The 57479-nt window shown below is 64.9% G+C and carries 50 protein-coding genes, 1 tRNA gene, 2 pseudogenes and 1 riboswitch (1 of these 54 running past the window's edge); of the genes and pseudogenes, 30 read left to right on the top strand and 23 right to left on the bottom strand.

The features are described 5' to 3' along the window. Nucleotides 1-1037, bottom strand: partial view of a cytochrome c oxidase subunit I gene (ctaD, locus tag M8523_RS21970; protein ID WP_282587050.1) — the 5' portion only. The gene continues 631 nt to the left of window position 1, outside the view; only the first 1037 of its 1668 coding nucleotides appear in the window; it begins with the start codon at nt 1035-1037; its stop codon lies beyond the left edge, outside the window. Nucleotides 1038-1075: 38 nt separating this feature from the next. Beyond that, on the bottom strand, nt 1076-1942 hold the full coding sequence (coxB, locus tag M8523_RS21965; protein ID WP_282587124.1) for a cytochrome c oxidase subunit II: 867 nt from the start codon (nt 1940-1942) through the stop codon (nt 1076-1078). 240 nt (nt 1943-2182) lie between these two features. Between coxB and M8523_RS21960 the strand changes: the two genes are divergently transcribed. Beyond that, nucleotides 2183-2725: an invasion associated locus B family protein gene (locus M8523_RS21960; protein ID WP_282587049.1), complete on the top strand. Its 543-nt coding sequence runs from the start codon at nt 2183-2185 to the stop codon at nt 2723-2725. A 98-nt stretch (nt 2726-2823) separates the two neighbouring features. Here M8523_RS21960 and M8523_RS21955 read toward each other — a convergent pair whose 3' ends face one another. Then, a complete protein-coding gene (locus tag M8523_RS21955; protein WP_282587048.1) occupies nt 2824-3672 on the bottom strand; it encodes a tetratricopeptide repeat protein in 849 nt (282 codons plus the stop codon). Between the two features lie 112 nt (nt 3673-3784). Here M8523_RS21955 and M8523_RS21950 point away from each other — a divergent pair. Both M8523_RS21950 and M8523_RS21945 read left to right on the top strand, forming a co-directional pair. Continuing rightward, a pseudogene (locus M8523_RS21950) lies at nt 3785-5163 on the top strand (leucyl aminopeptidase family protein). Further along, a complete protein-coding gene (locus M8523_RS21945; protein WP_282587047.1) occupies nt 5160-6002 on the top strand; it encodes a C40 family peptidase in 843 nt (280 codons plus the stop codon). Before M8523_RS21950 ends, M8523_RS21945 begins: the two are co-directional and overlap by 4 nt. Nucleotides 6003-6134: 132 nt before the next feature. Here the strand turns inward: M8523_RS21945 and M8523_RS21940 are convergent, their stop codons facing one another. Then, a complete protein-coding gene (locus M8523_RS21940) occupies nt 6135-7109 on the bottom strand; it encodes a quinone oxidoreductase family protein (RefSeq protein ID WP_282587046.1) in 975 nt (324 codons plus the stop codon). Between M8523_RS21940 and M8523_RS21935 the strand changes: the two genes are divergently transcribed. Then, the gene (locus M8523_RS21935; protein WP_282587123.1) at nt 7068-8072 is read left to right on the top strand and encodes a LysR family transcriptional regulator; all 1005 of its coding nucleotides are present in this window, start codon (nt 7068-7070) and stop codon (nt 8070-8072) included. The two genes, M8523_RS21940 and M8523_RS21935, sit on opposite strands and share 42 nt — an antisense overlap. Nucleotides 8073-8288: 216 nt before the next feature. Here the strand turns inward: M8523_RS21935 and pnp are convergent, their stop codons facing one another. Next, nucleotides 8289-10430 carry a polyribonucleotide nucleotidyltransferase gene (gene pnp / locus M8523_RS21930; protein ID WP_282587045.1) on the bottom strand — a complete coding sequence of 714 codons (2142 nt, stop codon included), beginning with the start codon at nt 10428-10430 and terminating at the stop codon, nt 8289-8291. A gap of 204 nt (nt 10431-10634) precedes the next feature. After that, entirely contained in the window at nt 10635-10904 is a 270-nt protein-coding gene (gene rpsO, locus M8523_RS21925) for a 30S ribosomal protein S15 (protein WP_282587044.1), read from the bottom strand. Nucleotides 10905-11156: 252 nt separating this feature from the next. On the opposite strand from rpsO, the gene M8523_RS21920 reads away from it, so the two are divergent. Beyond that, nucleotides 11157-11756, top strand: a complete 600-nt coding sequence (locus tag M8523_RS21920; RefSeq protein WP_282587043.1) for a PH domain-containing protein — start codon at nt 11157-11159, stop codon at nt 11754-11756. Between the two features lie 27 nt (nt 11757-11783). Here M8523_RS21920 and M8523_RS21915 read toward each other — a convergent pair whose 3' ends face one another. From M8523_RS21915 to rimP, 8 genes are all read right to left on the bottom strand, one after another. Then, nucleotides 11784-13223 (bottom strand): MFS transporter, encoded by a 1440-nt coding sequence (locus M8523_RS21915; RefSeq protein ID WP_282587042.1) that lies wholly within the window; start codon nt 13221-13223, stop codon nt 11784-11786. 3 nt (nt 13224-13226) lie between these two features. After that, the gene (locus M8523_RS21910) at nt 13227-14156 is read right to left on the bottom strand and encodes an arginase family protein (RefSeq protein ID WP_282587041.1); all 930 of its coding nucleotides are present in this window, start codon (nt 14154-14156) and stop codon (nt 13227-13229) included. A gap of 135 nt (nt 14157-14291) precedes the next feature. Beyond that, complete coding sequence (truB, locus tag M8523_RS21905) at nt 14292-15209, bottom strand: tRNA pseudouridine(55) synthase TruB (RefSeq protein WP_282587040.1); 918 nt, start codon at nt 15207-15209, stop codon at nt 14292-14294. Nucleotides 15210-15341: 132 nt separating this feature from the next. Continuing rightward, nucleotides 15342-15776, bottom strand: a complete 435-nt coding sequence (gene rbfA / locus M8523_RS21900) for a 30S ribosome-binding factor RbfA (protein ID WP_282587039.1) — start codon at nt 15774-15776, stop codon at nt 15342-15344. Nucleotides 15777-15922: 146 nt separating this feature from the next. Beyond that, a complete protein-coding gene (gene infB / locus M8523_RS21895) occupies nt 15923-19039 on the bottom strand; it encodes a translation initiation factor IF-2 (RefSeq protein WP_282587038.1) in 3117 nt (1038 codons plus the stop codon). A gap of 80 nt (nt 19040-19119) precedes the next feature. After that, nucleotides 19120-19773: an RNA-binding protein gene (locus tag M8523_RS21890; RefSeq protein WP_282587037.1), complete on the bottom strand. Its 654-nt coding sequence runs from the start codon at nt 19771-19773 to the stop codon at nt 19120-19122. 7 nt (nt 19774-19780) lie between these two features. Next, a complete protein-coding gene (nusA, locus tag M8523_RS21885; protein ID WP_282587036.1) occupies nt 19781-21385 on the bottom strand; it encodes a transcription termination factor NusA in 1605 nt (534 codons plus the stop codon). Between the two features lie 44 nt (nt 21386-21429). Continuing rightward, nucleotides 21430-22158: a ribosome maturation factor RimP gene (gene rimP, locus M8523_RS21880; protein WP_282587035.1), complete on the bottom strand. Its 729-nt coding sequence runs from the start codon at nt 22156-22158 to the stop codon at nt 21430-21432. A 224-nt stretch (nt 22159-22382) separates the two neighbouring features. Between rimP and M8523_RS21875 the strand changes: the two genes are divergently transcribed. After that, nucleotides 22383-23624 (top strand): MFS transporter, encoded by a 1242-nt coding sequence (locus tag M8523_RS21875; RefSeq protein WP_282587034.1) that lies wholly within the window; start codon nt 22383-22385, stop codon nt 23622-23624. A 40-nt stretch (nt 23625-23664) separates the two neighbouring features. Here M8523_RS21875 and M8523_RS21870 read toward each other — a convergent pair whose 3' ends face one another. Next, on the bottom strand, nt 23665-24462 hold the full coding sequence (locus M8523_RS21870) for an alpha/beta hydrolase (RefSeq protein WP_282587033.1): 798 nt from the start codon (nt 24460-24462) through the stop codon (nt 23665-23667). Nucleotides 24463-24536: 74 nt separating this feature from the next. Between M8523_RS21870 and M8523_RS21865 the strand changes: the two genes are divergently transcribed. Genes M8523_RS21865 through M8523_RS21850 form a run of 4 tightly spaced genes read left to right on the top strand, consistent with a single transcriptional unit; the run spans nt 24537 to nt 28650 of the window. After that, nucleotides 24537-25769: a glycosyltransferase family 4 protein gene (locus M8523_RS21865; protein WP_282587032.1), complete on the top strand. Its 1233-nt coding sequence runs from the start codon at nt 24537-24539 to the stop codon at nt 25767-25769. A 3-nt stretch (nt 25770-25772) separates the two neighbouring features. Then, nucleotides 25773-26336 (top strand): GNAT family N-acetyltransferase, encoded by a 564-nt coding sequence (locus M8523_RS21860; RefSeq protein WP_282587031.1) that lies wholly within the window; start codon nt 25773-25775, stop codon nt 26334-26336. A 46-nt stretch (nt 26337-26382) separates the two neighbouring features. Further along, entirely contained in the window at nt 26383-27402 is a 1020-nt protein-coding gene (locus tag M8523_RS21855) for a dihydroneopterin aldolase (protein WP_282587122.1), read from the top strand. Nucleotides 27403-27462: 60 nt separating this feature from the next. Continuing rightward, complete coding sequence (locus tag M8523_RS21850; protein WP_282587030.1) at nt 27463-28650, top strand: benzoate/H(+) symporter BenE family transporter; 1188 nt, start codon at nt 27463-27465, stop codon at nt 28648-28650. Here the strand turns inward: M8523_RS21850 and ubiG are convergent. Further along, nucleotides 28631-29416 (bottom strand): bifunctional 2-polyprenyl-6-hydroxyphenol methylase/3-demethylubiquinol 3-O-methyltransferase UbiG, encoded by a 786-nt coding sequence (ubiG, locus tag M8523_RS21845; protein ID WP_282587029.1) that lies wholly within the window; start codon nt 29414-29416, stop codon nt 28631-28633. The two genes, M8523_RS21850 and ubiG, sit on opposite strands and share 20 nt — an antisense overlap. Nucleotides 29417-29605: 189 nt before the next feature. Next, nucleotides 29606-29804, top strand: a riboswitch (cobalamin riboswitch). A 123-nt stretch (nt 29805-29927) separates the two neighbouring features. Between ubiG and M8523_RS21840 the strand changes: the two genes are divergently transcribed. Genes M8523_RS21840 through cobJ form a run of 7 tightly spaced genes read left to right on the top strand, consistent with a single transcriptional unit; the run spans nt 29928 to nt 38033 of the window. Next, nucleotides 29928-30329: a DUF1636 family protein gene (locus M8523_RS21840; RefSeq protein WP_282587028.1), complete on the top strand. Its 402-nt coding sequence runs from the start codon at nt 29928-29930 to the stop codon at nt 30327-30329. A gap of 3 nt (nt 30330-30332) precedes the next feature. Next, complete coding sequence (gene cobW, locus M8523_RS21835) at nt 30333-31367, top strand: cobalamin biosynthesis protein CobW (RefSeq protein WP_282587027.1); 1035 nt, start codon at nt 30333-30335, stop codon at nt 31365-31367. A 10-nt stretch (nt 31368-31377) separates the two neighbouring features. Then, complete coding sequence (gene cobN / locus M8523_RS21830) at nt 31378-34698, top strand: cobaltochelatase subunit CobN (RefSeq protein ID WP_282587026.1); 3321 nt, start codon at nt 31378-31380, stop codon at nt 34696-34698. Next, entirely contained in the window at nt 34641-35927 is a 1287-nt protein-coding gene (gene cobG, locus M8523_RS21825; RefSeq protein ID WP_282587025.1) for a precorrin-3B synthase, read from the top strand. The genes cobN and cobG overlap by 58 nt, the downstream gene beginning before the upstream one ends. Next, nucleotides 35924-36553 (top strand): precorrin-8X methylmutase, encoded by a 630-nt coding sequence (locus M8523_RS21820; protein ID WP_282587024.1) that lies wholly within the window; start codon nt 35924-35926, stop codon nt 36551-36553. The genes cobG and M8523_RS21820 overlap by 4 nt, the downstream gene beginning before the upstream one ends. Beyond that, complete coding sequence (locus M8523_RS21815) at nt 36550-37275, top strand: precorrin-2 C(20)-methyltransferase (protein ID WP_282587023.1); 726 nt, start codon at nt 36550-36552, stop codon at nt 37273-37275. The genes M8523_RS21820 and M8523_RS21815 overlap by 4 nt, the downstream gene beginning before the upstream one ends. Next, on the top strand, nt 37272-38033 hold the full coding sequence (cobJ, locus tag M8523_RS21810; RefSeq protein ID WP_282587022.1) for a precorrin-3B C(17)-methyltransferase: 762 nt from the start codon (nt 37272-37274) through the stop codon (nt 38031-38033). Before M8523_RS21815 ends, cobJ begins: the two co-directional genes overlap by 4 nt. Here cobJ and M8523_RS21805 read toward each other — a convergent pair. Further along, the gene (locus tag M8523_RS21805) at nt 38015-38764 is read right to left on the bottom strand and encodes a cobalt-precorrin-6A reductase (RefSeq protein WP_282587021.1); all 750 of its coding nucleotides are present in this window, start codon (nt 38762-38764) and stop codon (nt 38015-38017) included. The genes cobJ and M8523_RS21805 overlap by 19 nt on opposite strands. A gap of 59 nt (nt 38765-38823) precedes the next feature. Between M8523_RS21805 and cbiE the strand changes: the two genes are divergently transcribed. The 6 genes from cbiE (at nt 38824) to M8523_RS21775 (ending at nt 44303) form a co-directional block, all read left to right on the top strand. Continuing rightward, nucleotides 38824-40053: a precorrin-6y C5,15-methyltransferase (decarboxylating) subunit CbiE gene (gene cbiE / locus M8523_RS21800; RefSeq protein ID WP_282587020.1), complete on the top strand. Its 1230-nt coding sequence runs from the start codon at nt 38824-38826 to the stop codon at nt 40051-40053. Beyond that, on the top strand, nt 40032-40442 hold the full coding sequence (locus M8523_RS21795; RefSeq protein ID WP_282587019.1) for a cobalamin biosynthesis protein: 411 nt from the start codon (nt 40032-40034) through the stop codon (nt 40440-40442). The genes cbiE and M8523_RS21795 overlap by 22 nt, the downstream gene beginning before the upstream one ends. Further along, nucleotides 40439-41194: a precorrin-4 C(11)-methyltransferase gene (gene cobM / locus M8523_RS21790; protein ID WP_282587018.1), complete on the top strand. Its 756-nt coding sequence runs from the start codon at nt 40439-40441 to the stop codon at nt 41192-41194. Before M8523_RS21795 ends, cobM begins: the two co-directional genes overlap by 4 nt. 112 nt (nt 41195-41306) lie before the next feature. Beyond that, a complete protein-coding gene (cobA, locus tag M8523_RS21785; RefSeq protein WP_428351052.1) occupies nt 41307-42104 on the top strand; it encodes a uroporphyrinogen-III C-methyltransferase in 798 nt (265 codons plus the stop codon). Then, complete coding sequence (locus M8523_RS21780) at nt 42101-43429, top strand: cobyrinic acid a,c-diamide synthase CobB (RefSeq protein WP_282587016.1); 1329 nt, start codon at nt 42101-42103, stop codon at nt 43427-43429. Before cobA ends, M8523_RS21780 begins: the two co-directional genes overlap by 4 nt. Nucleotides 43430-43514: 85 nt before the next feature. After that, entirely contained in the window at nt 43515-44303 is a 789-nt protein-coding gene (locus M8523_RS21775; RefSeq protein ID WP_282587015.1) for a class II glutamine amidotransferase, read from the top strand. A 5-nt stretch (nt 44304-44308) separates the two neighbouring features. Here M8523_RS21775 and M8523_RS21770 read toward each other — a convergent pair whose 3' ends face one another. Further along, a complete protein-coding gene (locus tag M8523_RS21770; RefSeq protein WP_282587014.1) occupies nt 44309-45685 on the bottom strand; it encodes an FAD-dependent oxidoreductase in 1377 nt (458 codons plus the stop codon). Nucleotides 45686-45957: 272 nt separating this feature from the next. Here M8523_RS21770 and rpmH point away from each other — a divergent pair, with 272 nt between their 5' ends. From rpmH to M8523_RS21740, 6 genes are read left to right on the top strand one after another with little or no spacing between them, the layout of a single operon-like run. Continuing rightward, the gene (gene rpmH, locus M8523_RS21765) at nt 45958-46092 is read left to right on the top strand and encodes a 50S ribosomal protein L34 (protein ID WP_282587013.1); all 135 of its coding nucleotides are present in this window, start codon (nt 45958-45960) and stop codon (nt 46090-46092) included. Nucleotides 46093-46120: 28 nt separating this feature from the next. Beyond that, complete coding sequence (gene rnpA, locus M8523_RS21760; RefSeq protein WP_282587012.1) at nt 46121-46579, top strand: ribonuclease P protein component; 459 nt, start codon at nt 46121-46123, stop codon at nt 46577-46579. Nucleotides 46580-46638: 59 nt separating this feature from the next. Continuing rightward, entirely contained in the window at nt 46639-48441 is a 1803-nt protein-coding gene (gene yidC / locus M8523_RS21755) for a membrane protein insertase YidC (protein ID WP_282587011.1), read from the top strand. Then, nucleotides 48438-49085 carry a ribosome biogenesis GTP-binding protein YihA/YsxC gene (gene yihA, locus M8523_RS21750; protein ID WP_282587010.1) on the top strand — a complete coding sequence of 216 codons (648 nt, stop codon included), beginning with the start codon at nt 48438-48440 and terminating at the stop codon, nt 49083-49085. The genes yidC and yihA overlap by 4 nt, the downstream gene beginning before the upstream one ends. A 2-nt stretch (nt 49086-49087) precedes the next feature. Next, entirely contained in the window at nt 49088-50017 is a 930-nt protein-coding gene (gene argB / locus M8523_RS21745; RefSeq protein WP_428351050.1) for an acetylglutamate kinase, read from the top strand. A gap of 8 nt (nt 50018-50025) precedes the next feature. Then, nucleotides 50026-50793, top strand: coding sequence for a pyrimidine 5'-nucleotidase (locus M8523_RS21740; RefSeq protein ID WP_282587009.1), 768 nt, complete (start codon nt 50026-50028; stop codon nt 50791-50793). A gap of 75 nt (nt 50794-50868) precedes the next feature. Here M8523_RS21740 and M8523_RS21735 read toward each other — a convergent pair whose 3' ends face one another. The 5 genes and pseudogenes from M8523_RS21735 to M8523_RS21715 all read right to left on the bottom strand — a co-directional run bounded on the left by M8523_RS21735 (nt 50869) and on the right by M8523_RS21715 (nt 56403). Next, a complete protein-coding gene (locus tag M8523_RS21735; RefSeq protein ID WP_282587008.1) occupies nt 50869-51099 on the bottom strand; it encodes a hypothetical protein in 231 nt (76 codons plus the stop codon). Between the two features lie 257 nt (nt 51100-51356). Beyond that, nucleotides 51357-52454 carry a substrate-binding domain-containing protein gene (locus tag M8523_RS21730; RefSeq protein ID WP_282587007.1) on the bottom strand — a complete coding sequence of 366 codons (1098 nt, stop codon included), beginning with the start codon at nt 52452-52454 and terminating at the stop codon, nt 51357-51359. Between the two features lie 28 nt (nt 52455-52482). After that, nucleotides 52483-53532 (bottom strand): ABC transporter permease, encoded by a 1050-nt coding sequence (locus M8523_RS21725; RefSeq protein WP_282587006.1) that lies wholly within the window; start codon nt 53530-53532, stop codon nt 52483-52485. Nucleotides 53533-53580: 48 nt separating this feature from the next. Further along, on the bottom strand, nt 53581-55092 hold the full coding sequence (locus M8523_RS21720) for a sugar ABC transporter ATP-binding protein (RefSeq protein ID WP_282587005.1): 1512 nt from the start codon (nt 55090-55092) through the stop codon (nt 53581-53583). Between the two features lie 215 nt (nt 55093-55307). After that, nucleotides 55308-56403: pseudogene (locus M8523_RS21715) on the bottom strand (ISAs1 family transposase). 220 nt (nt 56404-56623) lie between these two features. Here M8523_RS21715 and M8523_RS21710 point away from each other — a divergent pair. Beyond that, nucleotides 56624-56713: transfer RNA gene (locus M8523_RS21710), tRNA-Ser, on the top strand. Nucleotides 56714-57479 lie beyond the last annotated feature (766 nt).

Genomic DNA, 57479 nt, shown 5'->3' with positions numbered 1-57479 from the left:
GTGGCGAAGACGAAATATCGCTGTGTGTCGAGCGACATGCCGACCGTGTACATGTGATGGGCCCACACCACGAACCCGACGACCCCGATCGCCACCATGGCATAGGCCATGCCGAGGTAGCCGAAGACCGGCTTCCGCGAGAAGGTCGAGATGATATGGCTGATGATGCCGAAGGCGGGCAGGATCAGAATGTACACTTCAGGGTGACCGAAGAACCAGAACAGGTGCTGGAACAGAAGCGGATCACCCCCGAAGGACGGGTCGAAGAAACTCGTACCGAAGTTCCGGTCCGTGAGCAGCATCGTTATGGCGCCCGCGAGAACCGGCAGCGACAGGACGAGCAGGAAGGCTGTCACAAGCACCGACCACGCGAAGAGCGGCATCTTGTGGATGGTCATGCCCGGCGCGCGCATGTTGAAGATCGTGGTGATGAAGTTGATCGCACCGAGGATCGATGACGCCCCCGCGAGGTGGAGCGACAGAATCAGGAAGTCCATCGCCGGGCCGGGATGGCCGACATTGGACGACAGGGGCGGGTACATGACCCAGCCACCGCCAAAGCCCTTCATGCCCGGCGCGCCCTCCACGTTCAGCGAGATGAGAAGCAGCAGGAAAGAGGCCGGCAGCAACCAGAACGAGATGTTGTTGAGGCGCGGAAAGGCCATGTCGGGTGCGCCGATCATGATCGGCACGAACCAGTTACCGAAGCCGCCGATGAGGGCGGGCATGACCATGAAGAAGATCATGATCAGACCGTGCGCCGTGATCTGCACGTTGTAGAGGTTCTTCCCCATGTCGACCATGTTCGACGAATCGGCTTCGCCGATCGCCTGGGCCAGGTGGCCCATGAAGTGCCAACTGGGGTTGAGCAATTGCAGCCGGATGAAGATCGACATCATGCCGCCGATGCAGCCGGCCGTGATCGCGAAGATCAGATAGAGGGTGCCAATGTCCTTGTGGTTCGTCGAATACATATATCGACGCCAGCCATGCGGATGACTGTGCTCGGCGGTTTCGATGGAAGCGGCATTTGGCATTTCGGACAGCCTCGAGAGGGTCGCGGGCTTTGACTTAATTAGCGGGTGAGGGCCTTCGTGGACGATGCATCCGCGTAGGAGGTACCACCTGTGCTGGCGTATTTCTTCTTCGCATCCTGTAGCCAAGCCGCATAGGCGGGCTCGCTCACGACACGAACGGCGATCGGCATATAGGCATGGTCTTTGCCGCAGAGCTTCGAGCACTGGCCGTAGAAGACGCCTTCCCGCTCGGCCTTGAACCAGGTCTCATTGAGGCGACCCGGGACAGCATCTATACGCGAGCCGAGTGACTGCACCACCCAGGAGTGAATGACGTCGGCGCCGGTCACCTGCATGCGGACCACCTTGTTGACAGGAACCACGACCTCGTTGTCGACGGAGAGCAGGTGGATGTCGCCGGGTTGCAGGTCACTGTCGGCCTTGAGAACCGAATCGAATTCAAAGCCCCCATTCTGGTCCTTGGGATAATCGTAGCTCCAATACCACTGTTTGCCGGTCGCCTTGATGGTGATGTCGGCCTTGGGGATGACGAGCTGCTGTGTGAGCAGACGGAACGACGGGATCGCGATGATCACGAGCACGAGGACCGGCAGGATGGTCCAAGCGACTTCCAGGCCGGTGTGGTGGGTCATCTTCGACGGCGTCGGATTGGCTCTGTCATTGAACCGGAAGACGCAGAAGAGGAGGAGGCCCGCTACGAACAGGCAGATGGCGACGATGATCGGGAGGATCAGATCGTCGTGGAACCAATGGATGTAAGCCGCAATCGGCGTCACCGCCTCTTGGAACCCTATCTGCATCGGAACCGGATGACCGGCTTCGGCGGCAAGCGCGTTGCCAGCGATGAAAGACCCTAGTGTCGCAAAGACCGCTTTTAGTGACGTCCCGAGCCGGTTGCCAGGCATGAAATCGTCGCTCCCCTTGTCGATAGCCTTGGCCCGCCATGACTTGGCGAACTGCCACCCTTTAATTGTTCCAACCATAAAGCCGGTTGCAGCGCAATGGGCCAGGGTCCGGGTGTGCGTCAAACCGCGCTCGACGCGGAGTGGCGTGGCTGGCCAGCCACGCCACTCCGCCGACTGTGGCTTGACAGGAGCAGGTCATTTGCTACGGCACGGCTTCAGGCGGGTGCCGAAGGAGTGGTCATGCAGGAGGCGCGGCATCGCGTGCGAGTTGGCACGCGGCGATTGAAGGGCACGGCCGGCGTTCTCGCGCTTGCAATCGGGATTCTGCCGGGCTTCAGCCTCCATGGGTTTGCCCAGGGCGTCGTGAAACAAAAATTCGGCGACTGGGAGATGCGCTGCGAAACCCCGCCCGGCGCCCAGAAGGAACAATGCGCGCTGATACAGAGCGTTGCGGCCGAGGACCGACCCAACGTCAATCTGGTGGTCATCGTTCTCAAGACAGCCGACGGTAAGAGTCGACTTCTCCGGGTCGTTGCGCCGCTCGGCGTCTTGCTGCCTTCCGGTTTGGGATTGAAGGTGGATCAGGCCGATGTCGGCCGTGCGGGCTTTGTCCGCTGCCTGCCCACGGGCTGCATCGCCGAGGTCATGATGGAAGACAAGCTGATCGACCAGCTGAGCAGCGGCACAACCGCGACTTTCATCATCTTCCAGACGCCGGAAGAGGGCATCGGGATTCCGCTGACGCTCGGCGGTTTCAAAGATGGTTTTGCGAAGTTGCCGTAAAACGGCCCGTCGACGTCATGTGAGTCGCGCGACGAGATAGTCGTGGTAGGTCCTGGCCCCCGCGCGGATCCCGAATGTTTCGATCCATGTGGATCGACTCATCGAGCTGCATCGGTTTGTGCCAGCTTGGCTTTGACCAGACCATTCGCGGTGCCAGCTTTTTGCTGGATCGGTCGCCACGTATTCGACTGGGCAATCATCCCGCGGATCGAGGCGACGCTTGCGGCCGCGTCCGAGGGACTCAAGTCACGTTCCGCCACCTGCTCGGCCTCATCGAATTTCCCGTCGAGCGCAAGCACCAGCGCGAAGTTCTGTCGCACCCGCATGTCGGCCTCCGGGCTCTGCGAGGCTTGGCGCATGGTCATTTCGGCTTTGGGCAGTTGATTGTCGAGCGCATAGGACAGCCCGAGGTTCGACAGCACATGTGGGTCGGCCGGTTTGATTTTCAGCGCGGCCGAGTAATAGGCTTGGGCCTGAGCGTGGTCGCCCAGTTGATCCGCGACCGAGCCTTGTGCCGACAGGACGCTCCAGTTCGGATTCTCGGGTGTATGGGCGCGGCCGAGGACATCGGCGGCTTCCTTGAACCGGCCCGCATCAGCGAGCGTCTTGCCATAGGTGGCAAGCACCTCCTGATCGTAAGGGTATTTGATGGCAATCGCCTCCATCACGGCGGCGGCCTGGCTGTATTGGGTCATTGCCCGTAAGCCCTTGACGTAGTTTAAGGCCGTGACTTTATCGCCGGGGGTTTTCTTATAGCGCTCGGACCAGGTTGCCGTGTAGTCGCGTAAACCGGCCGACGAGGAAGGAGGCGCCGACGCGGCAATCGAACCCGTGACATCGCTGTTGATCCCGAAGCATCCGCCGAGGGACAGAGCGGCGGTCATTGCCGCCGCCGCCATCGCCGATCGCAAAGCTTGCGGGCGGATCGGCGAAACGTTAGCCCTCATGCGACGAACGACTCCAAGGCTCGATCAGGTGGAACGTGAGCCGGATCAGCAATAAGCCGTTAACCCTAATCATGTGTTAATTCGAAGCGTTGCCTTCGGCGGGAGTCCATCGATGCCATTCCGTTTCGCTGATCCTGCCGTCCAGCCGATCACCATCGAGGTCGTCTCGGACAGCAGTTGGAGTGAGGTGGAAAAGACCCTCAGTGCGCCCCAGCGAGCCTTCGCGCGGCTGCTTGATTTTGCCCCGAAGCCAGGCCGTCACTGCATCCTTCCGCCGGGCGAAGGGCAGTCGGCACGCGTGCTCTTCGGCGTAGCCGAAACATCGGACCGATCCTACGATCCGATGCTGCCGGGCCGCCTCGCCGTGGTCTTGCCGTCTGGTGCATATCGGTTCGGGGCCGACACGCCGGATCTCGACCTCGCGACCCTTTCCTGGGCTCTCACGAGCTATCGCTTCACCCGCTATAAGAAGGCTCCCAACGACCTTGCGCAACTGTGTGCGGCGGAAGGTGTCGATCAACGGCGCGTGCTGCGTATCGTCGAGGCGGTGAGCTTCGGGCGCGACCTGATCAACACGCCGGCCTGCGACATGGGACCTGAAGCCCTTGCGGCGGCGGCAACGGGGCTCGCAGAACGTTACGGAGCCAAGGCGGCCGTCATTCAGGGAGACGCTTTGGCGGCCGGGTTCCCTCTCATCGACGCGGTGGGACGGGCAGGGCACCAGCCGCCACGCCTGGTCGACATGGTGTGGGGGCGGGCGGACGCGCCCAAAGTCACCCTCGTCGGCAAGGGGGTTACCTTCGATACGGGCGGGCTCAACATCAAGCCCGAAAGCGGCATGCTGATCATGAAGAAGGACATGGGCGGAGGCGCCACCGCGCTCGCCCTCGCCCAGATGGTCATGGATGCGGGCCTCGATCTGCGGTTGCGCGTCATTCTGCCGATCGTCGAGAATTCGATTTCGGCCCCGTCCTTCCGGCCTGGAGATGTGATCCGCAGCCGCAAGGGCACAACGGTCGAGATCGGCAACACCGACGCGGAGGGCCGGCTGATTCTCGCCGATGCGCTTGCGCTTGGCGGGGAGGACAAGCCCGATCTCCTGATCGATTTCGCGACGCTCACGGGCGCGGCGCGTGTCGCCCTCGGCCCCGATCTGCCGCCGTTCTTTACCGAGGATGATGAACTCGCCTCGACCCTGCAGCGGCATGGACAGATCGTGCGCGACCCTGTCTGGCGGCTACCGCTCTGGTCCCCTATGATTCCATGCTCGACGGCAAGGTCGCGGATGTGAACAATGTTGGAGGAAGTGCCTTCGCGGGTTCGATCACGGCTGCTCTTTTCCTCCGGCGCTTCGTCGAACCGCAGCAGGCATGGGTCCATTTCGATATGTTCGGCTGGGTGCCGGCCGCGAAGCCGGGCCGCCCGGAGGGCGGCGAGGTGCAGGTTGCGCGCCTGCTCTATGACTATCTGTCCCAGCGGTTTCCGTCATGACGACCGGCTTCGACCGGCGGATCACACCCGCCAGGCCCGACCGGGCGGCGGCTCACCTGAAAGGTCAGGTCGAGGCCGCCACCTTTGTCGAAGGCACGCCCCGCAGCGTGATCGCCGCGTCGGCGCCGCTGCGCCGCGAGCCACGTCTCGATTGCTCGCTGGATACGGAAGCGCTGCGTGGCGAGCGGGTGATGGTCTACGAGGAATCCTCCGAGGGGTGGGCCTGGGTGCAGCTCCTTCGAGATCAATATTGCGGCTATCTGCCGTCTGACATGCTGGGGGCGTTGGAAACCTCGACCCATCAGGTCACCGCTTTGCGAACCCTGGTGTTTCCGGGACCAGACCTGAAATTGCCGATCGTCGGCGCCCTCACGCTCGGCTCACGACTTCCGGTCGCCGAGATCGTGGGCAAATATGCGCGCGTGCCCGACGGGTTCGTGCCTCTCGGCCATCTCGGGGCGCTCGACATGATCGAGCCCGATCCCGTCTCGGTCGCCGAGCGCTTTTTGGGCGTTCCCTATCTGTGGGGAGGCAAGACAAGCCTCGGACTCGACTGCTCGGGCCTCGTCCAGGTGGCCCTGGCGGCGGCCGCGCGATCGGCCCCGCGGGACAGCGACATGCAGGCGAGTGAGCTTGGCGAAGCACTCGCCTTGGACGCGACCTTGAGGCGCGGTGATCTCGTGTTCTGGCCGGGCCACGTCGGCCTCATGCGCGATGCCGAGACCTTGCTGCATGCCAATGCCCACGCCATGATGGTGTCGTCCGAACCTCTCGCAGAGGCGCGAGCCCGCATCCAGGCGTCCACAGGGGTTTTGGTTTCAGCCATTCGGCGCCTGTAGGTGTATCGGCGCGGAATCGAAATTCCCATACGCCCGCTGACAGCGCCCTCAATGGGTTGTCAGCCACGACCTATGGCAGACAAAGATCCGTTCGAGCTTTGTGGAGGGGGACTTCGGTTTGGGGTAAACCGCTCAGACGTCGAGAATGACACTGCCGGTCGTGCGTCCCGCTTCGAGGTCTTCATGCGCCCGGGCAGCGTCCCGTAACGAGTACTCCGCTCCGATCGGATTGGTCAGCCCGTCTTCGAGAGCGGCCAGCAAATCACGGGCGCCTTGGAGGTAAAGGGATGGATCATTGGCGTAAGCGATTGAGCTGGGCCGCATGAGCGCGATTGATCGCGCGAAACCTAGGTCTTCCACCCTCACGGCCGGGATTGGGCCAGCGGGCTGACCAAGGCTGGCGACGATCCCGAATGGACGCACGCATCCCAAAGTTTGCGTCAACATCTGGCCGCCGATCCCATCAACCGCGAGATGCACGCCCTTTCCGCCGGCGAACTGGCGGGCTTTATCCACCCAGTCCTGTTCCGTATGCAAGAGCACCAGGTCGGCCCCCGCATTGCGGGCCAATGCATGCTTCGCCTCGGAACCGACAGTGCCGATGACGTTGGCCCCCATTCGCTTCCCCCAACGAGTCACAATCTGCCCGAGTCCGCCGGCTGCGGCATGCACCAGAAGCCAGTCCCCAGGCCGAACAGCATAGACCTTGTGCAGCAACATGTGGGCCGTGAGGCCGCGCAGCATCGTGCTACCGGCGACGCGATCAGAGATACTGTCCGGCAGGTGGATCAACCTTGCCTCTGGTAGATTGCGGAGTTCGGCATATGCCCCAAGGGGCGCGCCCATGTAAGCAACTCGGTCACCGCGCCGCAGTGTGGTGACGCCGGAACCAACCATTTCCACTCGCCCGGCGCCTTCGAGGCCAAGCACGGCAGGCGTCTCTGCCAAAGGATACAGGCCGGTGCGATAATAGATGTCGACGAAGTTCACACCGACAACGGTCTGACGTATCTGCACCTCGCCGGGGGGCGGGTCACGAACCACGACATCTTTCGCTTGCAGAACGTGCGGGTCACCTGCGGCGGTCATCATGATCGCGATGGGCATGAAAAGCTCCGTTACTGCCTTACAGCGCAGGGAAGCCCATTTTCAGATGCGCGGAAATTCCATTGCTTTGCCCAAGGCATGTGCAATTATGCACGTATGGATTGGCAAGATGTCCGCCACTTTGTGGCTCTGGCCCGACTGGGCTCATTCTCGGCCGCGGCGCGCGAGCTGCGGGTGGACCACGCCACGGTTGGTCGAAGGGTGGCTGCGCTCGAGGCGAGCTTGGATGTGCGGCTGCTCGACAGACTGCCGCGCCGTGCCCTGCTGACTGATGATGGCAGAGCCATCGCGGCTCTCGGAGCCAGCATGGAGGATGCGGCGGTGCAGATAGAGCGCCGAGCAAGGGGTGCGGGAGCATCGCCTGCCGCCACTGTCCGGGTGAGTGCATCCCCAGCAGTCGCGGCGCGGTTGATCGCACCGCGTGTCGCGCGTTTTCATGAAAAGAATCCCGCCATCACCTTGGTGCTCTCTGGCGTCACTGAAACGGTCGCCATGGATCGTGGTGAGGCCGATCTCGCCGTGCGATTATCCCAGCCGAAGGACCCTGAACTTGTCGCGCACCGGATCGGCATCATGCGCTTCGGACTTTATGCAAGCCCCGATCAGGCGAAGGTTCCGCCGGAGAGCTGGCGCTTCATTGCCTATGACGCTCCTCTGGACAACGTGCCGCAACAGGTGTGGCTAAAAAGCCTTCTCGTTGGGCGACCCATCATTTTTCATGCAAGTGACCTCTTCGGTCAGCAGGAAGCGGCCCGCGCCGGTATGGGGGCGGTTGTGCTCCCCTGTTTCATGGGGGACGTGGATACGGCTCTTGTCCGGTTGCCGACTTCATCAAAGCCACCGGTGCGTGACATATGGCTTGCGACTTATCCAGACCTCAAACGCTCAGCGAAAATCAGATCGGTTATGGACTTCCTTCGAGGCGCGATTGAACTCGGTTGCCCTCGATCGGAACAGGCCTAAGAACCACCAACCTGTATGCGGCTCCATTTGCGCGTCCGTCTCGCTGAATATGCGCCGCGTCTCAGGCAATGCGCGCCACAAAGGCCGCTCAATGACGCGGCGCGTCACTCGCCGTTGTCCGCCCCTCCATGTAGCGGCGGACTTTCATATCCAAAAAAAAGCCGCCTCGGTGTCCCGAGGCGGCTCTGATCTTCTCTTGTTTTATTGTGGTCGAACTCAGCCTTCGGCTGTAGCCGCCAGCTTCTCGGCCTTTTCGAGATCCTCGCCGGTCGCCTGATCGACGGCGCGCATCGAAAGCTTGACCTTGCCGCGATCGTCGAAGCCGACGAGCTTCACCTTCACCTTGTCGCCTTCCTTGACGACGTCGGAGGTCTTGGCGACGCGGCCTTTGCCGAGCTGCGAGATGTGGACGAGGCCGTCCTTCGAACCGAAGAAGTTCACGAAGGCGCCGAAGTCCACGACCTTGACGACAGTTCCCTCATAGATCGCGCCGACTTCCGGATCATTGGCGATGGACTTGATCCAGTTGATGGCCGCCGTGATGGAGGCCGCGTCCGAGGAAGCGACCTTCACGGTGCCGTCGTCCTCGATATTGACCTTCGCGCCGGTCTTCTCGACGATCTCGCGGATCACCTTGCCGCCGGTGCCGATCACTTCGCGGATCTTGTCGGTCGGGATCTTCAAGGTCTCGATACGCGGCGCGAACTCGCCGAGTTCGGACCGGGCGCCGGTGAGGGCCTTCGACATCTCGTCCAGGATGTGCAGGCGCCCGTCCTTGGCCTGACCGAGTGCGACACGCATGATCTCCTCGGTGATGCCGGTGATCTTGATGTCCATTTGCAGCGAGGTCACGCCCTCGGCCGTACCGGCCACCTTAAAATCCATGTCGCCGAGGTGATCCTCGTCGCCAAGAATATCGGAGAGCACCGCAAAGCGCTCGCCTTCCTTGATCAAACCCATGGCGATACCCGCAGTCGGCCGCTTCAACGGCACGCCGGCATCCATGAGGGACAGGGAGGCGCCGCAAACCGTGGCCATGGAGGACGAGCCGTTCGACTCCGTGATCTCCGAAACCACCCGGACCGTATAGGGGAATTCGGCCGCGGTTGGCATCATCGGCCGGATCGCGCGCCACGCGAGCTTGCCGTGGCCGATTTCACGACGCCCCGGCGAACCCATGCGCCCGGTCTCGCCGACCGAGTAGGGAGGGAAGTTGTAGTGGAGCAGGAAGCGCTCCTTGTACGAGCCTTCGAGATTGTCGATGTACTGCTCGTCTTCACCTGTGCCGAGCGTCGCCACGACCAACGCTTGCGTCTCGCCACGCGTGAACAGGGACGAGCCATGCGCGCGGGGGAGAACACCCACCTGCGCCAGGATGGGGCGGACGGTCTTCAGATCACGCCCGTCGATGCGGTGGCCGGTATCAAGGACGTTCCAGCGGACCACCTTTGCCTGCAGAGCGTGGAAGGCTTCGAGAACAGCTTCCTTGTCGAGGCCGCCTTCGCCTTCATGCGCCCCGAAATGCGCCACGGCCTTGGCCCGGGCGGCATCGACAGCGGTGTAGCGATCGGCTTTCGCCGTGATCGAATAGGCCCTGCGGAGATCCTCCTCGATCACGTCCCGCACGGTCTTCTCGGCGGCGGACTTGTCGGCGGTCTGGAACTCACGCGGTTCCTTCGCGGCCTTCTCGGCCAGCCGGATGATGGCCTCGATCACGGGCTGGAAGCCGGCGTGGCCGGTCATAACCGCTTCGAGCATCTTGTCTTCCGACAGCTCGCGGGCCTCGGACTCAACCATCAGCACCGCGTCATGCGTGCCGGCCACGACAAGGTCGAGCGTCGAGGTCTTCATCTCGTCGACCGTCGGGTTCACCTTGAGCTGGCCACTGATCATGCCGACCCGGGCTGCTCCGACCGGTCCCATGAAGGGAATGCCCGAGATGGTCAGGGCCGCCGAGGTGGCGACCATGGCCAGAATGTCAGGATCGTTTTCGAGATCGTGCGACAGCACCGTCACGACGATCTGGGTGTCGAACAGATAGCCTTCCGGGAAAAGCGGGCGGATCGGACGGTCGATCAGCCGCGAGGTGAGGATTTCCTTTTCCGAGGGACGGCCCTCGCGCTTGAAATAGCCACCCGGAATACGGCCGGCCGCAAAAGTCTTTTCCTGATAGTTGACCGTCAAGGGGAAGAAGTCTTGGCCCGGCTTCTGCTTCTTGGCCGAGACGACAGTCGCGAGAACGGTGGTTTCGCCCATCGTTGCCAATACGGCGCCGTCAGCTTGGCGCGCTATGCGCCCTGTTTCGAGGACGAGCTTCTGCCCGGCCCAATCAATTTCTTCGCGTTCAATCTGAAACATGGTGTGCCTTTGCTAGGCGACCCTGGCAGCCATGCGCAGAACGGCGAGAGATTGAAGACGGAAGTGCCGTGCAATCCCTGGCGATCCTGCCATGGCGGCGGTCACCTTGGGGTGGACGGACGGCCCCATGCCGTCCCGTCCGGAAGGCCGACTATGCGGCCATGACAAAACGGCACCGACAGGCGTCAGTGCCGTGAGAGCAATTTAGCGGCGGATGCCGAGACGCTCGATCAGCGCCTTGTAGCGCGGCTCGTCGTTCTTCTTCACGTAGTCGAGAAGCGAGCGGCGGGTGGAAACCAGCTGCAGCAGACCACGTCGCGAGTGGTTGTCTTTGACATGGGTTTTGAAGTGGCTTGTCAGGTTGTTGATGCGCTCCGTCAGGATCGCAACCTGGACCTCCGGAGAGCCGGTATCGTTCGGCTTAATGCCATAGTCCTTGATCAGCGCAGCTTTGCGCTCGGCCGTAATCGACATCGAAAGTCCTTTTCATGCAAGAGAACGGCGAAAGCCGCCGATGGTATGATTGCCGCAGGCGCAGCCGGGATGTCGTCCAGCAGCCCCACAACAAGCATAGCGCCCGGTTCGAAACCGCGCGATGCGGTTCAATAACGCGATCAGGCGCATGTTGCCAGCGAAAATCCGTAGAACTCTCGCGTCGGTGACATGAGCGACCTAGATTGACCGCAAACACCACGGCCGGTGTCGCATGGGTCGGGAGCAGCCTCGATGGCGAGTGGTGACGCCAAGTCGCCGTCTTTTGCGCATTATCTTCTCCGCGGAGAGGAGGTCGTGTGGTGGGGCCGGCCCCGGCAGGGGTTGTTGCTGACGCCCCGTGATGCGCTCCTGATCCCGTTCAGTCTTCTCTGGGGCGGCTTTGCCATCTTTTGGGAAACGATGGTGCTGCGAACTGAAGCGCCGGGCTTCATGGCTCTGTGGGGGCTCCCCTTCGTTCTCGTCGGTCTTTTCTTGATCTTCGGTCGGTTCTTCCTCGATTCCTGGCTGCGCGCACGGATCTACTACGCCGTGACGAAGCAGCGAATTTTGATAGCCCGGTCGGGACCTTGGCCGAGTTTCAAGGCGCTCCATCTCGACCGCCTGCCCGAAGTTACGTTGAACGAGGAACGTGCGGGCAGGGGCACGATCCGGTTTGGGTCCTCGACCCGGGGATGGAACTCCTGGAACGGGCGCGCGGGTGCGGGAGAATGGATAGCGGCGCTCGATTCGCGTCCGCAGTTCTTGTCGATTGCAGATGCGAAACGTGTGTTCGGCATTATCCAACACTTGACCGCAGGAGCGTCACTTTCGGAGACACTGGATCCTCGATGAGTCGATCCTCAGGACACATGTTTGCGGTCAGGCCTGGGCCGACAACGGCGTCGTGACTTCTTCCAGCGATTTGCCCTCCGCCTTCACGGCATATAATCCCGCCACAACGGCGGCCCCGAGCATCAGCGCGGACCCAAACGCATAGCCCCAAAACAGACTTTCGCGTGACCCGCTGCCGATCAGGAGACCGAAAAGGTAGGGTGCGCCCGCACCACCGATCGCCGTTCCCACCGCATAGAAGACCGCGATCGCAAAGGCTCGCATCTCGATCGGGAAGGTTTCGCTGACCGTGAGATAGGCCGCACTCGCGGCCGGCGATGCGAAAAAGAAGATCAGCATCCAGGCGAGCGTCTGTGTCGTCGCCGTGAGCCAGCCAGCCAGAAACATGCCACCGCTCGCCAGCAGAAGAAGTCCCGACAGACCATAGGTGATCACCAGCATGGGCCGCCGCCCAACGACGTCGAAGAGGCGGCCGAGCAGGAGGGGGCCTAAGAAATTGCCGAGCGCGAAAGGCAGGATATACCACCCGACAGCGCCGCCGGCGACCCCGTAGAACTTTGTGAGAACAAGCGCATAGGTGAAGAAGATCGCGTTGTAGAAGAACGCCTGCGCGGACATCAGCGCGAGGGCCACGAAGGTGCGCTTGCGATGGGTCTCAAATAGCGTTTTGAACACCTCGCGCACCGGCGTGTGGTCGCGCGGCGTAAAACGAAGGGCTTTGTCAGGGCCCACAGGGTCCGCGCTGCCGCCATGCTGGCGCACATGGGCCTCGATATCATCCAGGATCTGGTCCGCCTCCTGGTCCCGCCCATGCAGGGCAAGCCAGCGCGGACTTTCAGGCACCCAGGTGCGCATGAGCAGAATCGCGAGGCCGAGAAACGCGCCGATGAAGAAGCAGGCTCGCCAACCATGTTCCGCTGTCAGCCAATGGCCGTCGAGAAAGACCAGCGAGCCGGCGGCGCCGAGTGCCGCCCCGATCCAGAACGAACCGTTGATGCAGAGGTCGGTCCAGCCGCGGTAGCGGGCCGGCACGAACTCCTGGATGGTGGAGTTGATGGCCGCATATTCGCCTCCGATGCCGGCACCGGTCAGAAATCGAAAGACGAAGAAGCTCGTGGCGTTCCAGGAAAATCCCGTCAGGGCCGTCGCCGTGAGGTAGAGCCCGAGGGTGACGAAGAACAAGAGCTTGCGGCCGAGCCGATCCGTCATCCAGCCGAACAGCACCGCACCCGCGACAGCGCCCAGAAGGTAGGCCGTGCCCGCGAGGCCCACTTCGGAATCCGAGAGGTGCAGGGCGGGACTCTGCTTGAGAGCGTCGGACACGGAGCCGGCAAGCGTCACTTCGAGCCCGTCGAGAATCCAGGTGATGCCGAGCGCCGCGACGATCATCGTGTGGAAACGGCTCCACCGCAGGCGTTCCAGACGGGCCGGGATCAAGGTGGTCGCGATTTGATTCAGCGAGGCCATCGTTCAGGCCTCCTGCGCGGCGGCAATGAGGCCCATGGCGACTGCGGCGATACGCGCGGCCGTTAAGGCGGATAACCTATGCCGATCATCGCGATCGGGTACATATTCGACCAAGGCGAGACCGACGATGGAGGCCTTCCTGGCCGCGGCCCGCATGAGGCCGACCACGTCCTCATAGGTCAGTCCGCCCGGCGTCGGCATGGCCACGGCGGGAAGCACGGCGGGGTCTAACCCATCGACGTCGATCGAGATGAAGCAGCGGCCCCCGTCCGGAACGGATGCAAGAGCTTCTTCGAAACCGCGTGCGTGAAGCGCATAGGATGTCACGAGTTTGCTGCCCCAGGCGCGCGCGTCGTCATGCTGCCAGGAGCCGCCACTGCCGAGACCCCGAATGCCCACCTGCACCATGCCGGTGACCCAGGGCAATTCTGCGGCACGACGCATGGTCGAGCCGTAGCCAAGCGGATTGCCGAGGATGACGTCCCCCCAATCCACATGGGCGTCGATTTGCAGAATGGTCAGCGGCCCATGGCCCTCATAGGCCTGCAGCATCGGTATCGGCACGGAATCGTCGCCGCCGAGCATCACCGGGATGGCACCGGCACTGAGAACCTGGCGCACTGCAGTCTCGATCCTCTCCCGATTGGCTTTGCTCTCGAAGGCGCTCGTGGGGACATCGCCGCAGTCCACCATGCCGCGCCATTCGTCCCTGTTCGGGAACAGTGTCTCGTCGAGGTCGAAATCGAACTGGCCGAGAGAAGCGGCGAATTCCGCCGAGGCTTCTCGCAACACTTGTGGAGCCTGGGCGGAATGGCTGGCGGTTCCCAGAGCGTAGGGTGAGGCCTCAGACGCACCCAGGACCACGATCCGTTGGTCCGACAACCGGTCCAACGTGCCACGCGGCAGCCCAATAAACGTCTTCGCTTCAGCCATCGATCGCCCTTTCCGCTTCAGGCGAGACGGTTCAAGGCGGGGAAAGTTCCCTTTCGCTGGCCGTAGGCCATCCCGCCGGGTCAGCGGAAACAGGGCAAGGTGAAAGTGCCGAGCCTTGGCCCGGCATGGCGGGCTTTAAAAGGGCAGGTTGAACACCCGATAGGGTTGCAGGGCGCCCTGTTCGATCGGCCCGAAGGCCACCACCACACCCCCACAGGCTGCGAAAGCCATGCCTTCGAAAGGTGCGTCGTGACCGCGCAGGATGAGGGGCTGCCCGCGACGCAGATGAACCGCGTCACCGCGATTGATCGGCACGCACGCGACCTCGCTGAGACCCGCTTCGACCGGTAGAAGCCCCGCCGGTCCCTGTTCGGGATTGTCGAGCACGTCCAGGCCGACCGCGTCGGGTTCGAAGAAGGGACCGACGCGCGTGCGGCGCAACGCCGTGACATGTCCGAAACAACCCAGCATCAGGCCGAGATCACGAGCAATGGCCCGCACATAGGTGCCCTTGCCACATTTGGCTTCGAGGACCGCTTCATCGACACTTGGCACAGCGACGAGATCCAGGCTGTGGACCGTGACCGCCCGGAGCGGCAACTCGACCTCAAGGCCGTCGCGGGCGCGATCATAGGCGCGCTCGCCATCGATCTTGATCGCCGAGAAGGCCGGCGGCCGTTGCTGGATCGTTCCGACGAACGATGGCAGAGCCTGAACGATCGCCTCTGTCGATGGCCGAACATCCGACTGAGCGACCGGGTGGCCCTCCGTGTCGTCGGTATTGGTCTGCACCCCCCACCGGACCGTGAAGCGATAGGCCTTTTCACCATCCTGAACGAACGGCACCGTCTTCGTGGCTTCACCAAGCGCGATCGGCAAAATCCCCGACGCCAGCGGATCGAGCGTGCCGGCGTGCCCCGCCTTCTTGGCGTTGAAGATGCGTTTCATGCGGCTGACCGCATGGGTGGAGGTCATGCCAACAGGCTTGTCGAACACGATCCAGCCGCTCACGTCGCGACGTGTGTTTCGGTGCTGACCCTGAGGTTGGTTCATGAAGCAATCATATCTTGGAAAACAAATGGAAACGAGACCGCGACCTCAGTGGAGGTTGCGGTCAGATGAAGTCAGTCGCGAAAATCGCGCCGCGCCGATCGGAGGATACCGTCCGCGAGTGTCGCCGATACGCTAGTGCCGGAGATCTTGCCCTTCATCGGCATCATCCTCGCCCATCACGGCAAGGTCGCGCTGAACTTCCGGTGAGGCTAGCAGAGCATCAATGCGCGCGCCCCGGTCGAAACTCTCGTCAACCCGAAAGCGCAGGTCAGGTGCAAAGCGCAATGTGCACTTGTGAGCCACTTCCGTGCGGATGAACTTGCGGTTCCGGTCGAGAGATTGGAGCACGGGCTCAACGTCCTTGCCGCCGAGCGGCATGATGTAGACGGTCGCCAATTTGAGGTCGGGAGACATCCGGACCTCCGGCACGGAGATGACGTGTCCGTCGAGAACCGGATCGTTGATGCCGCCTCGCGATAGAAGTTCTGCGACGACGTGACGAATGAGTTCCCCCACGCGCAGCATACGTTGGGATGGCTGATCGCCGGAATGATGAGCTCGAGACATGACCTTACCTGATCCCGCAAATACGCCTTCAGAGGCAACGCGGGGAAACCTGATTTGTTGAACGGAGAGTGATCACGCGATGAAAAGCAAAAGCGGCACGACCCGTCGGTTTTCGACGGATCGTGCCGCTCGCTTGCACCGTTTGGTTAGAGCGTGCGCTTTTCCTCGTGGACGCGGTAGCACTCGATAATGTCGCCTTGGCGCATGTCCTGATAGGACTCGAACGCCATGCCGCATTCCTGACCGGCCAGCACTTCCTTGACCTCGTCCTTGAAGCGCTTGAGCGTCGAGAGCTTACCCTCATGCACGACGACGCTGTCGCGGATGAGGCGGACATTGGCGCCGCGCTGGACGTTGCCGTCCGTGACGCGGCAGCCTGCGACTTTGCCGACCTTGGAGATGTTGAACACTTCCAGGATCAACGCATTGCCGAGCATCTCCTCGCGCAGCGTCGGCGGCAGCATGCCGGACATTGCCGCTTTCACGTCATCCACGAGATTGTAGATGATGTTGTAATAGCGGATCTCGACCCCGGTCTGCTCGGCCGACGCCCTGGCTTCTTTGTGGGCCCGGACGTTGAAGCCGAGGATCACGGCATTGGACGCCATGGCCAGTGTCACGTCGGATTCGGTAACGCCTCCGACGCCCGAATGAACCACCCGTGCCGCGACCTCGTCATTCCCGAGCTTATCGAGCGTCGCCAGGATCGCTTCCACAGAACCCTGCACGTCACCCTTGAGCACGAGTGCCAGTTCCTTCCGGCCGGCGGACTTGATCTGGCTCATCATGTCGGCGAGCGTGCCGCGCACCGACCCACCACGCACCGCGAGCTTCTCGCGCTTCTGGCGTTCGCGATATTCCGTGACCTCGCGGGCCCTGGCTTCGCTTTCGACGACCGCCACGCGATCACCGGCTTCCGGCGCGTTGGAGAAGCCGAGAACCTCGACCGGGAATGACGGTCCAGCCATATCGACCGGCTCGCCTTGATCGTCCAACATGGCGCGCACCCGGCCCCAGGCCGAACCCGCGACCACGATGTCGCCAACGATGAGGGATCCCTTCTGGATCAGCACGGTCGCCACGGGACCACGACCCCTGTCGAGCCGCGCTTCGATCACGCTGCCCTCCGCGGCACGGTCGGCATCCGCTTTGAGGTCGAGAACTTCCGCCTGCAGATCGATCGCTTCGAGGAGGCGATCCAGATTGGTGTGCTTCAACGCCGACACTTCGACTTCGAGCGTGTCGCCGCCCATGCTTTCCACCTGCACGTCGTAGTGCAGCAGCTCGCTGCGGACCCGCTCGGGTTTGGCATCGGACTTGTCGATCTTGTTGATCGCAACGATGATCGGCACCTTGGCCGCACGGGCATGATGGATGGCTTCGATCGTCTGCGGCATGACGCCGTCGTCGGCGGCCACCACCAGCACCACGATATCGGTCACTTTCGCGCCACGGGCGCGCATTGCCGTGAAGGCGGCGTGGCCGGGCGTGTCGATGAAGGTGATCGGCGCCCCGCTGGGCGAGATCACCTGATAGGCGCCGATATGCTGCGTGATGCCACCGGCTTCGCCGGACACGACGCTGGCCGACCGAATCGCATCGAGCAGCGAGGTCTTGCCATGGTCGACGTGGCCCATGATGGTCACGACCGGGGGCCGCGGCTCCATGTTGCCCTCGTCGTCCGGCTCGTCGAAGAGACCCTCTTCCACGTCCGATTCGGCAACGCGCTTCACGGTGTGCCCGAGTTCCTGCGCCAGCAGCTCCGCCGTATCGGCGTCGATCACGTCGTTGATCTTCACCATCTGGCCTGACTTCATCAGCAGCCGGATGACGTCGACGGCGCGCTCCGACATACGGTTCGCGAGTTCTTGGATCGTGATGGTCTCAGGCAGCACGATTTCGCGGGCGATCTTTTCCTTTTGCTCGGCCGTTTGGCCGCGCGTCAGGCGCTGCGTGCGGCGGCGGAAGGCCGCGACGGAGCGGGTGCGATCTTCCTGTTCCGACGTCGCCGTTGCGACCGTCAAACGGCCGCGGCTCTTCTCACCGCCACGGGTCGGGCGTGCCGGCAGAACCTGCCGGGGCGGGATCAACGTGCGCAGGCGTGGCGTGAGGGTACTGCGAACAGCCTCCTCGGTGCCGGCTGTCGCGGCGACGCCAAGCGGACGACGTTGTCCGGCCGCCTCGGTCTGTGGCAGGCGGCGACGCGCCTCGTCCTCAGCCTTGCGTTTTGATTCAGCTTCCTGCGCCCGGCGGGCGTCTTCCTCACGCTTACGAGCCTCGGCGGCTTCGCGGTCGGCTTTGTCCAGGGCTTCGCGTTCTGCCCGGATCTTCGCGTCGAGCTCGGCACGACGGCGATCCTCTTCTTCGCGTGTCTTGGCGCCGGCAAGCGCCTTCATCCGTGCGTCACGCTCCTCGTCGGTGAGCGTGCGGAGAACCATGCCGGTTTGCGGACGCTGCTGACCGGGACGCGCGGGTGCGGTTGCCGGGGTTGCTACAGGCGGACGGCCCTGCGGACGCGTACCCTGTGCAGGGCGGGTTGCTTGGGGTCCCGCACCTTGACCCTGGCGGGCCGCACCAGGCTGGGGTGACCTCGTCTGCATGGCAGCAGGCGGCGATGCGGGCCGAGCCGCCGGTGCAGCGGTTCTCGCGATCGGCGCAGGAGTTGGGGATGGGGCGACAGCAGCAGGTGACGGCGCTGCGGGCGGATTGGCCGCAGCACTGGCCTGTGCTGGCACGGGCGCCGCAGGTGCCGCCACTGGAGGCGCAGCTTCGACGACCGCGGCCGGCGCTACGAACTTCGGTTCGACAGGCGCCTCGGCAACAGGCGCAGGTGCAACGACCGGGGCCGGTGCCGCAGGAGAAACAGGCGCAACGGCCGGTTCGGGCGCCGCGCGTGCGACGATTGGTGGCGGGGCCGGACGGGCAGCCTGCGGATTGGCCACGGCCGCATTGCGCTTGGCAGCCTCGACAGCCGAAAGCATGGGGCGCGCGCCGCCGGAGCTCACCTGCGCGGTCGGTGCCGGTCGCGGTGCCTGGGGAGCCTGAGCGGCTGGGGCCGCCGGCGGAGGCGGGGGAGGCACTTCCTTGGCAACTTCACCGGGCCCGAGAACGCGGCGCTTCACCTTCTCGACGACCACCTGTTTGGTGCGGCCATGCGAGAAGCTTTGGCGAACAGTCCCCTGTTCCGTCGGGCGCTTCAAAGACAGGGTCTTTGTGCCGCTTACGGACAGAGTCTTTTCGCCAGCGTTGTTCGGTTCACTCATCAGTCACTCGTCCTGGGGGCCGAAGCCCGTTCAACCTTTGCGTCGACCCAATCGCCCCCGATCGCCCGTCGACCCCCACTTCACCCAACGATGGAAAGCGGCCCTGAGCCGCGGTACATATCCAAACGTCGTGATCGTGAGATAAAACCTTCGCTCGCCGCTCCAGCGGACAGCGCTGCATGTATCACATGTGTGCGCCCCAAAGCCAAATCCAATTGGCTGGACGCAAATATTTGAACACGGCCGATCGACAAAGCCGCATCGCCAAACCGGCGACGGAGAGCTGCATCCAGCTTCCTTAACCCGTCCTGGGCCGCCTCCTTGGCATGTACCAGACCGGCAAGAGGCAGTTTCGCTATGGCCTCCTCGACCTTGCTGGTGCCACAGATCACCAGACCAGCCTTCTTGGCCAGGGACAAGCACTGCAACGCATCCGCTTCTAGCAGAGAAGCCACTTGCTCCACAAGCTGCCCTTCGGCAACCACTTCCGCCTTGAAGGCACGCGCGAATGCCTTCTTGCGCACCGCGAGGGCCACGGTATCGGCATTGGCCGACACCCAAGCGCCCCGTCCGGGAAGACGGCACCGGATGTCCGGCACGATCCTCTTGTCGGGTGAGACGACAAACCGAATCAACCCGTCCGGTGCGCCCTTTGCACGCGTGACGATGCACATGCGCTCGGGGCCGGTTTCGTCTGGCAAGTCGAAGTCGATGAGGTCCTCGTCGGATGTCATCCGCAGGTCAGGCTTTCTCTTCAGCCTCTGCTTCCACTTCGGCCTCAGCCTCCTCCTCGGGGGCGCTTGCCTCGACCCAGCCGGCCATGACACGCGCCCGCATGATGAGCGCTTCGGCATCCTCCCGCGACATTTCGATGCCGTCGAGATAGCCGTCATGACGGACGGCTTCGTTGCCTTCGCGCTCCGTCCACCCCACGAGGTCGTCGGTCGCGCAGCCGGCGAGATCCTCGATCGTTTTGACGTCATTCTCGCCGAGCTTGACCATCATGACCGAGGTTATGCCGTCGACCTCGCGAAGCTCGTCCGCGACGCCGAGTTCCCGGCGGCGGTTGTCTAGTTCTTCTTCAATGCGCGCCAGGTTGTCGCGGGCGCGCGTCTGAATTTCCAGCGCCGTATCGTCGTCGAACCCTTCGATGGATTTCAACTCGGCCGGATCGACATAGGCGAGTTCCTCAATCGTGCGGAACCCTTCGGAGGCCAGCAGCTGTCCCACCACTTCGTCGACGTCGAGAGCCTGCATGAAGAGTTTGGTGCGCTCGGCGAATTCCTTCTGCCGCCGCTCCGATTCCTCTTCCTCGGTCATGATGTCGATGTCCCAGCCGGTGAGCTGGGACGCGAGGCGGACATTCTGGCCGCGACGCCCAATGGCGAGCGACAATTGGTCGTCCGGTACGACGACCTCGATGCGGGCCGAATCCTCGTCGAGCACCACCTTCACGACCTCAGCCGGCTGCAACCCGTTGACGATGAAGGTCGCGGCATCGGCCGACCACGGAATGATGTCGACCTTCTCGCCCTGCAACTCGTTCACCACGGCCTGCACGCGCGAGCCCCGCATGCCCACGCAGGCGCCCACAGGGTCGATCGAACTGTCGCGCGAGATCACGGCGATCTTGGCGCGGGAGCCAGGGTCGCGGGCCACGGCCTTCACCTCGATGATGCCGTCGTAAATTTCCGGCACTTCCTGCATGAAGAGCTTCGCCATGAACTGCGGATGCGTTCGCGACAGGAAGATCTGCGGTCCGCGCTGCTCGCGGCGCACGTCGTAGACATAGGCCCGGATCCGGTCGCCCGGCTTGAAGGTCTCGCGCGGGATCAGTTCGTCGCGGCGCACCACCGCTTCGCCCTTGCCGAGATCGATGACCACATTGCCGTATTCGACCCGCTTGACGATGCCGTTGACGATGTCTCCGATCCGGTCGCGGTAGTCTTCGTACTGCCTGTCACGCTCGGCCTCGCGCACCTTCTGCACGATGACCTGCTTGGCCGATTGTGCCGCGATACGGCCGAAATCGAAGGGCGGCAGGGTTTCGGAAATCCAGTCGCCGACCTGCGCGGCCGGATTCTTGCGGCGTGCTTGATCGAGCGTGATGTGGATTGCGTCGTTCTCGACGTCGTCCACCACGAGCAGAAGCCGGGAGAAGCGGATCTCGCCAGTCTTCGGATTGATCTCGGCCCGGACCTCGGTCTCCTGGCCATAGCGTGAGCGTGCGGCCTTCTGGATCGCGTCCTCCATGGAGGCGAGCACGATCGAGCGGTCGATGGACTTTTCCCGCGCGACCGCGTCGGCGATCTGCAAAAGTTCGAGCCTGTTGGCGCTGACGGCCATGAAGATTCTCCTCGGGTGATAGGGTGGGTGACGTAAGGCCGCCTTCAGCGGCGCTTGCGCACCTGAATTCCTGCAGGGGTCACGGGCTTGGCTTTGTTGCCCTTGCCGAAGCGGCCTGGCCCGCGCCGAACCTCCGGCTCGGCGGATGGCGCTTCCTCGGCATCGCCGCCTTCGCTGGGATCGACATCGAGCGAGCGATCGGCCTTGAGCGCATCCCGGATCAAGGCGTCGGTCAGCACGAGCCGAGCGTCGGAAAGATCCGTATAGGCGATCTCGACCATGTCGGCCTCATCGGCACGTGCATCGAGACGCTTGATGCGCAATCGCTCCGCACCGGCCTCGATCAGCAAGCCTTTGAACCGCTTGCGGCCGTCGACAGGGTAATCGAGTTCGATCCGGGCTTCGTGACCGAGCGACCGCAGGAGATCGGAACGCCGTACAAGCGGCCGGTCGATGCCGGGAGACGACACTTCCAGCCGGTATTCGCCGGGAATCGGATCGTCAAGGTCGAGCACTGGCGAAAGGGCCTTGCTGGCCGCTTCGCAATCCTCGATCCGCATCGTCCCGTCCGGACGTTCCGCCATGATCTGCAGCGCCTGCGGCGAACCGGCGAGCTTCACCCGCACAAGGCGCAGGCCGAGATCTTTCAACACCGGTTCCACGATGCGTGCCACGCGCGCACCAATCCCCGACTCGGTCGTGAAGCGAGGTTCGTCGATGTCGGCCGCAACGGTTGCCGAACTTGGGCCGATGTCGTGGGGCTTCGAACTCATAGAGGCCTGAATGTTTGATCCGGAGAAGAGGAGGCCAAAACGCCAAAAGAGCGGGTCCGGCAGGGCCCACTCTTCTAAAATCTACCGGACGATTAGGTTATTACAAACTCATATAGACCTGTCCTCAGCCTTCCGCAAGGATCGTCTTGCGCTCTCGTGCGACGTTTGGGAGACCCGGCTCGGACGACCACACTCGTGGCGACCAGCGAAGACGATCGATGCAAATGCTGTTTCCCGATGTGCCGAAAGGGATTTTCGGAGAGCGCAATTTCAGGCTGTTCTTTTTCGGTTATCTGGTGTCGCTGACCGGCAGCGCCATGGTTCCTGTCGCCCTTACGTTCGCGATTCTCGAATGTGGCGGAAGCGCCGGCCGTGTCGGACTGGTTCTTGGGTCCGAGACCGCCGCGCTCGTTCTGCTCCTGCTGGCAGGAGGCGTCGTGGGCGATCGTTTGTCACGAAAAACCGTGATGGTCACGGCCGATCTCGGTCGCTGTGTCGCGCAGGCTCTTCTCGCGGCCTTGCTGTTCAGCGGCCACGCGTCGCTCTGGCTCTTGATGGGGCTCGCCGTGCTGCTGGGGGCCGGGCAGGCGTTCTTCGGGCCGGCCCTGACCGGCCTCGTTCCCGAAATCACCGGCGCGGCCAGGCTGCAAGACGCGAATGCCTGGTTGGGGACCGCCAGATCCCTGGGACAGATCGCAGGTCCGGCTTTGGCCGGCCTGGTCGTTGCTGCCGGCGGCGCACCCTGGGCGATCCTGATCGACGCCTTCACCTATGCGGTTGGGGCAGCCTGTCTGGCCGCCGTCGACCTGCCTGCCGTTCCGCCCGCGGCGACCGAGCCTTTCCTGCTGCAGTTGAAGCTGGGATGGACAGAGTTCCGGTCGCATCGCTGGCTGTGGATTATCGTCACGCAATTCGGCTTCTACCACATGCTGGTTCTGGCACCTCTGATGGTGCTGGGCGCCGTGATCGCCGAGCGGTCTCTGGGCGGGGCCGCGGCCTGGGGCTTGATCCTCTCCGGGCAGGGTCTCGGGGCCGTCATCGGTGGCGTGAGCGTCCTGCGAAGGCGCCCAGGACGTCCACTCGCCTGGGCGACGGTCGCAACCTTCATGGGTGTGCCCATGATCGTTCTTCTGGCGTGGCCGGGACCGCTCTGGGCGATCGCTGCCGCTGCGGCCTGCTCGGGTGCCGGATTCGCGATCTTCACCGTCCTGTTCGATACGACGATGCAGCGGGAGATCCCGCCGGCGGCTTTGTCTCGCGTCAGTTCCTATGAATGGCTCGGCTCCTTCGCCCTCCTGCCGATCGGTTCTATCCTCACCGGGCCGATCTCCGCACTCCTGGGCACGAGCGGCACGTTGTGGTTTTCGGCCGTCTGGCTCATGGCGACATCCGCGCTGGTCCTGTCGGCGCCCGCAGTACACCGCCTGCGCTGGCGGCAGGAAACGACACTTGCAGCCACGCCGTGATCTTCCGAAACTAACGAGGATCGGCAGGGCCGCCTTGACGTTACATTGCCATCGCGGCCACGGCCTGCACCAGGCGCTCCAAATCCTCGGGACGCGATTGCCGATGGTCACCGTCTTTGATCAACGTGACGCTGACCGGATCGGCGGCGAGGTGCTCGACGAGCAGCATGGCATGCTGCCACGGCACGTCGGGATCCCGCATGCCCTGGAGGATATGCACCGGGCAATAGGCGCGGATCTCCGAATCGAGCAGCAGATGCTGCCGTCCGTCCTCGATCAATGCGCGGGTCACCGGATAGGGCTCCGCCGCATAGTCGGTCGGGCGCATCCATCGGCCTTCCGTCTCGATGGCGGTGCGGATCTCCGGCGTGAACTGCGCCCACATGAGAGCCTCGGTGAAGTCGACAGCGGGTGCGATCAGCACCATGCCGGCGAGCCGCTCAGTCTCCTGCGTCCTGGCCAGGGCGCGAGCGAGAAGCAGCGCGATCCAGCCGCCCATGGACGACCCGACCAGAATCTGCGGACCTGCCGTCAGTTGGCGCGCCACCGTAAGTGCGTCGTCGAGCCAGAGCCCGATCGTTCCGTCGCCAAAGTCGCCGCTCGACCGCCCGTGCCCGAAATAGTCGAAGCGAAGGAAGGCCCGTCCGGCCCCGCGTGCCCAAGCGTCGAGCGCGACCGCCTTGGTCGAGTCCATGTCGGATTTGAAGCCGCCGAGCCAGACGACGCCCGGCCGCTGGGTCCCGGAGGCCTCCGCCTCTATGCGCCGGTAGGCGATTCGACGTACGTCACGCCCCGTTCCCGGGTTGACGTCAAGGAAGTGGAGATCATCGTCACGCATTGTTAAAGGAGTTTCCTTCAATCATCACGATTATATGGTCTGCCGGGCCAGGCCGGGCGACACCTGGGGAGTTGATGCAGCACAGCTACGCTTCGCCCTTTGCCCACGACGTGCTGTCTCCGCTCGCCGGCCGGACCGTGTTGCAGATCATTCCGTCCCTCGACGCGGGGGGCGCGGAACGCACCACGGTCGACACGGCCGGCGCCCTGGCGGCAGCCGGCGCGCGGGCCCTGGTGGCCTGCGAAGGAGGGCGGCTGGTTGCCGAGTTGCAGGCTCGGGGTGGCGTGTGGGTGCCGTTTCCGGCCCGCTCCAAGAACCCGGTGGCGATGGCGCTCAATGTGCGGAAGCTCGCGCACCTGATCCACATCGAGCGACCCGCCATCGTGCATGCCCGCTCTCGCGCCCCAGCCTGGGTGGCACTGGCCGCCTGCCGGCTGACCAAGACACCTTTCATCACCACCTATCACGGTGCCTACAGCGGTCGAAGCCCCCTGAAGCTGCGCTACAATTCCGTGATGGCGCGCGGCGATATCGTGGTCGCCAATTCGCATTACACCCGCGACCTCATCGTCAAGAATTTCCCCTGGGCCCGCGATCGTCTGCGGGTCGTGGTCAACGGGGCCGACCTTCGCCGTTTTACGGTCGAAGCCGTGGATCCCGCGCGGGTCGAGCGTCTGAGGGCCAGCTGGGGGATCGCCCCCGAGGAACGCATCGTTCTCCTGGCGGCACGTCTGACGGCCTGGAAGGGTCATCGCGTGCTGATCGAGGCGGCGTCGAAGCTTGTCCGCGCCGGCCTCGTCGGCACGGTCTTCGTGCTGGCGGGCGATGAGCAAGGCAAGACCGGCTATGTCAAGGAACTCGACGCGCTGATCCGCAAGGCGGGCCTCGAACATACGGTGCGCCGCGTCGGCCATTGCGACGATATGCCGGCCGCCCTGATGGCAGCAAGTGTGGTGACAGTGCCGTCGACCGAACCCGAAACCTTCGGCCGGGTCGCCGTCGAAGCGCAGTCGATCGGCGTGCCCGTGATCGTGTCCGATCTCGGTGCGGTCGGCGAGACGGTCGTCGCGCCGCCCGATGCGCCCCCGGAGCATCGCACCGGCTGGCGCGTTCCCGCCGGTGATGCCGATGCGCTGGCGGACGCCATTTCGGCGGCTCTCAAACTCGGCGCCAGTGCGCGGGGTGCCATGGCGGCCAGGGGCCGCAGTCATGTGGAGGCACATTTCTCGGTCGATCGCATGGCCCATGACATGCTGGATACTTATGCGGCTCTGCTTGAAACCCACGCGGCTCCGGTGTCTTTCTAAGCCATGACGTCCGATCAAGCTCCTCCTTCAGTCACGATCCGCACGGCCCACCCCGAGGATGCGGCGGCCGTGGCGGCGCTGCACGCCGAAAGCTGGCGCCGTCACTACCGGGGATCGCTCAGCGACGCCTATCTGGACGGTCCGATCGAGGCCGAGCGGAAGGCCGTCTGGACGCAGCGGCTCGATCATCCGCGCGCCGATCAGGTTGTGCTGCTGGCCGTGGCGGCGGATGTCCTCGCCGGCTTCGTCTGCTTGTTTCTCGACCACGAGACCTTGCACGCGTCTCTGATCGACAACCTGCATGTCGACGTGGAATGGCAACGTCGGGGGCTCGGCCGGCGTCTGCTGAAGGAGGCCGGCGACGTCATGCTGCATGCCTTGCCACGACGCCCCGCCACCCTCTATGTGCTCGAAGCCAACGCGGCCGCCCGGCGCTTCTACGACAGGATCGGTGGCGTCGTCGTGGAACAGGGCCGAAAGACGGAACCGGACGGCAGCGAGGTGGCGGTGCTCCGTTACGCTTGGCCGACCCCCTCCGCCTTGATCGAGGGGACATCGGCGGCCTGAAAAATATGCTTGAACGGCGGCCGCGAGGGACAATTCAGTGACCAGGATGCTGATCGCGGTCGGATCCGCTGAAGAGGCCGATGTGGCCATCGAGGGCGGTGCCGATCGGCTCGTCGTAAGAGCGATGGGCGATGGCGCGGCCTTGACCAGCGGCGCATGCGAGGAGATCGGCCGGATCGCGACGGGTCGCTGTCCCGTTGCGCTGTGGATGCCGGGATCTCACGCCGCGTCCTGGGCGCTTCTCCGTCAGCTGTGTGGTGCCGACGAAGTCTACCTCCCGCTTGAACAGGCCTCCGACTCGGCGGCGGAGTTCGGCGGTGCACGCCGGTTTGCCCGATTGCCGTTCGAAGACGGCGCGCCCGAAACTGCTTTCGAGTCGGCAGCTAGGGAAGGGTTCGACGGCGTTTTGCTTTGCGTTGAAGACGACTCGCGTCGTCTGTTGCAGGTGCAAACTGTCGGTCAATTGCAACAGCAGGTGCACTGGGCGCGTGCGCGGAAGCTCATCGTTGGCTTCGCGGGTCGGATCGAGGCGCCCGATATCCCGCGCCTGCTGGCCATGACCCCCGATTTCATTTTGTTCGACGGCATGGTTCGGCAAGAGGGCCGCGGCACCGGTCCGCTCGATCCCGAGCGCCTTCGCTACGCGCGGGATCTGATGTCGACGCTCGCTCCGACCAAGCCGTCATCGCACCGGGCAGCCGACAGCGATGCAACCGTCCACGACCGCATCTTCGTGCGTGACTGGCTCGTCGAGATCCAGATCGGGGCCTATGCGTACGAACGCGAGCCCCAGCGGGTTCGCTTCACCGTCGAAGTGGAAGTCGTGCGCGTCGCCGCTCGCGCGGCCGATCTTCGCCACGTCGTGACCTACGATCTGATCACGGATTCGATCAGCCGCGCCACGATCGAGCATGTGGATCTGGTCGAGACCGTCGCGGAAGATGTCGCCAGCGCCATCCTCATGCATCCTCGTGCCACGATGGTGGACATCACCGTCGAAAAGCTCGATCTCGGCACCGGCTCCCTTGGCTGCCGCCTCTTGCGACGTCGCGACCGGCCGCTCTGAGACTTCGCTGATCTCCCCCATCCCGCCTGCCATTTCACTTGTCCTGGTGCAGATACCGTCGTGACGTCTTCCCCATCCACTCTCGACCGTGCCTCGGGCGGTCTTCTGCAGCCTGTCTCGACCGGCCTTCTCGCGGCCCTCGTCGGCTTCGCCAGCACCTTCGCCATCATCCTCCAGGGATTGCGGGCCGTCGGCGCGAGCCCGGAGCAGAGTGCGTCGGGTCTGTTCATCATTTGCGTCATGCAGGGTGTTCTGGCGATCGTCTTCGGATTGTGGTGGAGGCAGCCCATCAGCATCGTCTGGTCGACACCGGGGGCGGCCCTGCTGATCGCGACGGGCGCGGTGTCGGGCGGCTTCCCGGCCGCCATCGGCGCCTTTCTGGTGGCCGTGGGACTGATCGTCGTGGCGGGCCTGTGGCGACCGTTCGGGCGCCTCGTCTCGGCCATTCCGGTCGGCCTCGCCAGCGCCATGCTGGCCGGGATCCTCTATGAGATCTGTCTCGCGCCCATCCATGCCGTCGCGCTGCGACCGGCCTTGACCCTGCCGGTCGTGCTGGCCTGGGCGCTCGCGCTTCGCTTCGCGCGCCTCTATGCGATCCCGATCGCGCTTCTCACCACGGTGGCGATCGTGCTTTTCGTCACCAAAGTGCCGCCGGGCGCCCTCGGCGACGTCTGGCCACATCCTGTCTTCGTCATGCCCGCGTGGTCGCCGGTGACGATCGGTACGTTGAGCATTCCGCTCTTCATCGTGACGATGGCGTCGCAGAATGTGCCCGGCCTCGCGGTGCTCCGGGCCAACGGTTACGAGCCGAAGATCGCGCCCCTGTTTGTCGGCACGGGGCTCGGTGGAGCCGTCACGGCGGCGCTCGGCGGCCCGCCCATCAACCTCGCCGCCATCACGGCGGCGCTCTGCGCCGGTCCCGACGCGCATCCCGATCCGGCGCGGCGCTACATTGCGACGATCGTGGCCGGAATCGCCTATCTGGCCCTGGGTCTGTTTGCCGGCGTCACCACGGCCTTCATCGAGGTGTCGCCCAAGGAGCTCATCGCCGCGGTGGCCGGGCTCGCGCTTCTCGGCAGTTTCGCGTCGGCTCTCAGCACGGCGCTGACGAACCCTGAGGAACGGATCGCGGTCGCGGTGACGTTTCTGGTCACCGCTTCGGGCGTCGCCTTCTTCGGCATCGGCGCGCCGTTCTGGGGACTTGTGGCGGGAGGCCTGTTGCTCGGCCTCAACCGGATCGGCCGCTGACGGGCTCCTTTCGTGCGGCCGCGAACCAGTAGTTCACATCCGTGTCGCGGCCGAGCCGCCAGTCGTTTTTCAGCGGATCGAAGATCATCCCGCTCTGGTCGAGCGGCCGAAACCCCACCGCGCCAGTCCAGCGCGCCAGTTCGCTCGGGCGCACGAAGCGGTCCCACTTGTGCGTGCCGCGCGGCAGCCAGCCGAGCACATATTCGGCACCGACGATGGCCAGCAGAAAGCATTTGGCGGTGCGGTTCAGCGTCGAGACCAGCAGAAGGCCACGCGGCTTCACGAGACTGCAGGCCGTTGCCATGAAGGCCGGCTGATCGAGCACATGCTCCACCACTTCGGAGGCGATCACTACGTCGAAGCGCTCGGATGTGGCAGCCACGTCCTCGACCGTGACGTCGCGATAGTCGATGCGCAGGCCCGTTGCCTCGGCGTGGCGGCGCGCGATGGCGATATTTCCGGGCGCCGGGTCGACGCCCGTCACCCGGGCCCCCAGCCGGGTGAGCGGCTCTGACAAGAGACCACCGCCGCAGCCGATGTCGAGAATCGACATGCCGGCCAGGGGCAGGGTGCCCCGGTCCGTATCGCCCCCGACGGTTGGGCCGAAATGGGCCGCGACACGGTCCCGGATGTACCGGATGCGGGTGGGATTGAGCTTGTGCAGCGCTCCCATGGAGCCCGCCTCGTCCCACCATTCGGCGCCGAGACGCTCGAACTGCACGATGTCCTGGTCGTCGACAGAGCCGCGCCCGGCGGTGCTGTTCATGCCGGGCTCCGGTCGGACATGGGCATTGCAAAAGAAGGCGTGTCCAGCCGTGGCATTGATCTCGCTCCGCGATCCGTCGTCGACATGATCCTACCGCGCCTTGTTGGTGCAGCCCAGCGCCAGCCTTGGTAAACCCTTCGGGACTCGTTGCGGCCAAAGTGCCGGCGGTTGACAACCCCCGCCGCGCCGCTCAGTGTGATCTCCGACGGTCCCCGCAAGGGGTTCAAAGGGAATGCGGTGGGCTTGTCCCGTATGCCGCAGCTGCCCCCGCAACTGTAAGCGGAAAGTCCTGGAACCAGAAAGCCACTGTGCCGATCGCGGCGTGGGAAGGCGGGGCCGGGGCGATCGATCCGCGAGCCAGGAGACCTGCCGTCGAAGATCAGCGTGCGTACCGGGCGGGGTGCCTCGGGTCGCGGGAAGTCTGCTGCCGATCAGAGGATCGCAGCGATTCCACCCTATTCGGGGCGCCGCCGTTCGCACCCTGGCGCTTCGTTGCGCGGAAAGTGTGCGGGTGACGATCGAATATCTTAGCGAGACGAGAGCGGACGTCACGCGGATCCATGTCTGCATCACCTGCCGGGCCGAGGTTGGCGAAGAGCCGCGGGCCGGCGCCCTGATGTTTGGCGCGTTGCAGGCAGCGTTCAACGACGATCCCGCCGTGCAGGTCATTCCGGTCGAATGCCTGAGCGTATGCAAGCGTCCCTGCTCGGTCGCCTTCTCGGCGCCCGGCAAATGGACCTATGTCTACGGCGACCTCCCGGCTGACACGGGCGTCGCCGTCGTGCGCGAAGCCGCCGCGCTCTACGGCGCGACAACCGATGGACTGATCCCCTGGCGGTTGCGGCCGGACGCCATCAAGAAGGGCGTGGTCGCCCGCATTCCACCGCTCCCGATCCCCTCCCAGGCGTCCTGACCCATGACTTCGCTCGCCAAAGTTCCCGTTACCGTCATCACCGGCTTTCTTGGCGCCGGAAAGACCACCCTGATCCGGCACCTCCTCGAAAAATCCGCCGGCCGGCGGTTGGCCCTGATCGTCAATGAGTTCGGCGATGTCGGCGTCGACGGCGAGATCCTGCGCGCCTGCGGCATCGCGTCCTGCCCGGACGAGAACATCGTCGAACTCGCCAATGGCTGCCTGTGCTGCACGGTGGCGGATGATTTCATCCCGGCCATCGAGGCGCTGCTCGCCCGGACACCGCGGCCGGATCACATCATCGTCGAGACATCGGGCCTCGCGCTGCCGAAACCTCTCGTCAAGGCCTTCGACTGGCCGGCGATCCGGGCCAAGCTGACGGTCGACGGCGTGGTGGCTGTGGTGGATGCCGCGGCGGTCGCGGCAGGGCGTTTCGCCGACGATCCGGAGAAGCTCCTGGCGCAGCGCGCCGCCGATGCCTCGGCCGATCACGACAACCCCCTCGAAGAGGTCTACGAGGATCAGCTTCTCTGCGCCGATCTCATCGTGCTGAACAAGGCCGACCTCCTTTCCGAATCGGAGATCGGCACCGTGCGCGGCGATGTGCAGGCCGTCGTGCCTCGCGCCGTGAAGATCGTCACCACCAGCGAAGGCAGGCTCGACCCCGCCATCCTGCTCGGCCTGGAGGCGGCCGCCGAGGACGATCTGGCGGCCCGACCCTCGCATCACGACATGGAGGAGGGGCACGACCACGACGACTTCGACTCGTTCGTGCTCGACGTGCCAGCGCTCGACGACCCGGCGAAGTTCGTGGAACGGCTCAAGCAGGTTGCCGAGGAGCATGATGTGTTGCGCATGAAGGGATTTCTGGAGGTGCGCGGCAAGCCGATGCGGCTCCTCGTCCAGGGCGTCGGCACCCGCTTCCGCCAGCAGTTCGACAAGCCCTGGTTGACGGGTGCGAACCGGCAGGGGCGTCTCGTCGTGATCGGTGAGAAGGGCCTCGACCAAGCGGCCATCGCGGCCGCGCTGGCGGCCTGACCCGGCCGGCATGCACCTTCTCCCCACCCAGCGACGCTCGCTCGACGCCGAGGTTCCGGCGATCGATCTCGACCGTTCGCCGGCCGATCTGGTGATGCTGTCCTTCTCGGACAGCGATCTCGCAGTCGCGGCGGCTGCGTGGGAAGGAAATGCGGCGACGCTGCCGAGCCTGCGGCTCGCAAATCTCTCGAAGCTGCGGCATCCCTATTCGGTCGATCTGTTCATCGAGAAGACGGCCGCCAAGGCGCGGTTCGTGCTCGTCCGCCTCCTGGGTGGTCTCGATTACTGGCGCTATGGCGTGGAGGAACTCGCCGCGGCGGCGCGGCGCAACGGCTTCGCGCTCGCCGTGCTGGCCGGCGATCAGGTCGCCGACGAGCGGCTCGAAGCGGCTTCGACGCTCCCGGCCGAGCGGTTGCGGGAACTCAACGACTACTTCTTCGCGGGCGGCATCGACAATGTCACGCAGGCGCTGCGTTTCGTCGCTTCCGTGCTCGGCGATGCCCGTCCCGTGGCACCGCCGCGGGCGGTCCCCCTGGCGGGGCTGCACATGCCGTCCTGCCGCGCGGGTGCCGCCGAAGCGCCGCATGCGCTGATCCTATTCTACCGCTCGGCTCTGTTGGCGAACGACATCGACCCGATCGTGGGCATGGCCGATGCGATGGCGGCCCGGGGTGCGCGTGTCTCGGCCTTCTTCGTCTCGAGCCTGAAGGACGAGGAGGCCGCCGAGGCTCTCGAAGTCTGGCTGACCCGCGAATCGCCCGATGTCATTCTGAACACCACGGCCTTTTCGGCACAACGCCCCTCCGGCTGCGTCACCGACCGCGCTGACGCGCCCGTGCTGCAGGTCGTACTCTCGACCGCCGATCGTGTTGGTTGGCTGGCCGATGCGCGGGGCTTGGGTGCGGCCGACCTCGCCATGAACGTCGTCCTGCCCGAAGTCGATGGCCGCATCGCGGCTGGCGTTGTCTCGTTTAAGACGGAGGCGGACGCACAACCGGATCTTGAATTCGGCCGTGTGTCTCATCGCATCGATCCCGAGCGCATTGTCCGCGTGGCCGAGCGGGCGCTTGCCTGGGCTGCGTTGCGCCGCACCCCTCGGGCCGAGCGGCGGCTTGCCTGCATCCTGTCGGATTATCCCGGCAAGGGCGGGCGGGTCGGGCAGGCGGTCGGCCTCGACACACCGGCCAGCGTGGTGGAAGTCGCCGCGCATCTGGAGCGCTGCGGGTTCGACGCGGGCGGATTGCCGAAGGCTGAGGCGCTGATGCAAGGGCTGACGAGCGGTCTGCCGCAGCCCTGCCTGTCGCTCGACGCCTACCGGACCGGATTGGCGCGATTGCCAAAGTCTTTCGTGGCGACTCTCGATGCCGCTTGGGGGGTACCCGAGAACGACGCCTCCTGCGTCGACGGGCAGTTTCGATTCCGCCTCTGCCGCGCCGGCAAGCTCTGGGTGGCGGTGCAGCCCGACCGTGGCTCCCAGCAGAACCGGCGGGCCGAATACCACGATACCGCCCTGCCGCCACGCCACGGCTATGTGGCGTTCTATCTTTGGCTGCGGCAGGCGGTGCAGGTGCATGCCCTGATCCATATGGGGACGCATGGTACGCTCGAATGGCTGCCCGGCAAGGCCGTCGCCCTGAGCGAGATTTGTGCGCCCGACGTGCTGATCGGCGCGACGCCGGTGATCTATCCGTTCATCGTCAACAATCCGGGCGAGGCCGCGCAGGCGAAACGGCGCCTCGGCGCGGTGACGATCGGCCATCTCACGCCGCCGCTCGTCGCGGCGGGCCTTCATGGCGACACAGCCGAACTGGAACAACTGTTCGACGAATATGCGGAGGCCGTGGCGCTCGACGCGCGGCGCGCTCGCCTGCTGGGTGCGGCCATTCTGGAGAAGGCCGAAGCCGCCGGTCTCACGACGACGCTCGGGGCCGGAGCAGACTCGGACACGATGCTGGCGGCCCTCGATGCGTGGCTGTGCGACATCAAGGAAGCTCGGATCGGCGACGGCCTGCATGTTTTCGGTGCGCCGCCGCCCGCCTGGAGCGAGGGCGGCGAGCCGAAGGTCGATCCCGATCTGCTCGCGGCCTGCGGGTGCGGCGAACGCGATCATCTCGTCGCCGCCCTCGACGGACGCTTCGTTCCGCCCGGGCCGTCGGGCGCACCTTCCGCGGGCCGAATGGATGTTCTGCCGACGGGACGCAACCTGTTCTCGGTTGACCCGCGTGCCATCCCGACCCGCACCGGCTGGGAGATCGGCGCCCGCCTCGCCGAGGACCTTGTGACCCGCTACGCCCAGGATCACGGCGACTGGCCGCGCCGCGTCGTGCTCGACCTCTGGGGCAGCGCCACTATGCGCACGGGCGGGCAGGATCTCGGTCAAGCCTTCGCGCTGATCGGCACGAAGCCGATCTGGGACCACAGTTCGAACCGCGTCACCGGTTTCGAGATTCTACCGCTCGCGAGGCTAGGCCGCTCGCGGGTCGACACGACCCTGCGGGTGTCGGGCCTGTTCCGCGATACGTTCCCGGATCAGATCACCACCTTCGACGCGGCGGTCCGCGCGGTCTCGGGCCTCGATGAGGCCGTGGACGACAATCCCCTGGTGGAAGCCCGGCAAGCGACGGGCGACATGGCCCGCGTCTTCGGCACCGCCCCAGGCCAGTATGGTGCGGGACTGGGCCGCATGTTGGCCGATGACAGTTGGGGTACGCGTGAGGAATTGGGTGACGCCTATCTGGCGGCGACCACACATGCTTACGCGCGGGGCGGGGTTGGACAGGCCAGCCCCGAAGGTTTCGGCGCCCGCATCGCGACCGCCGACGCCTTCGCGCATACCGGCGACCTGCCGGGGCAGGATATCCTCGATTCGGACGTGTTCGCCGAACACGAGGGAGGCTTCGCAGCGGCCGCCGCGCGACTGGGCGCCAATCCCTCTCTCTACCGAGCCGATACGACCAATCCTGACGCGATGCGCCTGAGGTCGCTGGCTGAAGACATCGAACGCGCCCTGCTGGCGCGGGCCGCGAACCCCCGCTGGATCGCCGGGCAGAGGTGCCACGGCTATGCGGGCGCGGCCGCCATGGCCGACACGCTCGACGCGCTCTTCGGCTTCGCGGCCACGACCGACGCCGTGCCGCCCCGCCATTTCGACCGCTACTTTGATGCGACGCTTGGCAACGAGGAGGTCCGCGCTTTCCTGCAGAGCGCCAATCCGGCTGCCGCGGAAGCGATGGCGGATCGCTTCGACGCGGCGATCCGGCGTGGGTTCTGGCCATGCCGGCGCAATTCGACGCTCGCCATCCTGGCCGATACGCGTGCGACGCCCGCGTGACGGGCGCGTCTTCCCTGCGGGTCGGCTGGTGTCCGGGCGCGCTGCGCCCGATGGAGAGCGGTGACGGCCTGCTCCTGCGGGTGAAGCCGCGCGGCGGCGTTCTCACACTCGCGCAGGCCGAAGCCCTGGCACACCTGTCCCTCCGCTATGGAAACGGGCATCTCGACCTCACGGGCCGTGCCAACCTGCACCTCCGAGGCGCTACGGCGGACACGCTCGATGCGTTGGTCGAAGGCTTCGGCAAGCTCGGGCTCCTTGACGCGAGCCCCGACGCGGAAGCCGTCCGCAACATCGTGGCCAGTCCTCTGGCCGGTCTCGATCCGACCTGCGTCGATGTCACACCGATGATCGCGGCCTTGGAGACGCGACTCGCCCAAGACGCTGCCCTGCACCGGCTTCCGCCGAAATGGAGTTTCGTGCTCGATGGCGGCGGAAGATTTCCGTTGCATGGCGTGGCGGCAGACGTCCGTTTCGTCTTCGATCGGGACGGCGGCCTGCGCGTCGGTCTAACTGGCGGGTCCGTTTGCGCCTGGGGGTCGCGAGACCGCATCGTCGATATTGCCGCAGCCCTGGCGGGGCTGGTCCTCGCCCAAGACATTCCGACGCGGATGCGCCCGCTCGTCGACGCTCAAGGTGCGGCCGCGATCTTCGCAACGGTCGGTCTGCCGCTTGCCGGACGGGCTTCCGGACCTCAGATCGCCGTGCAGCCTGCAGACATTCTCGGTCCACACATGGACGCTGTGCCGCTCTTCGGCATCGCACCGGCTTTCGCGAGCCTTCATGCGGACGATCTTCTGCGCATCGTCGATATCGCTTCTCGCGCGGGCGCTTCTGATCTTCGTCTGACGCCCTGGCGCGTCCTGCTGATCACCGGGCTCGTGGACCCGGCGTCCTTCGACGGCACATCCCTCATCGCGAACCCCGCCGATCCGCGCCTTTCGATCGTGACCTGCGCGGGCGCCCCGGCGTGCCATCGGGGGAGCACGGCCACGCGCGTCGATGCCGCTGCATTGGCACGTCGGCTCGGCGGCGCCACGGCGGTTCATGTCGCGGGATGCTCCAAGGGCTGCGCCCATCCTGCACCGGCACCGTGGACGCTGGTGGGGCAGGGCGGGCACTACGACCTCATTTGTGACGGGAGCGTGAAAGACATGCCTGTGGCGCGAGGTTTGTCTTTCAACGAGGCGGCGACTTGGATAAGCCGCAACGTGGACACGAGGGGCTCTTGAGCACGGCTTACGACTATATCCGGGACGGCGCGGCGATCTATGGCAAGTCCTTCGCGATCATCAGGTCGGAGGCCGATCTCGCACGCTTCACCGGAGCGGAGGAACGTGTCGCGGTCCGCATCATTCACGCCTGTGGGATGGTGGAAGCGGCGGCCGACATCCGTTTCACGCCAAGCGCTGTCGCGGCGGCCATCGCGGCCCTTAAGGGCGGCGCGCCGATCCTGTGCGACGCCCGCATGGTCGCCGATGGCGTCACCCGGACCCGTCTCCCGGCCAACAATGCTGTGATCTGTACCCTGCACGATCCCGCTGTGCCGGCGCTCGCGGCGCTTGAGGGGACGACCCGTTCGGCGGCGGCACTCGCCCTGTGGCGTGATCATCTCGCTGGGGCGGTGGTGGCGATCGGCAACGCCCCGACGGCGCTGTTCCGGCTGCTCGAACTGTTGGACGCGGGCGCACCGGCTCCGGCCGCCGTGATCGGCATGCCGGTCGGGTTCGTGGGTGCGGCCGAATCCAAGGAAGCGTTGCTGGCCTACGGCATTCCGGCCCTGGTGGTGCGGGGTCGAAAGGGCGGCAGCGCCATGGCGGCCGCGACCGTCAACGCCCTGGCGAGCGACCAGGAATGAGCGGGACGCTGCATGGCGTCGGGCTCGGGCCGGGCGATCCGGAGCTTCTCACCGTCAAGGCGGTGCGGACGCTCGAGGCGACCGGGATCGTCGCCTATTTCGCGAAGGCCGGCCGCTGCGGCTATGCGCGCAATATCGCGAGCCGGTGGTTGCGGCCCGACTGCACGGAAGTGCCGCTGCACTATCCCGTCACCACGGAAATCCGCTTCGATCATCCAGCCTATGCCGAGCAGCTCGCGGCCTTCTATGAAGCATCAACCGAAAGACTCGCCGGGTATCTCGAAGCCGGGCAGGATGTGGCGCTCATCTGCGAAGGAGATCCGCTGTTCTACGGCTCCTTCATGCATCTCTACCTCCGTCTGAAGCCGCGTTTTCCCTGCCGCATCGTGCCGGGCGTGACCGGCATGTCGGGCTGCTGGACGGCGGCCGGCGTGCCGATGACCTGGGGGGACGACACGCTCGCGGTGCTCCCCGGCACGCTGCCGGCCAACCAGCTGCGTGAAAAACTCGCCTCGGCCGACGCGATCGTGGTGATGAAGCTCGGTCAGAATCTGCCCAAGGTGCGGGCCGCGCTCGACGCGCTGGGACTGACCGCGCGCGCCCTCTATATCGAGCGCGGCACGATGGAAGCCGAAGTGGTCATGCCCCTCGCCGCGAAGACCGACGATGAGGCTCCCTATTTCTCGGTGATCCTCGTTCCGGGCGAGGGGCGCCGCCCGTGAGCGGCTCGCTCAGCATCGTCGGGCTCGGGCCGGGACCGTCTTACTGGGTGACGCCCGAGGCCGAGAACCTGCTCAAGGGCGTCAGCGATGTGGTGGGCTATGCCACCTACCTGGCGCGTTTGCCCGCACGTCCTGGCCAGACCCGGCACGAGAGCGATAATCGGGTCGAACTGGACCGTGCTCATCATGCGCTCGATCTGGCCCAGGACGGTCGGCATGTGGCGATCGTGTCGGGCGGCGATCCCGGCGTCTTCGCGATGGCGGCGGCGGTGTTCGAGGCCGTGGAGGCGCGTCCCGCTCATGAACGCGACCTGCCGATCCAGGTCGTGCCGGGCATCAGCGCCATGTTCGCCGCGGCGGCTCGGCTCGGCGCCCCGCTCGGCCACGATTTCTGCGCCATCTCGCTGTCTGACAACCTCAAGCCCTGGCCGGTGATCGAGGCTCGGCTCAAGGCAGCCGCCGTGGCCGATTTCGTGATGGCCTTCTACAATCCGGTCTCAAAAGCCCGTCCTGATCGGCTGCGACACGCCTTCGATCTGCTCCGGACCGTGAAGGCGGCCGACACCGTCGTGGCCTTTGCGCGTGCGATTGGCCGACCAACCGAGAATTTATCGATCACGACGCTCGCCGAGGCCGCTGTGCAGCCCGCCGATATGAGCACCCTGGTCCTGGTCGGATCGAGCGAGACCCGATTGATCGCGCGCGACCATGCCCGGCCGTGGGTGCTGACGCCCCGCTCTTATGGAAGCGCCCGGTGAGTCTCGATCCACGCGAGAACGGCGTCGAGGGTGTCCAGCTCCAGCCGGGCGGGAAGGGATGGTCGTTCGACCATCAGCACCGGGACGGAAAGACGCCGGGCGGCCTCAAGCTTCGCGGCACTCGCGTCACCACCGCTATTCTTCGTCACCAGCAGAGTGACGCCGTGGTTCCGCATCAGGGCGATTTCGTCCGCCAGCGGGAACGGTCCCCGGCTCAGCATGATCTGTGCGACAGGCGGGCAGTCCTCAGTCGGTGGAGGATCGATGGTTCGGATCAGATAGCGATGCAGCGGGGCCGCACTGAAGGCCTGGAGATCGAGGCGCCCGGTCGTCAGAAACACATCGCCGGGCGCCAGGGCGGCGAGATGCTGGACCGCGGCCGGGATGTCGGCGACGAGGATCCAACGATCGGCCGGTCCCGGACGCCATGGCGGGCGCGAGAAGGCGGCCAGCGGCACGTCTCGGAGTTTGCAGGCCGCGACGGCATGGGCGGACATGCGCGCCGCAAACGGATGCGTGGCGTCGACCACGGCGGCGATCCGCTCCCGGTCGAGATAGGCCGCAAGGCCTTCGACACCGCCAAACCCGCCGACCCGCGTGGGGATCGGCGCGAGGGCAGGCTCAGCCGTCCGGCCCGCGAGCGACAGGATGGCATAAATTGTGGAATGGCCGGCGAGCGCCCACGCCAGCCGGCTCGCTTCCGTGCTTCCGCCGAGGATCAAGACGCGCATCATGCTTCCTATCTGATGGTCCCCGCCGCCCGCAATGGGCCACGCCGGAGCGCCGACCCATGATGGGAGGCACAATCCCTGAGCCCTGGCTCAGCCTCGTTGGCATCGGCGAGGACGGCGTGGCGGGCCTGTCACCGGCGGCCTGCCGATTGATCGCGGGCGCACGCTGCGTGGTCGGCGGACGCCGCCACCTCGCTTTGGCCGAGTCGCTCATCAGTGGCGCTCGGCTGACTTGGCGAACACCCATCGAGGCCACCCTTCCCGACATTCTGGACGAGCGGGGCCGTCCGGTCTGCGTGCTCGCCACGGGCGATCCCTTTCACTACGGCATCGGCACGCTCCTCCAACAGCATGTCCCCGCCGCCGAGATGCTGTGCCTGCCGCAGCCTTCCGCCTTCAGCCTCGTGGCGGCCCGGCTCGGCTGGAGCCTGCAGGACTGCGCCTGCGTGTCGCTGCACGGTCGGGCGCTGAATCGCATCGTGCCGGACTTGCAGGAGGGCCGGCGCGTGATCGCCCTCTCCTGGGACGGCGCCACGCCACGGCACGTCGCCGACCTGCTCGTCGCACGCGGTTTCGGTGCCTCGAACCTATGGGTGTGCGAAGCCCTCGGCGGCCCGGCCGAACGCGTGAGGGTGGCACGCGCCGACGCGTTCGATCTCCCCGATGTCACCGATCTGAATACGATCGGTCTTGAAGTCGTGGCCACACCGGAAGCCCATGTGCTCCCCGCGACGCCGGGACTGCCGGACGACTGGTTCGAACACGATGGCCAGCTCACGAAATCCTCCGTGCGGGCCGTCACACTCGCGGCCTTGGCGCCGCATCCAGGTGAAGTCCTTTGCGATATCGGCGCCGGTTCCGGATCAGTCAGTATCGAGTGGCTTCTCGCGACGCCTTCGACACGCGCCTTCGCGGTCGAACACCAGGCCGAACGCGCCGCACGGATCCGCCGCAATGCCGAGCATTGGGGAGTGGTCGATCGGCTGACCATCGTCCATGGCCCTGCGCCCGAGGCGCTCCAGAACATGCCGCGCGCCGATGCCGTCTTCGTCGGCGGCGGGCTGACGCGCGAGGGTCTCCTCGACGCCGGCTGCGCCGCGCTGCGTCCCAGGGGGCGCCTTGTGAGCAATGCGGTGACGATCGAAAGTCAGGCGCTTCTGAGCCGGATGTTCGCCACGCGAGGCGGCGACCTCATGACCCTGTCATTTGCGCGGGCCGAACCGGTCGGCGGTTTCCATGGCTTGCGGCCCGCCATGCCGGTGATGCAATGGCGCTGGGTGAAACCGTGAGCGGTCGTCTCGCCATCGGGGTGGGTTGCAGGCGCGAGTGTTCGGCCGCGACGATCGTGGCGCTGGTGACCGAGACTTGCACGGGCTTGGACAGGACCGATGCGCGTTTGTTCACCCTGGAGGCCAAGCACGCCGAGCCCGGCCTCCACGAAGCCGCGGCACTTCTCGATCTCCCGATGATTTTTCTGCCGCTGGGTGCTCTCAATGCGGCTCTTCCCGGCGTGTCGATCCGTTCGGCGCGCGTCGAGCAAGCCGTGGGCGTCGCCTCGGTAGCGGAAGCCGCGGCCTTGGCGGGTGCCGGAGCAGGCGCCCGGCTGCTGGTGTCCCGCCGCGTCTCCGCAGGCGCCACCTGTGCGATCGCGCGAAGCATGGACGATGATCCGGCATGACGGTCCATTTCATCGGCGCTGGTCCGGGAGCGCCCGACCTGATCACCGTGCGGGGCAGGGACCTCGTGGCCCGCTGCCCGGTCTGCCTTTACGCCGGCTCGCTGGTGCCGCCGGAAATCCTGGCCTACGGCCCGAGCGAGGCCCGCCGCGTCGACACGTCCGCCTTGTCACTCGACGACATCATGGCCGAGATGACGGCCGCGCATGAGGCAGGGCTTGATGTTGCGCGGCTGCATTCCGGCGATCTTTCGATCTGGAGTGCCATGGGCGAGCAGATCCGTCGGCTGGAAGGGCTTGGGATCCCCTATACGGTCACGCCCGGCGTCCCTGCCTTTGCGGCGGCGGCGGCGGCGCTCGGCCGAGAACTGACGCTGCCGGGTTTGGGGCAGTCGTTGGTGCTGACTCGCACGAATGGCCGCGCCTCACCCATGCCGGACCGGGAAACGCTTGCGGGCTTCGCGGCCACCGGCGCGACGCTCGCCATCCATCTCTCGATCCACGCGCTCGACAGTGTGGTCGCGGAGCTTTTGCCGCATTACGGCCCGACCTGCCCGGTGGCGCTCGTGTTTCGAGCCTCCTGGCCCGATGAACGTCTCCTTCGCGGCACGTTGGCTGACATCGTCGAGCGGTGGCAGGCGGAGCCGATGGACCGCACCGCGCTGATCCTGGTCGGATGGACGCTGACGGCGGAGAGTTTTCGGGACAGCGCGCTCTATGATGCGGAATATCGCCGTCGGTTTCGCGGCGACTGAAGAGCGCTATCTCTGTCAGGTTCTCTTGCGTCGCCTGTTGCCCTATGAGCCTGCCTGGACCGTAACAGATCAACAAGGAGCGGAGCATCGCGTGGCGGATGCCTTGTCGACCATCGCGGACCGGGTGGGCTTAGCGCTGCCGGATTTTGCACCCGGCACGGTCTGGCTCGTCGGCGCCGGCCCGGGCGATCCCGGCCTGTTGACCTTGCATGCGCTCAACGGGCTCGCTCAGGCGGATGCCGTCGTCTACGACGCGCTTGTCGCCGACGAGATCCTGGCTTTGACCCGCGGTGACGCCCTGCGGGAATTCGCGGGCAAGCGCGGCGGCAAACCGTCGCCGAAGCAGCGCGATATCTCCGAGCGGCTGGTGGAACTCGCCCGCGAAGGCAAGCGCGTGCTGCGCCTGAAGGGCGGCGATCCCTTCGTGTTCGGGCGCGGCGGAGAGGAGGCGCTGGCGCTGGTGGCGGCCGGTATTCCGTTCCGGATCGTACCGGGTGTCACGGCGGGCCTGGGCGGCCTGGCCTATGCGGCCATTCCGGCCACGACCCGGGACACCAACAATGCGGTCATCCTCGCTACCGGCCACAAAGCCTCGGACCGCGAGCACGACCATGACTGGCGGGCGCTCGCGCGCACCAATCTTCCCATCGTCATCTATATGGGCATGACGTTTCTCGACAGGATCGCCTCAGAACTGATCGCCGGCGGCCTTTCGCCCGATACGCCCGTCGCGATCGTGACCGAGGCGACGACAGTCAGGCAGCGCGTGCTGATCACGCGGCTTGATCGGGCACACGAGGACGCGGTCGAACAACGTCTCCGGGCGCCCGCCATGGTGGCCGTGGGCTCCATTGTGGCACTGCAGCCCGTGCTCGCCCCCTTCGCCATCACGTTGCGGGGCGGAGCATGACGATGCCGCGCGGCCTCGTCATCGCCGGACCGCGCTCGGGCAGCGGCAAGACCACGGTGACCTTGGGCCTCCTGCGCGCGTTGTCGCGTGCTGGCGTCAAGGTCGCCGGGGCGAAATGCGGGCCGGATTACATTGATCCGGCCTTTCACGCGCGGGCCTGCGGCCGGCCGAGTTTCAATCTCGATTCGTGGGCCATGGAACCCGAGATGGTGCGACGCCTCGCTGCCCGGAACGGCGCGGGCTGCGACCTCGTTTTGTGCGAAGGGTTGATGGGCCTGTTCGACGGCGTGCCGGCGCCCCAAGGGAGGTCGGGCTCGACGGCGGATATCGCGGCCGCGCTCGGATGGCCGGTCGTGTTGGTCCATGACGTGAGCGGACAGGCGCAAAGCGCGGCGGCGCAGATCGCCGGATGTGCCGCCTTCGATCCCAGGATCAAGCTTGCCGGTGTGATCCTGAACCGCGTGGGGAGTGATCGGCACCGGCGGCTGGTCGCCTCTGCGCTCGATCGGGTCGGCCTGCCGCTCCTGGCCGCACTGCCCAAAGCGCCGCAACTCGCGCTGCCCGAGCGCCATCTGGGGCTCGTGCAGGCCGAGGAAACGGCCGATCTCGATCAGCGGCTCGATGCGATGGCGGATTTCGCCGGACAGCACATCGCCATGGGGCCGCTGGTCGATCTTGCCCGAGACGGTATCGGTTTCGAGGCTTCCCCAGCCGCCTTGATGCGTCCGCCCGGCCAGCGAATCGCGCTTGCGCGCGACGAGGCGTTCTCCTTCATCTATCCGCATCTTCTCGACGGATGGCGCCAGCAGGGGGCAGAGATCCTGCCGTTTTCGCCGCTGCGGGACGAGGCTCCGCCTGAAGCCGCGGATGCCTGCTGGTTGCCGGGCGGCTACCCGGAACTGCATGGACACCGGCTCGCGGCTGCCTCGCATTTCCTCGGCGGTCTCCGTGCTTTCGCCGAGACGCGGCCGGTGCACGGGGAATGTGGTGGCTACATGGTTCTCGGCAAAAGCCTGACCGATGCCGAGGGGACCATGCATGCCATGGCCGGCCTGCTGTCGGTGACCACGAGCTTCGCCAAGCGCAAGCTGCATCTTGGCTATCGGGATGCCGAGCTCCTGGGCCCGACATGCCTCGGGCCGGCAGGGACGCGGCTGCGGGGCCATGAGTTCCACTATGCAAGCGTGACGGATTCCGGCGACGATCCTCCCTTTGCCCTGGTGCGTACGGCCTATGATGAGCCGGCAGCGCCTGTCGGTAGCTGGCGCGGCCATGTCACGGGAACGTTTTTTCACCTTATTGCCGCGTCGCAGCATCTTGCGTGATCGGACCCATATTTCTTAAGGTTTCGATAACCTTGTGGGCGCGTATTTTGAAGGGTCGCCCCGAACGAATCGCCCCGAGTCATCCATGTGCCGCTGGATCGCATATCAAGGAGAACCCATCTACCTCGACACGCTGGTGGCCGAGCCCGCGCATTCGCTGATCGCTCAGTCCCTCCACGCGGCGGAATGCAAGGTGGCGACGAATGGGGACGGTTTCGGCATCGGCTGGTACGGCGAGCGCGACATCCCCGGCCTTTATCGTGAGACGCGCCCGGCCTGGTCAGACGAGAACCTGCGCAACCTCTGCTATCAGGTGCAGTCCCGGCTCTTCTTCGCGCATGTGCGGGCCTCGACGGGACCCGCGACGGCGCGGTCCAACTGCCACCCCTTCGCGGTGGGCAAGACGCTGTTCATGCACAACGGTCAAGTGGGTGGTTACGCAGCCGTCAAGCGCCGCATGGAAGACCTGATCGCCGACGACATCTATCCGTTCCGCACCGGAACGACCGATTCGGAGGCGTTGTTTCTGGCCGCCATGTCGAACGGCTTGGCGGAGGATCCCGTCCGGGCCATCGGCATGACGCTTCTGCAAGTCCAGCACCTGATGCGGCAAGCGAATGTTGCCGAAGCGCTCCGCTTCACGGCCGCGGTCACTGACGGTACGCACATCTATGCGTTCCGCTGGGCTTCGGACGGCCGGGCGCCGTCGCTGTATTGGCGCCAGACACCGCGCAACCTCCTGGTCGTGTCCGAGCCGCTTGACGGGGAGCGCGCCCGCTGGCGGGAGGTGCCGCAGGCCTGCGTGTTGATCGCCGCGCCCGGCCAACCCGTCCGCATCGCGCCGATCGACATGGAAGAACGACGCGCCGCATAGGCGGCCTATCCAAGCCAGCGCAGAATCCGCAGGGCGCGTTTGACCCAAGGGTTGCGGAGCCGTCCCGCGGCGTGGCTGAGCGCAATGGCCCGAGACGCGTCCGACCACGAGGGGGACGGGAGGGCCACATCGGCGAGATCGGCCAAATCCAGGCCCTGCGCCACGGCAAGCGACCAGAAGGGAATCGATTCCGCCACGCCGTCACCGACCATGCCGACGCCCAGGATACGGCCACGCCGATCCGCGACGACCTTGAGGTGCCCGACCGCCGTTCGATCACCAGCCATCCCGGCTCCGGTCTCGGCGAAGGGCCAGCGCCAGACCGTGATCGGCCCCCGGGCCGCCGCCTCCTTGTCTGAAAGCCCGATCGTCGCAATCCGCGGCTCCGTGGCTGTGACGGTGGCCAGTGTCTCCGGCCTCATGCGGGCCGGCTGACGCAGGAAGGCCGCCCGAAGAGCGACTGCGGCTTGCGCCCGTGCCATGGCGGCGCTTTTCGCACCCGCAGCGAGCCCGACGGCATAGACGCGCGAATTGGTGGTCCGCAGCGTGTGATTGAGGAGCGGTGTACCGTTTCCGTGGCTGATGCCGGCGCGATCTGGCGCATATGCCGTGATGTCCGGCAGGCTGCGGTCGAGCCGAAGGATATGAGACCCTGTCACCACGTTGCCGTCGGTCATCTCGACGGCGACTTCATCTTCGGCCTGCCGGATGCGCGAGAGTGGGCCTTCGACCAATCTGATACCACGCCGTACCAACTGGGCGAGCAGCGGGGCGGTCAATTCAGGATCGAAGTCTGGCAGCAATGGATCGGCCAAGACTGTCACTTGCGAGCCGAGACCGGAAAGGGCTTGAGCGACCGAGACTGCCTCATGATCGCCGCCGAGAATCAGGAGATGATGGGGCAGGCAGGGCATTCGCCGCAAACTGTCCATGGTGAGGCTGCCCGGCAGCTCCGGCGGCGCTTCCGCTCGTTGCGAGACCAGGCTGCCCGATGCGATAAAGATCCGCCGCGCGCGGATCGTCATGCCCGCTGCCGTGATGCTTGTCGCATCGGCAAACTTCGCGCTGCCGCGCACGATTCGAATATTCATGGCCGCAAGGCGCGCATGCGAGCGCTCCGCAGCCGCCCGTGCCAGCGTCCGCTCGACCCTTCGCCAAACCTCTGCCTGATCGATCGGCGCGCCCGAGGAGAGGCCATCCCGGTATTCTGTCGCGCGCCGCAGGACCTCGATCAGGAGGTCGGGGTTGTCCATGCCGCTCGGGTCACCATCGTCCACCATGGTGACGGTCAAGCCCAGCGCGATGGCTCCGATGGCTGCCGCGCGCCCGGCTTCGCTGGCGCCGATGACGCACAGGTCGGGATCCGTGGGTGGTGCTGTCACAGGCCGATCCGCGTGAGTGGAAAATGGAGCGATCGATGTCGTCGAAAGGTCTGGCTCCTTAAACCACCGCGCCTCGGTCGCAAAACAGGGTTCTCGGGTCGCTTGTCATTGACTTGCAGGCCTGCTTCACGCATAAGCCGGCCATCGCGCTCCCCGACGCCGAGAGGCTTTGATGGGAGACCTTTGTCGTGGTTCGCCCGAAAATTCGGGTACACGCCAACCTTGATAACAAGACCGCAGCTGAGTGCGGTCTGGGGAACCGGAGCAGAAACGTGAAACGCACTTTCCAACCCAGCAAGATCGTGCGCAAGCGTCGCCACGGATTTCGCGCCAGAATGGCGACTGTGGGTGGTCGCAAGATCATCGCGGCGCGTCGTAGCCGCGGCCGCAAGCGCCTGTCGGCCTGAGACTGACGTCGCGGATCGATCGAAACAGATGGATCAGGCGACACCGGCGATCGACGAGACTGAGGCGGGTTCTCTTCAGCCTCGACATGCGATCCCGGTGCGTTTGAAAAAGCGAAGCGATTTTCTCAGGGTCGCGTCTGGGAGAAAGAGTCACGCTTCGTTGTTTACGGTCCAGATGGGTGCTCGTGCCGGTTCGACCGGGATGGACCTGCCTCGTGTCGGCTTCACGGTCACAAAGAAGGTCGGCGGTGCCGTCGAGCGGAATCGCATCAAGCGGCGCCTGCGCGAAGTCGTTCGCCTGCGTGATGATCTCGGGCTTCGGCCGGTGCATGATTACGTGATCGTCGCGCGGCGCGAGATCCTTTCGGCCCGGAGCGAGGCGCTCGCCCGGAGCCTCAAGTTTGCCATCGAGAAGGTGCATGCGGCACCTCGGAATGGTCGAGGGCCGCGAGGCAAAAGCCTCGGGCCATCCAATCCTGAGTCCTGATTCCGTCATGCCGAAGCCATATGGATCGGCCATAGATTCCTTGTATTCAGCAGTGACGAATGACCGACGATAACAAGAATCTGTATCTGGCCATCGCGCTGTCGATCCTGTTCATCGTCGGCTGGAACTTCTTTTACGGCTGGCCCCAGATGCATAAGCCGCGCGACGCGGCCCAGCAGGCGCAGACGGCGTCGGGCGCCGCCCAGGCCCCAGGCACAACCACGAATCCCATCGCGCCTTCGGGCGCAGCCACGACGCCGGCCGGTGTGCCGACGACCCCGGCGATCGAGCGGTCGCGGCAAGAGGTGTTGGCCGATACGCCGCGCATCAAACTGGAGACGCCAAGCCTCTCCGGATCGATCAATCTCAAGGGCGGCCGCATCGACGACGTGTCGTTGAAGGACTATCGCGAGACCGTCGAGCCCAACAGCCCGATCATCGACCTCCTGTCTCCCTCAGGGGCGCCGCACCCGTTCTATGCCGAAACCGGTTTCGTCGGGCAGCCCGGCGCCGCCGGCGCGGTGCCGGACGCCAACACGATCTGGAAGGCTGATGCGACCGAGTTGTCGACCGAGAAGCCGGTGACGCTCACCTATGACAACGGTCAGGGGCTTGTGTTCCGCCGCACCATCGCGGTGGACGGCAAATACATGTTCACGGTGGCCGACAGCGTGGAGAACAAGGGAACCGCTCCGGTGACCTTGTTCCCCTATGCGCTCGTGTCGCGACACGGGAAGCCCATCACGTCGAATTACGCGGTCCTGCACGAAGGGCTCATCGGCGTCATCGGCGATAGCGGCGTGCAGGAAATCAAATACGACGCCATTGCCAAGGAGACAAATCAAACCAAGACCCTGGACGGGACCGGAGGCTGGATCGGGTTCACCGACAAATACTGGGCCGCCGCCGTGATCCCTGACCAGTCCCAGGCGTTCAAGGGCCGTTTTTCCGTGACGGGCGCCGAGGAGCCGAAGAACTACCAGACGGATGTTCTGGACAATTCCCAGTCGGTTGCGCCGGGCGCCATTGTCACGGTCACGTCCCGGGTTTTCGCCGGTGCCAAGGAAGTCAACACGATCAATAACTACGAGACGGGCCTCGGGATCAAAAAATTCGACCTTCTGATCGACTGGGGGTGGTTTTATTTCATCACCAAGCCGCTCTTCAGCGTCATCGACTATTTGTTCAAGCTCACCGGTAATTTCGGTATCGCGATCCTGATCACCACGGTGCTGCTCAAGGGCCTCTTCTTCCCGCTCGCCAACAAATCCTACATGTCGATGGCGAAGATGAAGAAGGTGCAGCCGCAGATGGCGGCCATCAAGGAGCGCTTCCCGGACGACCGGCAGAAGCAGCAGGAAGCCACGATGGCGCTCTACAAGGCCGAGAAGATCAATCCGGTCTCGGGCTGTCTGCCGATGCTGATCCAGATCCCGATCTTCTTCTCGCTTTATAAAGTGATCTTCATCACGATCGAGATGCGGCAGGCGCCGTTCTATGGCTGGATCAAGGATTTGTCGGCGCCCGACCCGACCAGCGTCTTCAACCTTTTCGGACTGATCCCTTACACTCCGCCGCACATCCTGATGATCGGCGCATGGCCCATCATCATGGGGTTCACCATGTTCCTGCAGATGAAGATGCAGCCGGAGCCACCCGATCCGGTTCAGAAGACCATGTTCGCCTGGATGCCGGTGATCTTCACCTACACGTTGAGCGCTTTTCCGTCGGGTCTCGTGATCTACTACAGCTGGAACAACCTACTGACGGTGCTTCAGCAATTGTTGATCTCGCATAAGGCGGGTGCGAAGATCGAGTTGTGGGATAATCTAACCAACATGTTCCGCAAGAAGCCCGCGTGATCGACGCTCCCAGCGAAGACGATGTGGAAGCCGGGCGGAAGCTCTTCGCGCAGACCTGCGATTTTGTCGCCGGGGCCGACAATGCGGGGGCGCTGCCGCCGATGACCTTGCCGGAAATCGCCTTCGCGGGTCGCTCCAACGTCGGCAAGTCGTCGCTGCTCAACGCGCTCACCGGCCGCAAGGCCCTGGCCCGCACGTCGCAGACGCCCGGGCGGACGCAGCAGCTCAATTTCTTCGACCTCGCCCATCGGCTGCAACTCGTCGACATGCCGGGATACGGCTATGCGGCGGTCGGCAAGGACAAGGTGACGGCCTGGACGAAACTCGCACAGGACTTTCTTCGGGGCCGGGCCTCGCTTCTGCGGGTTTATCTTCTCATCGATGCCCGGCACGGACTGAAGCCGGTCGACCACGAGACCATGGACGTGTTCGATCGCTCGGCGATCTCGTTCGCAGTCGTGCTGACGAAAGCCGATGAAGTGAAACAGATGGACCGAGACGCCGTGTGTGAGCGCACGGAGACCGACTTGCGCCGGCACCCGGCTGCTTTTCCAACGGTGCTTCTCACCTCCTCCGAAACCGGCTTGGGGATACCCGCCATGCGAGGCGGAATCGTGCAATTGATGCGGGAGCGTGGCGCATGACGATGACCGAGGCGACGCAAAGCAGCGGTTTGGGTTCGGATGGCTCGTCCATCGGTCACGCTCAGTTGCAGGCCGAGACTCTGATGCAGGCCCTGCCGCATATGCTGCGGTACGACGACGCCATCGTGGTGGTGAAATATGGCGGCCATGCCATGGGCGACGAGCAGGTTGCACGTGAATTCGCCAAGGATATGGTTCTGCTGGAACAATCCGGGGTCAATCCGGTCGTGGTGCATGGCGGGGGACCGCAAATCGGTGCCATGCTCAAGAAGCTTGGTATCGCGTCGCACTTCTCGGGCGGCCTGCGGGTGACCGACAAGGCCACGGTCGAGATCGTCGAAATGGTGCTGTGCGGCTCCATCAATAAGCAAATCGTCGGCTTCATCAATGCCGAGGGGGGACGTGCGATCGGCCTCTGCGGCAAGGACGGCAATATGGTGACGGCCACGAAGCTGGAGCGTCACACCGAAGGCCACACGGCCTCGGACGAGCCGGAGGTCGATCTCGGCTTCGTGGGCGAACCCTCCAAGGTCGATGTGACCGTGCTCGACCAGGTGCTAGGACGCGAACTCATTCCCGTCCTGGCGCCGGTGGCGCAAGGGAGTGACGGCGAGACCTATAACGTCAATGCGGATACCTTCGCGGGCGCGATCGCGGGTGCGCTCGGGGCCAAGCGCTTGTTGTTCCTCACCGATGTTCCCGGCGTGCTCGACAAGCAGAAGAACCTCATCAAGGAGCTTCGCGTCGACGATATCAGAGGCCTGATCGCCGATGGAACCATCACCGGGGGCATGATCCCGAAGGTCGAGACCTGCATCTACGCTTTGGAACAGGGCGTGGAGGGCGTGGTGATCCTCGATGGCAAGCTGCCTCATGCCGTGCTGGTCGAGTTGCTGACCGACCACGGCGCCGGCACCCTCATTACGCGTTGAACCGAACAATGGCTTCTCCCGCGGCGTCGACTGACGTCCTTCTCGCCTCGACGGCGCCGCGGGCCTTGGCTCCGGGACCCTTAATCCATGAGCGCTTCGCCGATGTCGACACCTGGGTGTTCGATCTCGACAACACGCTTTACCCCGCGGGTAGTAGCATCTGGCCGTCGATCGACGCCCGGATCACGCTCTATCTCGCGACATTGCTCGGACTCGATGGTCAGTCGGCCCGAGGATTGCAGAAGTATTACTATCGGCGCTACGGCACGACGCTCCGCGGCCTGATGGAAGAGCATGCCGTCAAGGTCGATGAATTCCTGGAGTTCGTGCACGACATCGATCGCACGTCGATCCCGTCCAATCCCGACCTGAAGCAGGCACTTGCGCTTCTGCCGGGCCGCAAACTAATTCTCACCAATGGGTCGCGGGAACATGCGCTCCGGACCACGGAGCGTCTCGGTTTTCACGACGCCTTCGAGGACATTTTCGATATTGTGGCGGCCGAACTCGTGCCGAAGCCCGAAGCTTCCGTCTATGAAAGCTTCTTCAAAAAGCACAGCGTCGACCCCAAGCGGGCCGCGATGTTCGAGGACCTAGCGCGAAATCTCGTGATCCCGCATCAGCGCGGCATGCGGACCGTTCTGATCGTGCCTGAGGGGAGCGATCACCGTGAACCCTGGGAAGCCGAGGGGGTGACAGAACCCTACGTCGACTTCGTGACAGACAATCTCGCGGGGTTTCTGCAGGGCGTGGTCATGGGAAGGCTCACGCCTTGACCGGCAGAGCCTTCCTGGCCGCTAAATCGGCGGCCTGGCCGCGCTATTCAGAGGGAACGGAGAGAGCCTCACCGCCTATTTGACGTCCCACATGGCAGCACATTTTGCGCTGACCAGAGGCTTCTTGTCCTTCATGCAAGCCGTGACCTTGTCGACATCGGGTATCGCGTCTTTGCACAGCCTGTTGACGTCATCGTAGCAGGCAGCCTGCTGCTTGTCCTTGAGCGAGACTTGGTTCGTAGCCGCGAAAGCGGTCTGGGCTCCCAACAACGCGAGAGCGGTCACGAACAGGCTGATAGGGCGCATAAATTGTCTCCGATTGGGTGGACGGCTGAGGTCGGCCGACTGTCGCATAGCTTAGACGCCGCGCCATACGCGCAAGTTTCGTGAGGATGACGAGGATCGCGCAGCGTGCCCGGCGCGCCACATCCCGTCTTTCGGGTCAGTGAATCGTGCACGCCGATCTGCATGCTCCGGTCGGTAAAATGTCAAAAAACGACGGAGCGGCTTCGCCGGACTGGCCCTCCGGCCAAGCGCAGCTGCCTGGCCGGAGGGTTTCGACGCTATTTCGCGCCCCAGATCGCCTTGTAGTGATCCCGATAGCCATTGTCCGGATCGAAGACGTTCTTCGGGCCGCCGTCGAACGCGATGTTATCGGCCGTGACCAGATGCACGCTCGGCACGAACCCCGACCAGGGCTGCTTGGCGAAATCCCGGTTCAATTCATCAACGAGCTGCCAGCCCTGCATGTTGAGCGGCTCCGGGACGGTCGCGGCCTGATGGTCTTTGGCCCGGATCCGCTGGTAGGCGGATTCCGAACCGTCGCCAGCGGAAATGTTCTGCGGGTTGCCTTCGCCCGCGATCCCGGCCGCTTCGAGCGAAGGCGGCATGAAATCGTAATAGAGGTCGTTGATGGCCAGGGAATAGCCCCACTTGGATCCGTTCTGCTGCAGCAGGGTGGTGGTCAACTGCGGGATGCGGGTCGAGACATCGGCGAGCGGCGTATCCTCGAAGGCGACAACCTTGCAGCCGGCGCATTTCTTGATCTCCGCTTCCATGGCGCGACCCTTGGCGATGGCGATCGCATAGGTGGAGTCGGCGTAGATGACCACACCCGCCTTGCCGTCCGAATCGGCGATGGCCTTCATGGAGGCGACGCGGGCGACTTCCATCGCATCCGTTGTGACATTGGCGAAAACCGGTGTGCCGTCCAGCGGGCCGGGTTTCGGGCCGGAGTGCCATCCCACGATGGCGATGCCGTGACTGGCGGCCTCCTCGAGCGCGGCCTTCTGCTCGACGGCGTCACTTCCGCCGACGATGATCGCATCAGGCTTCAACGCCACCGCCTGGCTCAGCGCCGTGGCCTGCCCGGAGACCGAGCCTTGGCCGTCGATCTCGCGATAGGTCCAGCCAATGACGTCGGCGGCCTCCTTGACCCCCTTGGCAACCCCCAGGATGCCGCCGTTGCGCATGTCGCCCGCCACATAGACCACGAGCTTCTTGCCGACCGACTTCGGGCCGGCTGTGGGTCCTTCCCACTTGTCCACGCGCGCGGTGGCCTTCGTCACGACCGCCTTGGCCTCGTCGACCAGCGCATCCGCATGGGCTGCGCCACTCGCGAGCGCCAGCAGCGTCGTGCTCACCATCAAGCTATGTTTCATCGTGTCCCACTCCCTCATGCGGCGGCGTTCAAGCGCTCGCCGACTTCACGATCCTGCCGGCCGCGCCCCGGCGCCGCTGGGCATAGCCCGCGATGCCGATGGCGATTAGCAGGGTGACGCCATTGAACATGGGCTCGACCCAGAACGAGCCGCCGAATTGCTGGATGCCGGCGATACCGACCGCGAGAATCGCCACGCCCACCACGGTACCCCAGACATTGACGCGGCCGGGCTTGATCGTCGTCGAGCCGAGAAAGGCGCCGACCAGGGCCGGCAGAAGATATTCGAGCCCGACGCTCGCCTGACCGATGCGCAGCTTCGAGGCGAGCAGCACGCCTGCCACGGCAGTCAACAGGCCCGATGTCACGAAGGCACCTATCGTGAAGCGCTGCACCGGAATGCCGTTAAGGGCCGCCGCCTTCGGATTTGCCCCGATGGCATAGAGGTAACGTCCGAACGGCAAGTGCTCCAGCACGAACCATAGGAGGCACGCCAGAATGAGCACGTACCAGCCGGTGATCGGCGCGCCGAACAGGATCGTGTTGTTCAGCGCCAGGAAGCCCTTCGGCAAGACGGCCACGACCTGCCGGCCGCCCGTGTGCCAAAGCGCAACCGCGTAGAGCACGGTTCCGGTGCCGAGCGTCGCGATGAAGCTGTCGATCCGTGCGACTTCGACCAGAAGACCGTTGAGCAGGCCGACGCCGGCCCCGAGCAGAATCACGACCATCACCGCGACCGGCCAGGGCAGGCCGAACATCGTCTGCAGGCTGATCGCCAAAATGTGCCACAGCACGATGCCGTAGCCGACCGTGAGGTCGATCTTGCCGGTCGCCATGGGGATCATCGCGGCCAGCGAAAGCAGCGCGATGATCGCCTTGTCGGCCACAATCGAGCGGAAGTTGAGCAAGGTCGGAAACGTGTCGGGCAGCATCACCGAAAAGAGGACGATCAACAGCAGGGTGAGAATCGGCAGGCCGTAGACTGGCAGCAACCGTCCGGTTCGTTGTCCCGCCGTCAGAGTCTTGAGTTCCGCCCGCGTGGGTTCGAGAGCGTCGGATTTGATCGAATTGGTGGACAAAGCCTTCGCTCCCTCGTTGTGCGGCGGCGCGGTGCCGATGTGAAGATTTTAGGCGGCGTCCGAAGCGGAAGCGGCCGTGATGAGGCCGGCGATCGTCAGGGCCGGTCCGGAGAGTTCCGACACCACCCGGCCGTGGCTGAACACAAGGGCCCGGTGGCAGATATGCGCGACTTCCTCGAAGTCGGTGGAGACCACGACGACCGCGAGCCCGCTCTCGACGGCCCGCGCAATGAGCCGGTAAATCTCGGCCTTGGCGCCGACGTCGACACCAGCGGTCGGGTCCTCGGCGACCAGCAGCCGGCGGCCGGTCGCGAGCCAGCGCCCGACGATGACCTTCTGCTGGTTGCCGCCCGACAGCCCTTCGATGGCAAGGTCGGGATCGTTCGGCCTGAGACCCACGGAGGCGCCGATTCCAGCGGCGGCCTTAGCCTCGGCGGCCGGGGACAAGACGGAAAACAGTTTCCGCCCGCCCGCCCCTGGATTGAGAAAGGTGTTCTCGCGGATCGACAGGGCCGCCGCGATCGACTCTTCGGTGCGGTCACGCGCGATGAGCCCGATGCCTGCGGCAAGGGCGGCCCTTGGCGAGGAGAGATCCGGCGTCAGGCCGTCGAGCGTGACCGTGCCGGTATGCGGCGTGGCGCCAAACAACGCCCGGCCGATCTCTTCCTGCCCCGCGCCCCGCAGTCCCACGAGCCCAAGCAACTCGCCCTCGCGGATGTCGAAGGTCACGGGTCCGGCCCGCGGCGTGCGAAGATCGGTCACGGCCGCCCGGGGCCGGCCCGCTTGTATTCCGGCCTTTTGAAAGGCGTTCAGTTCCGAATGGCCGATGATGAGCTGGACCAGGCTGTCGGCCGTGGTCTCGGCAACCTTCTGGTCGCCGACCAGGTTGCCGTCCCGCATCACCACCACCCGGTCGGCGATACGGAAGATCTCGTCGAGCCGGTGCGACACGTAGATCATGCCGACGCCGGCCGCCTGCAGGCGCCGCATGGCCGTGAACAAGCGCTCGACCTCGTCGGCCGGGAGGCTCGCGGTCGGCTCGTCCAGGACCAGGAAATCGCACTCCACCGCGAGCGCGCGGGCGATGGCGACGAGGGACTTTTCCGTGCGGCTCAGGCTCGCGACCCGCGTGGTCGGGTCGATGTCGCAGCCGACGATCGCGAGCGCCTGCGCGGCCTTGGTTTCGGTCGCGCCCCAGGCGATGGGCATCAGCCGCGCAAAGCCACCGCGACGGGGAAAGCCATGGGCGAGGCTCACATTCTCGGCCACCGTCATCCACTCGATCAGCCCGAGATCCTGATGGATGAAGGCGACCGGCTGCCGGCCCGAGGCCCCGGAGCTCTGGTGACGGTACGGCCTGTCACCAATCGCAACCCGGCCTTCGTCGGCCCGATGAATGCCGCCGAGCACCTTGATCAGCGTCGATTTGCCTGCGCCGTTCTCGCCCAGCAGCGCCACGACCTCGCCACGCTCGACCGTGAAGCTGACGCCCTTGAGGGCCCGGGTGCCACCAAACGATTTGGCCACATTCTCAAAGTGCAGCGGATCGCCCAGCGCCATCCATCTCTCCCCGAACCGCGCCTCTCTGACGGAGGGCTGAGCGCATCGGAGGGGGCGGCCTCGGCTTTGTCAATGGAATTCGCGAGGAGCTTTTCCGTGGCACAGCGGGCATGGCGGCGGATGCCGACCGAGCCAGTTTTGCCTTCGCCGGGATGTGCGCGTGAGCCTGACGTACCGAGGACGGCGTATGGTTAAAATTTGTGAAGGGAATCGCTTCAGGTTAACGGTGGCGGGGCTCTGACGAGTTTTTCGAGGTAGTCTGGATTGAGGTTGGCCAGTTTGCGGCTGACCTTGAGGCTGTGCTTGTCGGTTGTGTGCGCACGAGGTTCATGGTCATGTGTTTGACGATGGACATATTTTGAGGTCGGGCGCCGGTTCTGAGGCGGGCGAGATCGTCGTGGAAGACGGCGTCGAGCACCCAGTGGAGCCGGTTTTCGATATGCCAGTGGGCGCGCACGGCGGCCGCGAAGGTTCTGGCATCGAGCTTGGCCGAGCAGAGATAGTAGCGCCGCTCGTGCGCGATGGCCCCGCCCCGTTCGGTGCGGGTCTCGACCAAGCCGATCATCGCCAGATGGGGAAAGCGGGGCTCGTCGGATAGCGCCGATCTGACCGGAGCCAAGCGACATCGTGGCAGACGCTGTGGTGGCGCTGTTCGATGCGGCCATGATCGGCCTCGACGGTCTCGATCGGCGCTTTGTGCAAGGTGATGGCGGGATCGGCGAAGAAGCGGGCGACATCGGCATGGGTTGCCGGTCGGTTTCCCTTGAGTGCCAGCAGAGAGTCGCCGCCCCCGTGCACGATGGTCTCGGCGATGGCGCTTTGCGTTCCCATGGCATCGATGGTGACGAGCGCACCGGTCAGGTCCAGCCGTTCGAGCAGGCGCGGGATGGCCGTGATCTCGTTGGATTTGACGTCGGTGACCTTCTGGCCGAGTACGAGGCGCTGGCGGCTGGCCCAGGCGGAGACCATGTGCAGCGGCTCGCGACCGTGGCCCCGGGCCTGCCAGCGGCGCGAGGTCTTGCCATCGACGGCGATGATGTCGGGCTCATCGTCACGCAGGGTTTCCACCCACGCCGTGAAGCAAGCCTTGAAGAGATCGGCGTCGAGGACGTTGATGACGTCGTGCAGGGTATCGTGCGCCGGCAGGCCCCGCTCGTAGGGCAGGAAGCGGCGCAGGAACGCCATCCGCTGTTCGCCCCACAGCCTGATCTCGACGAAGTCCTCCATGCCGCTGAGCGTGGCACACAGCACAAGAAGCAGGATCTCCGGCAGCGGATAGACCACGCGCCAGCCCTCGCGGGGGTCGGTCAGCGATGAAAAATGATCGAGGACCGTTCAGGATTGACGAGGCAAGATGAGGCTCCGACATCGATGCATCCCATGAATCACACTTACCACCGTCAGGGCAGAGATAGGCGCCCGTCAACCCGAAGCGAATGCCCTGAAATTTGTGAAGGCTCGCTTGTTCCCCCTGAGAGGGCGTGCTATCTCGCCGTCACCACACCGATGCCCCGTGTCGGCAACGGCGCCTGGAGAGGTGGCAGAGTGGTCGAATGCACCGCACTCGAAATGCGGCATAGGCGCAAGTCTATCGGGGGTTCAAATCCCTCCCTCTCCGCCAACGCTCCATAGAGCGTATTCCTTCCAGAAATGTAGACAGTTTCGAGGGTCTAATGGGCACCGAGTGATACACATGGCCCGCGTGCCCACCCCGTGGAAGCACCCCAAGACCGGCACTTACTGGATTCGGCTCAGGGTGCCCGACCGGCTCCAGGAAAGCTCGGCAAACGGCTTTTCCAGCGCACCCTTGGCACCAACGCACCCTTGGCACCAAGAACGTGGCCGAGGCCAAGGTCCGGTTCGCCGACGCCTTGTCCGAGTTGAAGGAGCGCTAGGCCAAGCTGTCGATCCCCGAAGATCGAGTGAACGAAAAGGACAGCCAAGCTTTGGCGTGCGAGTTCTTCCGCTGGTCCATCGCTCGCAAGGAGGCTGACCCGGGCCAGCCCGCAGCCCTGCGCTGTGACATCGAGCTGGATGAATTCCGCATCAAACCACCAGGAAAGCGGCTTCCATCGCCGGGTGCCGTGGTGCGCGACCTACTGCCGATGTTCCTGGTCGAACGGGAATCGCGGTCCATGACTCGGACCTGCCCCGTTTGGCGGGTCACTGCGCGAAAGTCGAGGTCACGGCCAAGAAGACGCTGCTGCGGTATGCCCAAGGCGACTACATGTGCACGGCGGTGGCAAAGCAGGCCACTGGAGCGTCGGTAAAGTGCTGACGCGGGCGGAGTAATCTCCGGCCGGTGGATAGGCTGCCCGTTTTGGGGTGGCTGGGGATGTTCGCCGTGGAGGTCTGCGCCGCTGTTCGGCATTTCGTTTTCGTGGAGG

Origin of the sequence: Lichenifustis flavocetrariae (assembly GCF_026130545.1) — a bacterium.
In the GTDB taxonomy this organism is placed as follows: domain Bacteria; phylum Pseudomonadota; class Alphaproteobacteria; order Rhizobiales; family Beijerinckiaceae; genus Lichenihabitans; species Lichenihabitans flavocetrariae.
This window is presented reverse-complemented; position numbering and strand designations above follow the sequence as displayed.

Excerpts from the sequence above, each read along its gene's own strand:
- M8523_RS21860 (WP_282587031.1), top strand. The coding sequence starts at position 25,773 with ATGACGTCCGATCAAGCTCCTCCTTCAGTCACGATCCGCACGGCCCAC.
- M8523_RS21875 (WP_282587034.1), top strand. The coding sequence starts at position 22,383 with ATGCTGTTTCCCGATGTGCCGAAAGGGATTTTCGGAGAGCGCAATTTC.
- ubiG (WP_282587029.1), bottom strand. The coding sequence starts at position 29,416 with ATGAACAGCACCGCCGGGCGCGGCTCTGTCGACGACCAGGACATCGTG.
- cbiE (WP_282587020.1), top strand. The coding sequence starts at position 38,824 with ATGATGGGAGGCACAATCCCTGAGCCCTGGCTCAGCCTCGTTGGCATC.
- M8523_RS21735 (WP_282587008.1), bottom strand. The coding sequence starts at position 51,099 with ATGCGCCCTATCAGCCTGTTCGTGACCGCTCTCGCGTTGTTGGGAGCC.
- M8523_RS21855 (WP_282587122.1), top strand. The coding sequence starts at position 26,383 with ATGCTGATCGCGGTCGGATCCGCTGAAGAGGCCGATGTGGCCATCGAG.
- nusA (WP_282587036.1), bottom strand. The coding sequence starts at position 21,385 with ATGGCCGTCAGCGCCAACAGGCTCGAACTTTTGCAGATCGCCGACGCG.
- M8523_RS21910 (WP_282587041.1), bottom strand. The coding sequence starts at position 14,156 with ATGGCTGAAGCGAAGACGTTTATTGGGCTGCCGCGTGGCACGTTGGAC.
- cobW (WP_282587027.1), top strand. The coding sequence starts at position 30,333 with ATGACTTCGCTCGCCAAAGTTCCCGTTACCGTCATCACCGGCTTTCTT.
- rimP (WP_282587035.1), bottom strand. The coding sequence starts at position 22,158 with ATGAGTTCGAAGCCCCACGACATCGGCCCAAGTTCGGCAACCGTTGCG.
- M8523_RS21815 (WP_282587023.1), top strand. The coding sequence starts at position 36,550 with ATGAGCGGGACGCTGCATGGCGTCGGGCTCGGGCCGGGCGATCCGGAG.
- rbfA (WP_282587039.1), bottom strand. The coding sequence starts at position 15,776 with ATGTCTCGAGCTCATCATTCCGGCGATCAGCCATCCCAACGTATGCTG.
- rnpA (WP_282587012.1), top strand. The coding sequence starts at position 46,121 with ATGGATCAGGCGACACCGGCGATCGACGAGACTGAGGCGGGTTCTCTT.
- M8523_RS21730 (WP_282587007.1), bottom strand. The coding sequence starts at position 52,454 with ATGAAACATAGCTTGATGGTGAGCACGACGCTGCTGGCGCTCGCGAGT.
- infB (WP_282587038.1), bottom strand. The coding sequence starts at position 19,039 with ATGAGTGAACCGAACAACGCTGGCGAAAAGACTCTGTCCGTAAGCGGC.
- cobG (WP_282587025.1), top strand. The coding sequence starts at position 34,641 with ATGCCGGCGCAATTCGACGCTCGCCATCCTGGCCGATACGCGTGCGAC.
- M8523_RS21960 (WP_282587049.1), top strand. The coding sequence starts at position 2,183 with ATGCAGGAGGCGCGGCATCGCGTGCGAGTTGGCACGCGGCGATTGAAG.
- M8523_RS21780 (WP_282587016.1), top strand. The coding sequence starts at position 42,101 with ATGACGATGCCGCGCGGCCTCGTCATCGCCGGACCGCGCTCGGGCAGC.
- argB (WP_428351050.1), top strand. The coding sequence starts at position 49,088 with ATGACCGAGGCGACGCAAAGCAGCGGTTTGGGTTCGGATGGCTCGTCC.
- M8523_RS21890 (WP_282587037.1), bottom strand. The coding sequence starts at position 19,773 with ATGACATCCGACGAGGACCTCATCGACTTCGACTTGCCAGACGAAACC.
- pnp (WP_282587045.1), bottom strand. The coding sequence starts at position 10,430 with ATGTTTCAGATTGAACGCGAAGAAATTGATTGGGCCGGGCAGAAGCTC.
- M8523_RS21805 (WP_282587021.1), bottom strand. The coding sequence starts at position 38,764 with ATGCGCGTCTTGATCCTCGGCGGAAGCACGGAAGCGAGCCGGCTGGCG.
- M8523_RS21940 (WP_282587046.1), bottom strand. The coding sequence starts at position 7,109 with ATGCCCATCGCGATCATGATGACCGCCGCAGGTGACCCGCACGTTCTG.
- cobM (WP_282587018.1), top strand. The coding sequence starts at position 40,439 with ATGACGGTCCATTTCATCGGCGCTGGTCCGGGAGCGCCCGACCTGATC.
- M8523_RS21740 (WP_282587009.1), top strand. The coding sequence starts at position 50,026 with ATGGCTTCTCCCGCGGCGTCGACTGACGTCCTTCTCGCCTCGACGGCG.
- yidC (WP_282587011.1), top strand. The coding sequence starts at position 46,639 with ATGACCGACGATAACAAGAATCTGTATCTGGCCATCGCGCTGTCGATC.
- M8523_RS21870 (WP_282587033.1), bottom strand. The coding sequence starts at position 24,462 with ATGCGTGACGATGATCTCCACTTCCTTGACGTCAACCCGGGAACGGGG.
- M8523_RS21915 (WP_282587042.1), bottom strand. The coding sequence starts at position 13,223 with ATGGCCTCGCTGAATCAAATCGCGACCACCTTGATCCCGGCCCGTCTG.
- cobN (WP_282587026.1), top strand. The coding sequence starts at position 31,378 with ATGCACCTTCTCCCCACCCAGCGACGCTCGCTCGACGCCGAGGTTCCG.
- M8523_RS21920 (WP_282587043.1), top strand. The coding sequence starts at position 11,157 with ATGGCGAGTGGTGACGCCAAGTCGCCGTCTTTTGCGCATTATCTTCTC.
- M8523_RS21955 (WP_282587048.1), bottom strand. The coding sequence starts at position 3,672 with ATGAGGGCTAACGTTTCGCCGATCCGCCCGCAAGCTTTGCGATCGGCG.
- truB (WP_282587040.1), bottom strand. The coding sequence starts at position 15,209 with ATGAACCAACCTCAGGGTCAGCACCGAAACACACGTCGCGACGTGAGC.
- M8523_RS21720 (WP_282587005.1), bottom strand. The coding sequence starts at position 55,092 with ATGGCGCTGGGCGATCCGCTGCACTTTGAGAATGTGGCCAAATCGTTT.
- coxB (WP_282587124.1), bottom strand. The coding sequence starts at position 1,942 with ATGCCTGGCAACCGGCTCGGGACGTCACTAAAAGCGGTCTTTGCGACA.
- M8523_RS21795 (WP_282587019.1), top strand. The coding sequence starts at position 40,032 with ATGGCGCTGGGTGAAACCGTGAGCGGTCGTCTCGCCATCGGGGTGGGT.
- M8523_RS21865 (WP_282587032.1), top strand. The coding sequence starts at position 24,537 with ATGCAGCACAGCTACGCTTCGCCCTTTGCCCACGACGTGCTGTCTCCG.
- M8523_RS21775 (WP_282587015.1), top strand. The coding sequence starts at position 43,515 with ATGTGCCGCTGGATCGCATATCAAGGAGAACCCATCTACCTCGACACG.
- rpsO (WP_282587044.1), bottom strand. The coding sequence starts at position 10,904 with ATGTCGATTACGGCCGAGCGCAAAGCTGCGCTGATCAAGGACTATGGC.
- M8523_RS21945 (WP_282587047.1), top strand. The coding sequence starts at position 5,160 with ATGACGACCGGCTTCGACCGGCGGATCACACCCGCCAGGCCCGACCGG.